Here is a 55,836-nt window from a genome sequence, read left to right as displayed (position 1 = left end):
GGTACGGCGGAGCCGTACAAGCGACCGAAGTCTCTTAAATTCGAAAGGACTCCTCATTCTGTTGACGCATCCTCTGAAATGCTGGCCGAAATCGTCCAGGATTTTTCGTCACCCTGCCGGGGATAGGACGCCGGCGATTCCTTCGCCGGTGCAGGCTATTCCAAGGCCCTCTCAATCCAGACGAATCGATGAGTTCCTGCATGACCTCCTGCCAGTGCTCATGCAGCTCATGCCAAAGCCGGCAGCGATCGTCGACCACCAAGATCGCCCACTCGGAAGCGATGTTGTCTTCTTGAACCCCTTCCTGACTTCAGGCGGCTTTTCTGCGATTACAGCATCGACATCAACGAGGATGCCCGTGTCCGTGATGATGTATTCGAGCACGGCCTCGGGTGTGCTCGACAGGATGTGGTGCGGACGAAGTGCGAGCTAAAAGATTTTCTCAATCGTATTTGCCCTCATGTGTACCTCCTAAGAAATGCCGGCTTTACGAATACCCGCTCGACGGAACCGGATTCCTCGAGGGAAAACCAGTCGATTGCAACGCCTTCATCGCGCAGGTGGCGCACGATCTCGCCGAGCTGGAGATGCGCACGCTCGCGCCATGCAGCCCGCATCGCGGCGATCACCTTCTCCGGCGGACGTCGCGACCGTGCGCCGTCGGACACGTATTGATGCACGGTCCCGATTTGGCGGCCGATGATCGCCGCGACCTCGGCGGCTGGCAGTCTGAGCCGTCCGTACAGCCTCTGGAATTCTGTTTTCCTGTTCATCGTGCCCCCCGTTCCAGCCGCTGACATGGTGCGGCTGTACGAATGGTGCGTACGCCGGCGCGAGATGCACAACCCGCCGGCCATTTGTGCATATCACCCGTACAGACAACCCTCTCTATGTCGGCGGCGGCGTCGACAAGGAACCGACAAACGGGGAACGCTGACATGAGGAAGCTGATCACTAGAATTCTCACTCTCTTGGGCGCATGCGTGCCTGTCATGAAATGGTGCGGACGCACGGGCGCATGGATCGTAGACAAGTCGGTGAGGGGCGCACTTCTGGGTACGGCAACGGTAGTCGAGACTACAGCCAGAGCTACGGCTGCCACGCTCAAGTGGAGTGGTGACATCCTCGGGAAGACGTCATCGATCCCCGGCAAAGTGCTCGGCGGCCTGTTATCCGGTGGCGGAACCAATATTCCCGTTCCCGCACAAGGCGCTGACGAGGCCCAGCATGAGCGTCGCATTCGCGCCGTCGAGGGAGCCGCCCTTGCGCTGCGCAGGCAGCCTCTCCTGAGCAAGCCGAAGTCCACCCTCGCGGCGCCGTTCGAGATCATTGGCGAGGTCGTGCATGAGTACGCGTCCGCAGATCCCCATGCGCGACTGGAGATCGATTTGGACATGCTGCCGCCGTACATCCGCTCGTGGCTCGTGGCGAGATCTGAGAAGGAACTCCAGCGGCTCGCGGCCGTGGGACCGACGGCATGCGGCGAGTTCGCATCCGGACGGAGGCGGATCGTAGGGGTCGAGAAGCCAGATGCGGTCATCGAGGCTGAGCGCGTGCTCGCTCAGTCCTCGGCGGCTCCGTACCTGGCGAACGCTCCGGAGGAGCACAAGGACAGCGCCCTCACTTCGATGGGCTACACTGAGATCATCGCCGACCGGATCGCTCGATCGAAGGGACTTGTCCCCGCATACGTGCCGCAGTCCTGATCAACAACAGGTGCGAAACGGCGAAGGGCCGAGAATGATCCCGGCCCTTTTGATTCCGAAGAATGCGACTTCCTTATTGGCGAGCGGCGAGCGCTTCATCACGATATTGAATCGCACGCCGCAAAATTGCGTTCTCCTGCTCCAGCTCGGCGACGAGCTGGATCGCGGCGATAGCGACCTCGGTCATGCGGTCCGCGCTACCACGGGCCGAAGCGAGGGCACCGCTCCAGGCGCCAAGGACAGCGGCGTCGCGGTTGCTCTGGGCGGTCTCGGCGACGTTCCACGCGGCCGAGAACAAAGCGTCCGTAAGTCCTACAGCGAGGAAACCAGCGGTGGCGTGCGGACCCAACATGATGAACTCCCTTCGTCCTGCTCAATACATGAACATTACTTAAGGTTCCATCAAGTTTCAAGCTCCCTTTTTCTTGCCCACAAAAGAACAGCTCAGCAATCTACAGGGCATTTTATATGATAGTATCTAAAACAATACTTGTTTTAGGTCGCCTGCGATACAGATACCAGATCGGCCTTCCGCGATTCCTTGAGCGAAAGGAGCGCGTGCTCGCTCCACCAGCTTTCGACGAGGCTACCGTCAGCAGTGACGTACCTGAGCAAGTAATGGCCCACCGACTCGGCGTACTCGGCGCGGACGATCACGAGCCCCCCTCACCGGAGAGCAGGACGACACGCTCGCTCAGCCCGTAGGTGAACTCCGTGGGCTTGGCGCGATCCTGGCGCTCCTGCACGGCCGTTTCCCCAACGACGCTCAGGCGGCATCGACAGTGCCAACGAGGGCTTCCAGTGCGTTGGTTCGATTGCTGTCTTCCATGGTCATGCTTGCCTCCCAACCGGACAATTCGGCATCCGATGGTGAGATCGCCTGCGCGTCTCCTGCAACACTCTAATTAGCGATCTTCTTCAGGCAGCGCGGGCACGCGACGTCCGCATCGAGCGCCGTCGACCAGGAACCACCTTGCCCCGGGGCGGCTCCGCAAGCAGCCCGCCATTGCCCCTTTGCGATCGCATGCACGGTCCGAGCGCTGGCACCCTTGATCCGATGGGAGGTGGCAAAGTTGCCGTCAGCTAGCGTGTGATGAGGTAGGCGGGCAAGAGCCTCACGTCGTTCCTGGAGGGGAGCGACGCGCTCCTCAAATGCCTTCACTGGATCATGCTCCGTGATTGATCCCCAGTCCAAATCCATGCCGCCCTCCCGTTGCAGAGGCCAATCCTCGTGCCGCCGGCGCGGGAATTGCAACGGCCTTACCGGAGGATGGGGCCGTAGTACGTCGTGAGAGTTCCGCCTGCGAATCCATCAGGCAGCCTCTGGACCTCGCCGCCCTTCGCCTCGAAGCCTTAGTCGAGCGCAGCCAACTCGTGCTTGGTGACAGGCGGCAGGGGGTGGCTGGCTTGCCGTCCTCGTCGAGCCGCGGCTTGGGAAAGAAGTGAGCGGAGGGATTTCGATCGGCTGCGCGGCCATGGATGCCTCCAGATTGGTTTGGAGTTTCATTGTTGCATCGCCGGCGGAATTGGAGTGAGGGGTCGTCTGGAATCTTGCGCCCGACGGTTCCACGGTCAGGGTGTCCCCGTTCCCCCCGGGGCGTCCGCCATCATATGTCCTCTCCTCGCGCCGATGCTCCCTTTTTAGGGAAATCGGTGTCCCACATTTAATGAGCTGTGGATTTCCGCTATGTGATATGTAGGTGATACGAAAACCCGAGCTTCGGCGCTTAGAACAGCGGACCGAAATCAGAAATGGCCTAAAACGAGGGTTTTCACGGGACAGCCCCAAGGCAGAACAGCGGACTCTGACTCCGTTAGTCTTGGTTCGAATCCAGGTCCCCCAGCCACCCTGCTCTTTCAGAGCTTAGCGCCATCCCCTCTCCCGCAGGTTCGAACCCTCCATCAGGGCATGTCCGCGACACCCCCGCCATCCGCAATGTGGCGGTTAGCGCCTGATCGGGAATGCTGCTTCGAAAACCTGTCTAGTTGGCGTAAACGGGCTCGAACGTGCTCTTGAGCGGGTGCGGGTTCCAGTCCCCGTTCGAGGCCGGTGCGGCCTGCGCTGGAGCCGACCAGCGCCGCTCGAACTTTTGGGCGATTTCCTGATCCCTGAACCCCATCAGGCCAAAGCCGGAGCGAATCTGGAAGAAGTCGTAAGGCGCACCCTCGTCCTCGAGCCAGCGAACGACCTGAAGCTTGAGCGCTCTCTTGCTTCCGTTCCAGACGTCCCAGTCATTGACCAGGAAAACGAAGGGCCAGAGCTTGGCATAGGCCTCAACCTCGTAGCAGGTCGCCGTCGCCAGCTCCTCGTCACGTGTGGCGGCCGTCACAGCCTCTTTGATCTTCTCCAGCTCCATCACTGCCTCGTCTCACGTTCGTGATCCACCATGGCACGGCTCGAATCGGGGATCGCCGCCGCACGGTCACGGGTATACCTCACCTGGGGTAAACGATAGGTCATTTGGACAGTTCCAAAGGGATACCGCTTGAAAGAAGATGCACCTGCGCTAACCGCAATGCCCCAGCTTTCCTGATCTGTCCGTCAGCACTTAGCCCGAAACATGGCCGACCACGTGCAAAGGTGCGTCATCCTGACGCCGGGCTCGGCAGAACGCCGCCCTGCGGCGTCGGATTGGATGGCTGAGGTAAGAACGACCGATCTTCGACGCCCCAAACAGCCGGTCCGAGAAAGCGGAACATCAGTCGTTAGTCGCGTATGGAACGAGGTTGACGCCGGGTCGCCCTGCCCCACCTAGACCCTCCTGTGTTCATCTCATCGAGAGCTGGCTGTGATCAGGCGAGTGCTGAATCGCAAAGCGGTGCCCGACGACCCTGTCGACAGGGGCCTGATGGCGACGGCCCTCGTGGCCGCGTTGACGGCATTCCTGATCTGCTGCCAGCTGCCCTGAAGCCTGACTGCCCCTCGCACGCAGCCTCGAGGCTTCATTTATTCCCATCTTAGGACGACGCAAAGGTAGATATCCTTTTGCCCTAGCCCTACCGCTGAGACGTTAGGGGCCGGAAGCGGTTATTCCTCATGAAGTGAGCCGATACTCGCAACATGAGCACCGATATGCGTTTTTCAGCTTTGTATGTCTTTGCCGCAGCAACCCTCTTCTGTGGAAGTGCTTTCGCTCAGACGGGAGGATGGGCCTCTACCCCGGAAGGGAGAGCGCGCTGGTTCGCGTGCTACAAGGAGACCCGGCTAATCCATCGAACCAAGAACAAGTCCAGCCAGGACTACAGGCGGATCATCAAGGAAGCCCGCCGCGAGCACATGCGGGACTGCATGACGCGGGCCGAGCCTCCGGCACCGATGCCGGTCGTGGTTCGCCCGGGCAAGGATCCCGAGACGGCGGTATCCAGCTGGGCCAGCAACAACTAGGTTCTTACAGGGGCCGTGCTGCATCGTGCCGGGCGGCCCCTGAACGTCGGCATCCGCTTAGCGCATGCCTATTTGCGCAAATGCGTGGATCGGATACTCAGGCTCGGCGTTCCCGTCCTGTACGGGCGCCTCAGGAGTTTCGATGCTCATTCCCTGGATGAAGCTTGCCACAGACACCACGATGCTCGCCGCCGAGGCTCAGCTGGTGATCTGGACCCGCCTGTCGCAGGCCGCCATGGGCCAGGGATCTCCTACGGAGAACCTGCTCATGGTGACGGAGAAGATCACGGCCTTTACCGAGGCCGCAGCGATCATCGCGGCGGGCGGCTCTGCCCATAAGGTCGTCAAGGGATATCGCAAGAAGGTTCGCGCCAACGCCAAGCGCCTGAGGCGCTAGCGACTCCGACCTCCTCCCCATGCCGCGCCGCGAGGCAAGCTTGCGACGGGAGGGCTCGCCACAGGCGCACCGCCGCCCCCGAACTGCGGCTCAGGTCCAATTTAGCCCTCTCCTTTCGAAGAGTTGCGACACTTTGCGCAACGGCAGGCATAGCGCCATCCAGGCGCGCTCCGCGACCGGCTCAACTTCTGGAAAATGCCCGCGAGCGCGCAGATGGATGGGACGAAAATCCGTGCAACAGAAAGGTTTAGGCTTGCCGTCGCCAGGCCGAATCCGACGAAAGGCTAAGCTTAAGCGGCCCGCATCTCGCACTCGGGCGCAAGCTTGACCTTTGAAGTCTACGTAATTTCCACTATTCCATTTGCACGGGAAATCCGCCTATAGATTTCCTTATTGAAAGACGTTGATTATACGAACGTTCACCAAGCATATTTTCAACAGACTACCGTGCTGCGGGGGGCAGGCACGGTTCAAGCCGCGAACCAGCATAACAGCTGGGCGCGGCTTTTCTTTTTGGAGCTGGTGGAGACCTCTGCGTTACCTCGAACGGAAGAGCGCCAGCGCATTCTCGAGCCGCCGCCAGTCCGCCGGCAATCCGGGCAATCCGAACCTCAGAAGGGCCGGATCGGCCTGGAAGCGGCGCACCCAGATGCCATGCTCTCCGAGATGCCGGAAAAGATCGGGCGCATGGCGGCTCGGCAGCAGGCGATAGAGGATCGTGCCGCAAAGAGGTGTCTCGGCGACAGGTTTCAAAAGCGCATCCAGACGGCGGGCATCGGCAGCCCGGGCGGCCCGGGCCGCATCGAGCCACCTCCGGTCGCGGAGAGCCTTGCGGCCTATCGCGACGGCGGGTCCCGAGACGGCCCAGGGGCCGAGCGTCGATCTTAAGCTCGCGGCAATTGCACGGGACGCCACCGCGAATCCGATCCGAATGCCCGCAAGCCCATAGGTCTTGCCGAAGGAACGCAGGACAATCGCGTTGCACGGGAGCGCAGGCACAAGGCTCTCGCGCGGATCGAAATCGGCGAAGGCTTCGTCCACCACGAGCCAGCCGCCTCGTGCGCGCAGTTCCTCGGCGAGGCGAAGCAGGGCCTCGCGGTCGATGAGACGGCCGTCGGGATTGTTGGGGTTGACCACGATTGCCACATCGGCGCCGCCGAGCTGGCCTTGAGCCTCGGCCTCCACCACCTCATGCCCGGCCTTGCGCCAGGCATGGGCATGCTCCGCATAGGTCGGCCCGAGAACGGCCACGCGGGACCGCGCGCGCAGATGCGGGAGCAGGCTGATCAGAACCTGCGTTCCGGGCGCCGCAACCACCATGGCGGCATCAGTCGCTCCATAGGCCTCGGCGGCGGCGGTTTCGAGATCCCGGTGATCGGCAGGCGACGGCAGCCGCTCGAACAGGGAGGCTGGCAAGGGAGGCACCGGATAGGCTATGGGGTTGATCCCCGTCGACAGGTCGATCCACGGCTCGGGCGCCCGCGGAAACAGCCGCCGGGCCTCGTCCAGATCGCCCCCGTGCCAGATCCGCGCCTCACTCATCCCGTTCACCCATGGCCCTCTCCGACAGCCTGCTGATCTTAAGCCTCGCCCTCGCAATCGAGGCGGCTGTCGGCTATCCCAACCGCCTTTACACGGCGATCGGCCATCCCGTCACCTGGATCGGACGGCTGATCAAGAGGTTGGACGGAAGCCTGAACCGGGAGGACTGGTCCTTCCGGCAACGGCGCGGCGCCGGCATCCTGGCCCTGCTGGCTCTCCTCACCGTGACGGGGCTGACGGCCTGGGCGTTGAGTGCGCTCCTCCAGCCGTTCGATCTCATCGGCATTCTTCTCCTGGCGATCCTCGCCAGCAGCCTCATCGCCCAGCGCAGCCTGCACGAGCATGTGGCAGCCGTGTCGAAAGGTCTGCACGAGGGCGGGATTGATGGTGGCCGCGCCGCCGTCTCGATGATCGTCGGACGCAATCCGCAGAGCCTCGACGAGGCGGGCGTCTCCCGCGCGGCCATCGAGAGCCTGGCGGAGAATTTCTCCGACGGCATCGTGGCGCCCGCCTTCTGGCTCGGGCTCGGCGGCCTGCCGGGCGCGGTGCTCTACAAGGCCGCGAACACCGCCGACAGCATGATCGGCCACCGCACCCCACGGCACGAGGCTTTCGGGTGGGCGGCGGCGCGCTTCGACGATCTCGTGAACCTGCCTGCCTCGCGCCTCACGGCCCTTCTCATCATCATGGCGGCAGCGCTGCATCGGGGAGCATCGGCGCCGGGCGCATGGCAGGCCGTCCGCCGTGATGCTGCACATCACCGCTCGCCCAATGCGGGCTGGCCCGAGGCTGCGATGGCGGGAGCGCTGGGCCTGCGCCTGGCAGGACCGCGCGTCTATGGCGAGGTGCGCGTCAAGGACCGCTGGATGGGCGACGGGCGCGCGGAGGCAACGGCCGACGACATCGACCGGGCGCTTGCGCTCTACCGCACGGCCTGCGCGCTGCTCTTCGGACTTGCTGCGGGATCGGCGCTGCTGGCGTGGATCATCGCGCGCTGATCGCCAGCAGACGCTCGCAGTCGAGATGCGCTTCGAGGTGATCGGCGAAGCGGTCGAGGATGTCGTCGACGAGCGCCTCGTAGGCGAGATCGCTCGTCTCGGCTCCGAGCAATTCGAGCCAGCGCGCCCGCTGCCGGTCGTCCGCGAACAGGCCATGCACATAGGTGCCGGTCACGCGGCCATCCGCCGAGACGGCGCCGTCCGCCTGGCCGTTGGCCAAACGCGCGAAGGGCCGCTGCAACGCATCGGGTCCCGATGTCTCGCCGATATGCATCTCGTAGCCCGAGAGCGGCGCTCCATCGGGAATCGTCGTGCCGGTTACGGCTTCCAGGCGCTTCTTCGCCGTGAGCGTGGTCGATACGTCGAGAAGCCCGAGCCCCTCGATGGTGCGGCCCGCCTCCCCTTCGATGCCGTACGGATCCTCGATCCGGCTCCCCAGCATCTGATAGCCGCCGCAGAGGCCGAGGACCCGCCCGCCCCGGCGCACATGCGCCTTAAGGTCGATGTCCCAGCCCTGCCGGCGGGTGAAGAGAAGATCGTCGATGGTGGTCTTGGAGCCCGGCAAGAGGACGAGCGCCGCGTCCGCTGGCAGCGGCTGGCCGGGTTCGACCAGAACGACCTCCACGCCCGGTTCCTCGCGCAGGGGATCGAGATCGTCGAAATTGGAAATCCAGGGCGTCACCGGCACGGCGATCACGACCGAGCCCTTGCGGCCCTCGCGCCGCAGTCCCAAGCCGTCCTCCGCCGGAAGGCGGGCCGCATCGGCAAAGTGCGGCACGAGGCCGAGCGCCGGCCAGCCGGTACGCTCCGCCACAAACTGCATACCGCTGTCGAACAGGGCCGGATCACCGCGGAAGCGGTTGACGATAAAGCCGCGGATCATGGCGGCATCCGCCTCATCAAGCACCGCCTTGGTGCCGACAAGGCTTGCGATCACGCCGCCCCGGTCGATATCGCCCACGAGCACCACCGGCACGTTTGCCGCGCGGGCGAAGCCCATATTGGCGATGTCGCCGGCCCTCAAGTTGACCTCCGACGCCGAGCCTGCCCCCTCGACGAGCACGAGGTCGGCCTCGTTCGAGAGCCGCCCGAAGCTGTCGAGCACCGCTTCCATGAGGCGCGGCTTCCAGGACTGGTATTCGCGCGCCTTCGCCGTGCCGACCACGCGGCCCTGCACCACAACTTGAGAGCCGATCTCGCTTTGGGGCTTCAGCAGCACCGGGTTCATGTGGACGCTGGGAGCCACGCCCGCGGCGCGCGCCTGCAGCGCCTGGGCGCGGCCGATCTCGCCGCCATCGGCCGTGACGGCGGCGTTGTTCGACATGTTCTGCGGCTTGAACGGCCGGACCCTCAGGCCCCTGCGCGCAAAGACCCGGCACAGGCCGGCTACCAGGAGCGACTTGCCCACATTGGAGCCGGTGCCCTGCACCATCAGCGCGCGCATCTAGAACTCCACGCCTTCCTGGGCCTTCACGCCGGCGGCGAAGTGGTGCTTCACCAGGGTCATCTCGGTCACGAGATCGGCCGCCTCGACCAGCTCCGGCTTGGCGTTGCGCCCGGTGACCACGATGTGGAGATCGGGCCGGCGCTGCCTCAGGGTTTCGACCACCTCGGCCAGGTCCAGGTACTCGTAGCGCAGCGCGATGTTGAGCTCATCCAGCACCAGGAGGCGGATGTCCTCGCGGGCCATCAGCTCCTTGACCTTGGCCCAGGCGCGCTCGGCCGCCGCCACGTCGCGGGTGCGGTCCTGCGTCTCCCAGGTGAAGCCCTCGCCCATGGTGTGCCACTCGACCTGATCGGAGAACCGGTCCAGCGCCATGCGCTCGCCGGTCTCCCAGGCGCCCTTGATGAACTGCACCACGCCGACCTGGAACCCGCGCCCGAGGGCCCGCAGCATGAGGCCGAAGGCCGCCGTCGACTTGCCCTTGCCGGGACCGGTGTGGACGATGAGCAGCCCCTTCTCGACGGTCTTGGAGGCGACCTCCCGGTCCTGCACTTCCTTGCGCTTGATCATCTTGGCGCGGTGGCGCGCCTCTTCGTCCTGGGACATCCGGGCCTGCTTTCCTGTGGAAGGGCCGCACCATGAACAGGCCAGGACCGGATTTCAAGGCCAGCCCATCGCGATGCCCAGGCTTGAAACATCCCCCCTGGCCGGATAAGCATGAAACCGACGGTGCCCCGGCAACGGGGTGAAAAGGGAATGCGGTGAGACACCGCGGCTGCCCCCGCAACTGTAAGCGGCGAGCCTACGCTCCAAATGCCACTGGGATCCAACCCCGGGAAGGCGGCAGCGAACAGCATCGACCCGCAAGCCAGGAGACCTGCCGTCAGCCTTTGCTTCTATCGGGTCTGCTGGACGGGGTGAGCCAGCGGTGACCGTAGTCGAGTGACCCTTCGTCATTCGGTTCCGTCCGTGGAAGCTCAATAGACTCTAACTCTGAGTCTCCCGACGGAGAGAACGATGACGATTGCGACCAAGACCCACCTCCTCGCCCTGACGCTCGCCGGCCTCGCCGCCGCGACGCCGGCGCTGGCCCACCATCCCATGGGCGGCATGATTCCGGCCACCCTGTCCCAGGGCCTGCTCTCGGGCCTCGGCCATCCGGTCATCGGTCTCGATCACCTCGCCGCCCTCGTGGGCGTCGGTCTCGTCGCCTCGCGCTTTGCCCGTGGCCTCACCCTTCCGGCCTTCTGGATGGTCGCCATGGCGGCCGGCGTCGGCCTGCACCTGATGAGCGCCAGTCTGCCCTATGCGGAAGCCCTGGTGGCGCTCAGCGTCGTCGCCATCGGCCTTGCGGCGACCATCCGCACCACCCTGCCCTACGCCCTGATCGCGATTCTGTTCGCTGCCGGCGGTGCGGTTCACGGCTATGCGCTCGGCGAGGCCATCATCGGGGCGGAAGCCACCCCGCTCGCCGCCTATCTCGTCGGTCTCGTGGCGGTTCAGACCGCGCTGACCACGGGCGTGGCTTACGCTGCCCGCTCCCTGGCGAACGGCGCGCTCGCCGCTCCCGCCCTGCGGCTCGCCGGTGTCGCGGTTGCCGTCACGGGCGTCGCGGCCCTGGCCCTGCCGGCCTTCGCCTGAGCGGATCGGCTCACAAGCGATGACCTCATCCCCTGAGGAGATCTGCCTGCATGTCTGCGTCACCTGCCGTCAGGCGGGTGGCCCGGACGACAAGGCGCTCCGGCCCGGTGCGATCCTTCACCGGTCTCTCATCGAGGCTCTGAGCCAGCCCGACGCACCGAAGGTGCGCGTGGAGCCGGTCGAGTGCCTCTCGGTCTGCAAGCGGCCCTGCACCATCGCGGTCTCCAGTCCGGGACGCTGGACCTACATCTATGGCGACCTGAGCGCCGACACCTCGGTCGAGACCATTCTCGATGGGCTGCGCCGCTATGCGGCGACCTCCGACGGCCTCGTGCCGTGGCGCGAGCGGCCCGAGGCGTTCCGCAAAGGTGTGGTCGCCCGCATTCCTCCGTTCAAGACAAGCAGCGCGGCCTGAACCAAGCCGCCGAAAGGCAAGCCTTCATGAGCGATCTTTCCAAGATCCCCTGCACGATCATCACCGGATTCCTCGGCGCCGGCAAAACCACCCTGGTGCGGCACCTGCTGGAAAATGCCGGCGGGCGCCGCCTTGCGGTTCTCGTCAACGAGTTCGGCGATCTCGGCTTCGACGGCTCCTTCATCGAAGGCTGCGGCATCGAGGGCTGCACGCAGGAAGACATCGTGGAGCTGCCCAACGGCTGCCTGTGCTGCACGGTTGCCGACGATTTCGTGCCGGCGCTCAACACCCTGCTCAACCGGCCGAACCCGCCGGAGCACATCCTCATCGAGACCTCGGGCCTTGCCCTGCCCAAGCCCCTCGTGCGCGCCTTCAACTGGCCCGACATCCGCTCCCGCGTCACGGTGGACGGCGTGATCGCCGTGGTCGATGGCCCGGCCGTCGCCTCGGGCGCCTTCGCGGAAGACTCGGATGCGCTCGAAGCCCAGCGCGCTTCGGACACTTCCGTCGATCACGAGAACCCGCTGGAGGAAGTGTTCGAGGACCAGCTCCTCTGCGCCGACCTCATCATCCTCAACAAGACCGACCAGATGCAGCCCGGCGACAAGGGCAAGGTTCTGGCCGAGATCAACGAGCACCTGCCCCGCGCCGTGAAGGTGATCGAGACCGCCCACGGCAAGGTGGACCCGACGGTGCTGCTCGGCATGAATGCGGCGGCGGAAGCCGACCTCGATTCCCGCCCCTCGCACCACGAGACGGCGGACGACCACGACCACGACGATTTCGAGAGCATCGCGATTCCGGTCGATGCCGTCGCATCTCCTGAGGCGCTCGTCGCCCGCGTCGAACGCGCGGCCGAGGCGGCCGGCGTGCTGCGCATCAAGGGCTTCGCGCCCGTGAACGGCAAGCCCATGCGCCTCGTGGTGCAGGGCGTCGGCCAGCGTGTCGCGCATCACTTCGACCGGCCGTGGAAGGCCGATGAGGCGCGCGACGGACGCATGGTGGTGATCGGCCTGAAAGGCTTCGACGTGAAGGCCGTCGAAGCCGCCTTGCGCGCGGGATAGCATGCACCTCCTTCCGGTCACAGCGATCTCCCTCGAGGAGGGCCAGGAGGCCATCGACCTCCAGCAGCCCCCGGGGGATATCGTCGTCCTCTCCTTCGCGGACAGTGACCTCGGCGCGCTGGCGGCGGCGCAACGACTGAAGGCAGGCGGTCCCTCGCTGCGCCTCGCCTCCTTGCGACGCCTGCGCCATCCTCTCTCGGTCGATTTCTATATCGACAAGACCGCATCGCAGGCCCGCTTCATCCTCGTGCGCTGCCTCGGCGGCCTCGATTACTGGCGCTACGGGCTGGAGCGGCTTTTCGCAACCTGCCGCCCCACTGGCGTGAAGCTCGCGGTGCTGCCCGGCGACGACCGGCCCGATCCGCGGCTTGGAGCCTACGCGACCGTTCCGCAGGCGCTCTGCGACGAGCTGGAGGCCTATTTCCAGGCCGGCGGCATCGACAACATGGTCCGCCTGCTCGCGCGCATCGGCGCCGAGATCGGCGAGGCCGATGCCGTTGTGGAGCCGCCGAGCGCAGCGCCCCGGGCATTCGCCTGGGCTCCCCCATTCCACCACTCCGACCTCATCCTGAGGAGCCGCGTCAGCGGCATCTCGAAGGATCGTCCAGTGCTCTCTGGACCCTCCTTCGAGACGCAGACTGCGTCTGCTCCTCAGGATGAGGTCTGTGGGATTGGAACCCGCATCATCGCCGAACCCGAGACCGCTCTCGCCCGCCTCTCCGGCGACACCCCCCTCGCCTACTTTCTCGTCTACCGCTCCGCCGTGCTCTCCGGCGACACGCAGGCCGTCGAGGATCTGTCGGCGGCAATGCACGCTCGCGGCATCGAGACCCTCGTTCTCGCCGTGTCGAGCCTGAAGGACCCGGAGGCCGTGGCGGTCGTGCGACGCACCATTCAAGCGCGCCGTCCCGACATCATCGTCACCACCACGGCCTTCTCGGCGCGAGACGATGACAGCTTCGTGCTCGACGAAGCCGACTGTCCGATCCTGCAGGCGATCCCCGTCGGCAGCGCGAGGGAGGCTTGGGAGGCATCGCCCCGCGGCCTCTCCGCCGCCGATCTCGCCATGCAGATCGCTCTCCCCGAATTCGACGGCCGGATTGCTGCAGGCCCCATCTCGTTCAAGGCCGAAGAATCTGCCGATCCTGCGCTCGCCTTCTCCCGCCGCATCCAAGCGCCGGACCACGCCGGGATCGATGCAGTCGCCGACATGGCCGCTGCGTGGGTGCGCCTCGCCCATACGCCGCGCCATGAGCGGCGGCTGGCGCTCGTTCTCTCCGATTACCCTGCGCGCGGCGGACGGGCCGGTTTTGCGGTCGGCCTCGACACGCCTGCCAGCGCCTGCGCGATCCTCGATCTGCTGCGCAAAACCGGCTACGAGGCCGGGCGGGATTTCACGGCGGACGATCTCATGCCGCTTCTCACCGGTGGGCAGGACACCTTCACGGTTCCACTCGCCACCTACCGCGCATGGCTCGACACGCTGCCGCATGAACTGCGCGATGTCATCGACAAGCGCTGGGGCTGCGTAGAGGAAGATCCAAGCCTTGAAGGCGCGGCCTTCCGCTTCCGTGCCGTGCGCGCCGGCAACGTGCTTGTCGCTCTTCAGCCCGACCGTGGTCATGGCAATGACCGCAAGGGCTTCTATCACGACCCCGATTGCCCGCCGAGCCACGGCTATCTCGCGTTCTATCTCGGCCTGAGAGCCCTGGAGCAGATTCATGCCCTCGTGCATCTCGGCACCCATGGCACCACCGAGTGGCTGCCCGGCAAGGCGGTGGCGCTCTCCACGCGATGCTGGCCGCGTCTTGCCATCGGCGCGATGCCGGTGATCTATCCCTTCATCGTCGACGATCCCGGCGAGGCGGCTCCTGCGAAGCGCCGCATCGGCGCCGTCACCATCGGTCATCTCACGCCGCAGACAACAGAGGCCGGTTTGCACGGCGAGGCGGCAGCCTTGCGGGAACTGGTGGAGGAGTTCTCCTCCGCCCAGGTGCTTCACCCTGGACGCGCCGAACTCGTGGCAACGGAAATTCTCGAGCGTGCCCAGGCGAGCGGCCTCGCTGCCGCCTGCGGGGTCGATGAACGCACACCGATGGACGAGGCGCTCACCCGTCTCGACGCGCATCTCTGCGATCTCGGCGAGGTGACGATCCGCGACGGGCTCCACGTGTTCGGCCATGCGCCCGATGGTTTCGCGGCCTGCGCGAAAGGTGAGCGCGACGGATTGCTGAACGCGCTCGACGGACGTTTCGTGATCCCCGGCCCGTCCGGATCTCCCTCGCGCGGCCAGAATGAGGTGCTGCCCACCGGCCGCAATCTCGCGACCCTCGACCCGCGCGCGATTCCCACCCGCGCGGCTACCGAGCTCGGCCAGCGCGCGGCGGCGGAAGTGGTGCGACGCCACCTGCAGGAGCAGGGCGACTGGCCGCGCCGGATCGTGATGGATCTCTGGGCCTCGCCGACGCTTCGCTCCGGCGGCGAGGACATCGCCCATGCGCTCGCGCTCATGGGCGTGCGGCCGACCTGGGACCATGCCTCCACCCGCGTGACTGGCTTCGAGATCATGCCGCAGCCGCTCCTCGACCGTCCCCGCGCCGACGTGACGGTGCGCGTCTCCGGCGCGTTCCGCGATACGTTCCCGGACCAGATCGCGCTCCTCGATCAGGCAGCCCGCGCGGTCGCGGCGCTCAACGAGGATGACGAGTGGAACGAGCTTGCCGCCGCACGCCGGCGCGGCGAGGCGCTGTCGCGCGTGTTCGGATCGGCGCCCGGCACCTATGGCGCGGGCGTGTCGGCGCAGGCGCTCGACGGCGAACGGACGACACGAGACGATCTCGGCCGCACCTATCTCGAAGGAACCTCCCATGCGTTCGGCGCCGGGGGCGAAGCTCAGGCCGATGGGAGCTTCCCGCAACGGGTCGAGCGGACGCAAGCCTTCGTCCATGTGAGCGATGTGGCCGAACGCGACATCCTCGACGGCGATTCAGCGGCGGATGCCATCGGCGGCTTCGCGGCGGCCGCGCAGGCGCTGGGCACCACGCCAGCCCTCTACAGCCTCGACACGAGCCGCCCGCAGAACCCGAAAGCCCGCACCCTTGTGGAGGATGTGGACCGTCTCGTGCGCGGCCGCCTAACGAACCCACGTTGGATCGAAGGCCAGTTGCGCCATGGCTGGCGCGGCGCGGCGGAGATCGCGCAAGGCGTGGATGCGCTCTTTGCTTTTGCTGCCACGACGGACGCCGTCCCGGCCGCGACCCTCGATCTCGTCTTCACGGCCTTGATGGCCGACGAACCCACCTGGCAGCAGATCGCGGGCGCCAACCCGGCCGCCGCGCAGGCGATCCGTGACCGCCTCGCGGATGCGCGCCGACGCGGCCTGTGGGACAGCCGCCTCAATTCCGTTGCAGCCTTCTTCGACGATGAGCGCAGGGAGGCCGCCGAATGAGCGTTCAGGCCGACACCGCGCGTCGCCGGGGATGGTGCCCGGGCGTGCGCCGCCCGATGGCAACTGGCGACGGCCTGCTCGTGCGCCTGCATCCGTTCGGCGGCAGGTTGTCTGCGGATCAGGCGCGCCTCGTCGCGCAGGGCGCGCGCGAACACGGCAACGGCCATCTCGACATCACTGCCCGCGGCAACCTGCAGATCCGCGGCGTGAGCGAGGCAACCTATCCCGACCTGCTCGAACTCCTCGAACGTGAAGGCCTCGCCGAGCCCGAAGGCGACGGCCCGCATCGCCTCACAGCGCTGTCGCCCCTCGCCGGGCTCGATCCGCGAGACCAGTGCGATGCGCTCGCCCTGGCGCAGGCCATCGAGGATGCGGCGCACTCTATCGAGGGCCTTCCGGCCAAGTTCTTTGTCGTCGTCGATGGCGGCGGCACGATGCCCCTCGATGAGATCGGGGCAGATCTTCATCTGATGGCGATCACTGAAGATGTGCTGGCTTTCGGCGTGCCCTCACCCGGCGGATTGTGCTGGATCGGCACATCGCCCCTCTCCCGCACGCCGGATGCCGTTCACGCCAACCTCTCAGGCTTCGCGGAGATGCGGCGCACAGGCCGGACCGAGGCGCGGCGCCTGCGCAATCTTGAGTTCGGTTTGATGCGAGAGCTGGTCGCACGCGCAGACCTCCATCCGGCCGCAGCTCCGCCCCGGCGGTCGGCACCTCCACGTGCGGGCGTCCTGTCTCTCGACAGCGGACAGGCCGTTCTCCTCGCCCTCCCCTTCGGCCGCTGCCGCACGGAGCAACTGGTACAGGCAGCTGCCTGGAGCGAGCGCTTCGGCAATGGCGAGATCCGCCTGTCCTTCACGCGCGGCATCCTGCTGCCGGAGATCGCAGACGAGCACCTCTCTGCATTGATCGACGAGGCGCACCGGGCCGGCTTCATCACCGACGCGGACGACGTACGCCTGTCCCTGATCGCCTGTCCCGGCCGGCCGGATTGCGGCGGCGCGCTCACATCCGCGCCCGCCGATGCACTGAGGATTGCGCAATCCTGTGGAGATCTCCTGCAAGGGGGCGCAACCCTTCACGTCTCAGGCTGCCCGAAAGGCTGCGCCCATCCGGGCAGGGCCGATCTCACCCTGGTGAGCCGCCCCGACGGCCGCTACGACGTCGTGGCGGACGGCTCCACCCGCGACGCCTCATTCCTTCATCTCTCCCTTGACGAGATCATGCACCGTTTATCGCCTTTGACCACCGTCGACGACCTGCGCCGCACCTTTGCGGAGAACCCGCAATGAGCGCCTCCCGCGACTACATCCGCGAGGGTGCGGAGATCTACCGCCGCTCCTTCGCGATCATCCGCGCGGAGGCGGACCTGTCGCGCTTTTCCGGCACGGCCGAGCGCGTCGTCGTGCGCATGATCCACGCCTGCGGCATGACCGATTTGCCGGGCGACATCGATCTCTCTCCCGATTTCGCCGAAGCGGCCGAAGCCGCCTTGAAGCGCGGTGCGCCGATCCTGTGCGATGCCAAGATGGTGGCGAACGGCATCACCCGCGCGCGGCTGCCGGCGAACAACGAGGTGATCTGCACCCTGGACGATCCGCGCGTGCCGGCTCTCGCCACGGAACTCGGCAACACCCGCTCGGCCGCCGCCATGGAATTGTGGCGCGAGCGGCTGGACGGCGCGCTCGTGGTGTTCGGCAATGCCCCCACGGCCCTGTTTCATCTTCTCGAAATGCTCGATGCCGGTGCGCCGAAGCCCGCCGCCGTGATCGGCATTCCGGTCGGCTTCATCGGGGCGGCGGAATCCAAGGAGGCGCTGGCCCGCGACGGACGCGTGCCGTACCTCGTGGTCCACGGACGGCGCGGCGGCAGCGCCATGGCGGCGGCGGCCGTCAACGCCCTCGCGAACCCGGTGGAGTAAGGCGGCCATGAGCGACACCATCCGCTTCTTCGGTCTGGGCCTAGGCCCGGGAAACCCCGACTACATGACCGTGCGCGCTCGCCGGGTGCTGGAGAGCGCCGACCGGCTCGTCCATTTCTGCAAGCGCGGGCGGCGCGGCAATGCACGCACCATCGCGGATGCGATTGTCGGTGAAAACCCTGAGCGGGAGATCGCCCTCGTGTATCCGGTAACCACGGAGATTCCCGCCGATCACCCGGATTACGCGGCGGCTCTCAACCCGTTCTACGAGGAAGCGACCGCGCAGCTTCTGGCCGAGATCGAGGCGGGCCGCACAGTGGCGGTTCTCTGCGAGGGCGATCCCTTCTTCTACGGCTCGTTCATGCATCTCTGGTGGCGGCTGAAGGACAAGGTGCCGACCGAGGTCGTGCCGGCCGTGTCCGGCATGTCGGGCGCCTGGACCCGCGCCGGCGCGCCGATCACCTGGGGCGACGACGTGCTCACCGTGGTGCCGGGAACGCTGCCGGAAGCGGAGCTGATGCGGCGTCTTTCGAGCACCGATGCCGCTGTGGTGATGAAGCTCGGACGCAATCTGCCGAAGGTGCGTGCAGCACTCAAGTCAGCCGGGCTTCTGGAGCGCGCCATCTACGTGGAGCGCGCCACCATGGCGGAGGAAAGGATCATCCCTCTGCCCGTTCTGCCGGATGATTTCGACGCGCCGTATTTCTCGCTCATCATCGTGCCGGGACAAGGGAGGCGCGTATGACGGGCCTCGTCACCATCGTCGGCCTCGGCCCCGGCGAGCCGCGTTATCTGACGCCCGCCGCATCGGAGGCGCTCGCCTCCGCCACCGACCTCGTCGGCTACGGGCCCTATGTGGATCGCGTGCCGGAGCGGCCGGGTCAGCACCGCCACGCGTCCGACAACCGCGTCGAACTCGACCGGGCGCGCTTCGCGCTCGATCTTGCGATGAACGGAGCACATGTGGCCGTGGTGTCGGGCGGGGATCCCGGCGTGTTCGCCATGGCGGCGGCTGTGTTCGAGGCGGTCGAGAACGGCGATCCCGCATGGCGCAGCCTCGACATTCACGTCGAGCCCGGCATCACGGCTATGCTCGCGGCGGCGGCGCGTGTCGGCGCGCCGCTCGGCGGCGATTTCTGCGCCATGTCGCTGTCGGACAATCTGAAGCCGTGGGAGGTGGTCGAGGCGCGGCTTCGCGCGGCGCTCGCAGCAGACTTCGTGGTGGCGCTCTACAACCCGATCTCGTCGGCCCGGCCCTGGCAGCTCGGTGCAGCGTTCAAGATCGTGGCGGAAACCCGCGGTCCCGACACCCCGATCATCCTGGCACGAGCCGTGATGCGGCCGGACGAGCGGATTGGGATTCTACCGCTCTCGCAGGTTGAGGCGGCGATGGCGGATATGTCCACAATGGTGATCATCGGCGCCAGCACCACCAAGCTCATAGAGCGGCCGGACGGCAAGGCGCCCTACGTCTACACGCCGCGCTTTTATGGAGTGCGCCCGTGACGGCGCTCGAGCCATTCCAGGGCGGCGTCCACGGTGGCCACCTCCTCGACGCCGCACGGCTTCTCCGGCCGCGCCACGACGATGACGGGCAGCCCGAGCGCACGCGCCGCCGCGATCTTCGGATAGGTGGCGGCCCCGCCGGAATTTTTTGTCACCACCACATCGACGCGCTCGCGCTCCATCAGCACCCGCTCGGCGGTTTCGGTGAAAGGGGCACGGTCCTGGATCGCCATGACGTTCGGCACGGGCAGCGCATCCCCGATGGGTTCGATGGTGCGCACGAGATAGGTGTGCTGCGGCGCGGCTGCGAAGGGCGGGAGTTCGAGACGGCCGACAGTCAGGAAGACGCGACGCGGCTCCTCGCCCAACGCCCGGACAGCGTCCTGCATCGAAGCAACGTCCATCCAGCGGTCGCCTTCCTGCGGGGACCAGGGCGGACGGCGCAGGGCGAGCAGCGGAACGTGCGCCTGCGCGCAGGCTTTCGCAACGTTGCGCGACATCACGGCGGCGAAGGGATGGGTGGCGTCGACAACCGCCTCGATCCGCTCCTCACGGAGAAAGCGCGCAAGTCCCTCCACGCCGCCGAAGCCGCCGATGCGGGTGGGGATCGGCAGGGGAAGCGGGTCGCTGGTGCGGCCGGCCATGGACAGGAGCGGGCTGAACGCGGATCGGCCGGCGAGACGCCGCGCGAGCGCGGAGGCTTCCGTCGTGCCGCCCAGAAGGAGAATGCGCATGCGCCCCTTTTCCCCGAAATCTGAGGCGGAGTCGAGCATGACGAAGGCGCCCTGGCTCACCATTATCGGCATCGGCGAGGACGGGCGCGCGGGGCTCTCCCCCGCGTCCCTGGCGGCGCTCGACCGGGCGGAGTTCGTCATCGGCGGTGCACGGCATCTTGAGCTTGCGGCGCCTTTGTCCATGCAGGCTCAGACCTGGCCTTCCCCCTTCGCCGAGGGCTACCCGATGATCCTGGCGCGCCGGGGGCAGCCGACCTGCGTGCTCGCGACGGGCGATCCGTTCCATTACGGCGTTGGGGCCGAACTGGCCCGTCTCGTTCCCGCGGACGAGATCGTCTGCCACCCGCAGCCCTCCGCCTTCAGTCTCGCGGCGGCGCGCATGGGATGGTCGCTGCCGGATTGCGACTGCGTGAGCCTGCATGGGCGGGCGCTGGAGCGGATCGTTCCCCATCTGCAGCCGGGCGCACGCATCCTCGCCCTGTCGTGGGACGGATCGACGCCGGAGCAGCTCGCGGAACTGCTGAAGGCGCGCGGCATGGGCGCCTCGACGGTCACGGTGCTGGAGGCCATGGGCGGCCCGCGTGAGCGGGTTCGCCATGCAGCCGCCAGCACATTCGGCATCACGGACATCGACCCGCTCAACACGATTGCCGTCGAGGTCGTGGCCGCCACCGATGCGCGCATCGTCACCCTGGCGTCCGGACTGCCGGATGCGTGGTTCGAGAACGACGGCCAGCTCACCAAGGCGGAGATGCGCGCGCTCACCCTGGCCGCCCTCGCGCCGAAGGCCGGCGAGCTCCTGTGGGATATCGGCCTGGGAGCCGGTTCCGTGGGCATCGAATGGTGCCTGCGCCATCCGCGCAACCGCTGCATCGGCATCGAGGAGCGGCCGGAGCGCGCCGAGCGGGCGCGGCGCAATGCGCAGGAACTCGGCGCGACGGCGCTCGATATCCGCATCGGGCAGGCGCCTGACGCCCTGGCCGACCTGCCGGCGCCGGATGCGGTCTTCATCGGCGGCGGTGCGTCCGAGCCCGGCGTGTTCGACGCCGCCTGGACAGCGCTGAAGCCCGGCGGGCGCCTCGTCGTCAACGCGGTGACGCTGGAGACCGAGACGCTGCTCGGTGCGCTCTACGCGAAACACGGCGGCAGCATGCGGCGCCTGGCGCTCTCGCGTCTGGAGGCCGTCGGCGGCATGCATGGCTGGCGGGCGGCGATGCCGGTCACGCAATGGGTGGTGACAAAGCCATGATCGTGGCCGGCGTGGGATTCAGGCATGGCGTCGAAGCCGACGAGATCGTGGCGCTGGTCGAGCAGGCTCTGGAGCATGCATCGCTCGGGCGCAATGCCTTGAGCCGGCTTGCGACCATCGAGGCGCTCGCCGCCCTGCCGGCCTTCACGGAGGCTGCCCGCAGGCTCAATGCCGTGGCGACACCGGTGGCGCAGGCCGATCTCTCGGAAACGGCGCCCCGCCTGCGCACGCAATCGGCGCGCTCCATCGCGGCTCACGGTGTCGGATCGGTCGCAGAAGCGTCTGCACTCGCGGCCGCAGGGCCTCACGGGCAGCTCATCCTGGAGCGCATCGCCTCGGCCTCCGCCACCTGCGCGCTGGCCCGTTCGGAGACAGGCTCATGACCGTCCATTTCATCGGAGCGGGCCCTGGCGCCCCCGATCTCATCACCGTGCGCGGGCGGACGCTCATCGAGCGCTGCCCGGTCTGCCTCTATGCGGGCTCCATTGTGCCGCCGGAGATCCTCTCCTGGTGCCCGGCGGGCGCGCGGCTCGTGGACACGGCGCCTCTCGATCTCGACGCCATCACGACCGAATACGTGCGGGCGCATGAGAAGGCTGAGGACGTGGCGCGGCTGCATTCCGGCGATCTCTCGATCTGGAGCGCCATGGGCGAGCAGCTGCGGCGGCTCGATGCGCTTGGCATCCCCTACACGATCACGCCGGGCGTTCCCGCCTTCGCCGCCGCCGCCGCCGCCATCGGTCGCGAGCTGACGGTGCCGGAGGTCGGGCAGTCGGTGGTGCTCACGCGCACCTCAGGCCGCGCCTCCGCGATGCCGGAGACGGAACGGCTGTCGACTTTCGCGCAGACGAAGGCGACGCTCGCCATTCACCTGTCGATTCACGTGATCGAGCAGGTGGTTGAAGAGCTGACGCCGACTTACGGCGCCGACTGCCCGGCGGCGGTGGTCTGGCGCGCTTCCTGGCCGGATGAGAGGGTGATCAAGGGCACGCTGTCCACGATTGCCACCATGGTGCGCGCCGAGAAACTGGAGCGCACGGCGCTGATCCTGGTGGGGCGTACGCTGGATGCAAAGGATTTCCGCGACAGCGCACTCTATTCGACCGGTTACGACCGACGCTTCAGGCCCGGCGCCCGTGAGGACAACTCATGAGACCCGCAGCGTCAGGCGACCGGGTGGAACGGCATGCGGCCGACGAGCTGGCCGTCGCGGTCGAACACCACGATCTCAAGCGCAATCTCGGTACCGCGCAGAGCCTTGGCGGCCGTCTGCCACGCATGCTGCGCCACCACATCGGCCAGCGGAAGGCCGAGGCTCCTGGCTGTTTCCAGCACCTCGAGCGCGGTGTTGGCGCCATGCACCTGCTCCGCGATGGCAGGCTCGGCACCGGCTTCGAGCAGGCGCTCGGACAACCATGCGAGATCGACCGCGCCGGAGCGCGAATGCAGGTCGAGCAGGCCCTGTCCGAGCTTGGTCATCTTGGCGAAGCCGCCGGCAATGGTGACCTTCGGCACCGGGTTGCGGCGCAGGTATTTCAGCATGCCGCCCGCGAAATCGCCCATGTCGATGAGCGCATGGTCCGGCAGGTTGTAGAGCGCCTGCACGGCCTTCTCGGAGGTCGAGCCGGTGGCGCCCGCCACATGGTCGAGCCCACCCGCGCGGGCGACATCGATGCCGCGATAGATGCTGTGGATCCAGGCGGCACAGGAGTAAGGCACCACCACGCCGGTAGTGCCGAGAATCGACAGACCACCGAGGATGCCGAGGCGGGGGTTGAGCGTTTTCTGCGCGATGACCTCGCCGCCGGGAATGGAGATCTCGACCTCGATGTCCGTGGGCCCACTGACGCTGCGCGCCGCCTCCTCCAGATTGTCGCGGATCATCTGGCGCGGCGCCGGATTGATGGCGGGATCGCCCGGCGGCAGGGGCAGGCCCGCGCGGGTGACGGTGCCGACGCCCTCGCCGGCCCGGAACGTCACGCCGGAACCAGGCTGGCCGGCCCGGACGGTCGCGATCACAAGCGCGCCGTGGGTCACGTCCGGATCGTCGCCCGCATCCTTCACGATGCCGACCCGCATGCCGCCCTCGACGGGTTCGCTGAGCGCCAGGGAGAAGGCGGGCCGCGCGCCACCCGGCAGCACGATCTCGATGGGATCGGGACAATCGCCCGTCTGCCATCCCAGATATGCAGCCTTGGCCGCCGCCGTGGCGCAGGCGCCCGTGGTCCAGCCACGGCGCAAGGTTCCGGCGGGTTTGCTCTCGTCCATAAGCCCTCTTACAACGTCCCCATGAATTCCAACAGCCATCCCGAGACGGCCGGTCACCGTGGGAGACCCGCATGACCGCCCTCTCCCGCCTCACGCCGCCGTTTGCGCCCGGCACGGTCTGGCTCGTCGGCGCAGGCCCGGGCGATCCCGGCCTGCTCACGATCCATGCCCTGAATGCCCTCGCAAAGGCGGATGTCATCGTCTACGACGCCCTCGTCGATCCGGCCGTCCTGTCCTTCGCCCGCGAAGGCGCTGCCCTGGAATTCGCCGGCAAGCGCGGCGGCAAGCCCTCGGCGGTTCAGCGGGACATCTGCGAGCGGCTGATCGGGCTCGCCCGCGAGGGCAAGCGCGTGCTGCGGCTCAAAGGCGGCGACCCGTTCATCTTCGGGCGCGGCGGCGAGGAAGCGCTCGCCCTGTCCGAGGCCGGCATTCCCTTCCGCATCATTCCCGGCGTATCGAGCGGGCTTGCCTCGCTTGCCATCCATGGCGTGCCGGCAACCATGCGCAAGACCAACCATGCGGTGATCCTCGCCACCGGCCATCCGGCTCCTGATGCGGAGATCGAGTGGGCCTCGCTTGCCCGCACGGGCGCGCCCATCGTGCTCTACATGGCGGTGTCGAACCTTCCCTCCATCGTGCATGGCCTCATGGAGGGTGGTTTGCCTGGCGACACGCCGGCGCTCGTGGTCCATGGCGCGACGACCGCCAAGGAGAGCGTCGTAGAGGGAACCCTGGCAACGCTGCCGAAGCTTGCCGAGGATGGGCTGATCCGCTCGCCCGCCATCGTGGCGATTGGAGCGATCGCGGCCTTCCGCTCGGCCATCGCCAATCACCTCCTCGAGTTCGGCAGCGAGGCCGCCCAGTGAGCCTCGGCCCCGGCCTCCTCATCGCCGCACCCCGCTCTGGGTCGGGCAAGACGACCGTCGTGCTCGGGCTTCAGCGGGCGCTCGCCCGCCGGGGCCTCAAGGTGCGCGGCGTGAAATGCGGCCCCGATTACATCGATCCGGCTTTTCATGAGGCCGCCACGGGCGCCCCGAGCTTCAACCTCGACAGCTTCGCCATGGGTGGGCCGCTGCTCGGATCCATCGCCTCGCAGGCTGCCGGCAACGCCGATCTCGTGATCGCCGAAGGCTCGATGGGTCTCTTCGACGGCATCCGGCAGGAGATCGGCCGCACGGGTGCGAGCGCCGACATCGCGGCCCTGCTCGGCTGGCCGGTGATCCTTGTGCTGGACGTCTCAGGCCACGCACAATCGGCCGCCGCCGTCGCGCTCGGCTGCGCCCGCTTCGACCCGCGCCTCACCATCGCCGGCGTGGTGCTGAACAAGGTCGCGAGCGAGAGGCACCGCAGGCTGGTGGAGGACGGCATGGCCCGCATCGGCCTGCCCGTTCTCGGCGCCCTCATGCGCAACGCGGACCTCGCCTTGCCGGAGCGCCATCTCGGTCTCGTCCAGGCGGGCGAAACGGAAGAGCTCGACGCGCGGCTGAAGCGCCTGGCCGATGCGGTGGAAGGCGCCGTCGATCTCGACCGGCTCGCATCCCTCGCCCGCCCGACGCAGCTTGGCAGCCCTAGTGACGTGATCCCCCTGCCACCCCCGGGCCAGCGCATCGCGCTGGCATCCGACCAAGCCTTCTCCTTCGTCTATCCGCATGTGCTCGTCGGCTGGCGCAAGGCGGGGGCCGAGATCGTTCCCTTCTCGCCTCTCGCCGACGAGGCTCCGCGGCCGGACTGCGATGCCTGCTGGCTGCCCGGAGGCTATCCCGAGCTTCACGCCGGGCGCATCGCGAACGCCAGCCTCTTCATCGACGGATTGCGCAGCTTTGCCGCGCGGCAGCCGGTTCACGGGGAATGCGGCGGCTACATGGTCTTAGGGGAGTCCCTGGAGGATGGCGATGGCCATGCTCATGCCATGGCGGGCCTCCTGCCGGTCGAGACGAGCTATGCCAAGCGCAGGATGCATCTCGGCTACCGGGTGGCGGACCTGCTCCATGACGGCGTGCTCGGATCGGCGGGCGCCCGTCTCGTCGGCCACGAGTTCCACTATGCCTCCGTCACCCGGTGCGACACGTCGGCGGAAGCCGCCTTCGCCAGGATCGCGGATGCGGAGGGCAACGACCTCGGCCATGCGGGCCACCGCCGGGGGCTCGTGACGGGCAGCTTCTTCCACACCATCGCCATGCGCTGACGGTGCGGTGTCTCACGTGTTCGGGCTCCGACACGCACGCTGAATCTCGCCCACGAGACGGCCGGGCTGAACCGGCTTCTGCAGCACGGCGATGTCGGGGTGGCGCTCGCCCACTCCCGAAGGCAGCCCGGCGCTTCCGGTATAGACGACGACGCCCACGTTGCGGGCCCGCAGGGATTCCAGCACGGGCGTGACGTCCCCATCGCCCAGACTGACGTCGAGCACCGCCGCGTCGATGGCCTGATCGGCCTTGACGGTCTGACGGGCCTCGCGAAGCGATCCCACAGGACCGATCACCTCCCCCTCGGCCCGCTCGATCAGGTCGCTGATGTCGGTTGCGACAGAAGGATCGTCCTCGACCACGAGAACACGCAAGCCATTCAACATCCCGACCTCCTCGGTTGCAGGGCAAAGGCTACAGATCGAGTCAATTCGCCATGTCGACGGCTGTTCCTGGCGTTTCGCGAGGGGCAGCCATGTGCCTGAGGCCAAAGCGCGGGAACAGAGCTTCGTAGGACCACGTTTCGACAGGTTAGCGTTTTCACACCATGTCATGAGTCCGGCTTGTGAGCAGCAGTCCATCACCGTCCAGAGGAGCCGAACTCCTCCCTATGGCGAACCGATCCGAGGAACTGACATACCGACTCCGGCAGCAGGAGTTTCTGGCGGGCTTCGGCCTCTTCGCCCTGCAGGCGGCGGATCTCGACGCCCTTCTGCAGGAGGCCTGCAGGATCAGTGCCAACGGCCTCGGGAGCGAGCTGTCGAAAGTGCTCGAGCATCGACCGGAGGATGACAAATTTCTCCTGCGCGCCGGCGTCGGGTGGCGGCCCGGGGTGGTCGGGCACGCTCGCGTGTCCGCCGATCTGGGATCTGCGGCGGGCTACGCCTTCCGCACCGGCGAGGCCGTGCTCTCCAGCCACCTCGGCGCCGCCGCCGCCGAGGGTGAGGACCGGTTCCGCGCCTCCCAGGTCATGGTGGAGCATAGCGTGCGGCGTGCGATCAACGTGCCGATCCGCGGGCGCGAAGGACCCTTCGGCGTGCTCGAGGTCGATAGCCCACAGGAGAACAAGTTCACCCAGGCCGACACCGCCTTTCTGCAGGGCGTAGCCAACATCCTGGGCGTCGCCATGGAGCGCGTCAGGGTCGAGCAGGCCGTGCAGGAGAGCGAAGAGAGCTTCCGCACCCTGGCCAATTCCATCCCGCAGCTCGCTTGGATGGCCGACGCTTCCGGTTCGATCTACTGGTACAACCAGCGCATCTTCGACTACACGGGCATGAGCCTCGATGAGATCAAGGGCTGGGGCTGGCGCATCCTGCATCATCCCGACCATGTTGAGCGGGTGGTGGAGCGCATCCGCCATTCCTTCGAGACGGGCGACCCTTGGGAGGATACCTTTCCACTGCGTGGCCAGGATGGGTCCTACCGCTGGTTTCTCTCCCGCGCCCTGCCGATCCGTGACAGCACTGGGCGGATCCTGCGCTGGTTCGGCACCAACACCGACGTGACCGAGCAGCGCGAGGCAGAGGAACGGAACCAGCTGATGACCCAGGAGGTCAGCCACCGGGTCAAGAATTCCCTGGCCCTGGTGGCGAGCCTGCTCGGGCTTCAATCGCGCTCCACCACCAATCCCGAGGCCAGGCAGGCCCTGGAGGACGCCTATGCTCGGGTCCAGACCATCGCGCAGATCCACGACAGGCTCTGGCGGCAATACGACGCCCGGAGCGTCGACCTCTGCGGCTTCCTCAACGACCTCTGCCATAAGCTGCAGGAAACCTCCATGGAGCACCGGCTCGACTTCCGTGGTCACTCGGTCATGATCACGACTGATCGGGCGATTTCTCTAGGCTTGCTGCTCAACGAGATCGTCACCAACGCGTTCAAGTACGCATATCCCGAAGGCGGCGGTGGGCCGGTCGACGTGCGGCTTTCGGCGAGCGACGGGGAGCTCCGGCTCGAGGTGGCGGATCAGGGGGTCGGCCTCCCCGACGGCTTCGACTTCTCCAAGCATCGCAAGAGCCTCGGATCGCGTCTCATCGTGAACATCGCCCGGCAGCTGCAGGCCCGGGTAGAAGCGGGCGAAAACTCTCCCTCCGGGGCCCATTTCAAGGTGACCATGCCGATCGAGCAGGGCTGAGCGGAAGCAGCCTTCCCAGGTCGCCTGCATTTCTGGTCCGGGGATGGCATCATGCCGCAGCAGGGCGAAGGGAAGAAATGGTCATCCTTTTGCCGCAGCTATCGTTCTTGATGCGGCAAAAGCGTGGAAGGAAGCGAGCGGACAAGCAAGCTTGGCAGCCTCGTCCGGCGGAGCGCATGGCGCTCCCACAGGCATTCGAGTTCCCTCCCCTTGCAGCGAGGATCGTGGAGGCGCCCATGAATGAGGCATTCCATATCGGACAGCTTGTCCGGATCAGCAGGCCCGCCTCGGGCTATGCGGATCACCGCACGTACTGCATCGTCTGCCTGGTGTCGAAGGCGGACGGATACGCAATCTACCGGGTCAAGAACACGGTCGGGATCGAGCGCCTCGTCAGAGCCGATGAGATCGAGCCGGCGGCTCTCACGGCCGTCCCCTAGAGCATCGTGCGGCCCGCTGGGTCCACACGATGCTTTTATTCAAGAAGAAGCGTCGGATTTGGCCCCAAAAGTGCAAGTCCACTTTTGGGTCCGATGCTTAGAATGCCTGCGCCGAATCTCTAGACCGCCCGCGGCTGCGGGAAATCGCCTGCATGGGCCATTAGCCCATGGTAGCGGGTCCTGGCCCTTGCCCTCCCCTGACGGGCGCGACAGAATACCCTCAACAAAGCCCGGAACGGGCAGCCGGCATCAGACCGGCAGGTGCATGTGCCGGTACGGCCATGCATCAAGAGGGAACGTAGCCATACCGCGCCGGAAGACGCGCGGATGCCAGGGAGGTTGACGTCTTTGACGACGGCAGCAGATGCGCGCGCAGATACATTTCCAAAACTGCTTGTGCGCAATGCGCGCATGCGCCCCAGCCGCACGGCTTTTCGGCATAAGGACCTGGGGATCTGGCAATCCTGGACCTGGGCCGAGGTGCACGAGATCGTGCGGGCCTATGCGAGCGGACTGCAGTCGCTTGGCCTGAAGCGCGGCGGCAAGATCGCGATCATCGGCTACAACCGCCCCTATCTCTACTGGAGCATCGCGGCGGCCCAGTGGCTCGGCGCGATCCCGATCCCGGTCTATGCGGATTCCGTCGCCGAGGAGATGGCCTATGTACTGGCCCATGCAGAAGTCACACATGCGGCCGTTCAGGATCAGGAGCAGGTCGACAAGCTGCTCTCCGTGTCGGACCAGCTGCCGCAGCTCGAGCATGTGCTCTACGACGAGCAGAAGGGCCTGAGGGATTACGACCACAGCCGTTTGCATGCGATCACGTCCATCGTGGAGGAAGGCCGCGCGCGCCTCGCCGATCCGCAGGAAGCACAAGGCATCGAGCGCGCCCTGCAGGACGGGAAGGGCTCGGACCTCGCGATCATTCTCTACACCTCGGGCACGACCGGCCGCCCCAAAGGCGTGATGCTGACGTCGGATGCGGTGATCGCGGCGGCCCAGATCGGCTGCGAGTTCGACAAGCTCGACGAGACCGACGAGATCATGGCCTATCTGCCCATCGCCTGGGTCGGCGACCACATCTTCTCCTACGCCCAGGCGTTCCTAGCGGGCTTGTGCGTGAACTGCCCTGAGAGCCCGGAGACGGTGGCGGACGACCGCCGCGAGATCGGCGCCACCTATGTCTTCGCCCCGCCGCGCATCTTCGAGAGCATGCTGACGCTCACCATGGTGCGCATCGAGGATGCGAGCGCCCTGAAGCGGCGCATGTTCCATTACTTCATCAACCACGCCAACAAGGTCGGCGAGAGAATCCTGAACGGCGAGCCCGGCGTCGGCGCCTGGGATCGCTTTCTCTGGAACCTCGGCAACATTCTCGTCTATGCGCCGCTTCGCAACCGCTTCGGCATGACCCGGGTGAAGGTGGGCTATACGGCAGGCGAGGCCATCGGGCCGGAGATCTTCCGCTTTTACCGCTCCATCGGCGTGAACCTGAAGCAGCTCTACGGCCAGACGGAAGCCAGCGTCTACATCACCATGCAGCCGAACGGCGAGATCCGCGCCGACACTGTGGGCCGCCCTGCCCCGCAGGTCGAGATCCGCATCGCCGACAACGGCGAGGTGCTCTACCGCTCTCCCGGCATCTTCGTCGGCTACTACAAGGACGACGAGAAGACCGCCGAGACGAAGACACCCGACGGCTTCGTGCATTCGGGCGATGCCGGCTTCTTCGATGCGAGCGGCCACCTCAAGATCATCGACCGCGCCAAGGACGTGGGCAAGATGCGCGACGGCGCGCTCTTCCCGCCGAAATACGTCGAGAACAAGCTGAAGTTCTACCCCAATATCAAGGAGGCGGTCTGCTTCGGCGACGGCCGGGATTATGTTGCGGCCTTCATCAACATCGACCTCGTGGCCGTGAGCAACTGGGCCGAGAGGAACGGCGTGACTTATGGCTCCTACCAGGAGCTCGCCGGCCATCCACGGGTCTACGAGATGATCGAGAAGCACGTGGACGAGGTGAACCGTTCGCTTGCCTCCGAGCCGCGCATGGGCGGCGCGCAGATCAAGCGCTTCCTGATCCTGCACAAGGAGCTCGATGCCGACGACGGCGAGCTCACCCGCACGCAGAAGGTGCGCCGCGGCTTCATCGCCGACCGCTACGCCCCGCTCATCCAGGCCCTCTACGACGGCTCTACCGAGGCCGACATCTCGACGGAGGTCACCTTCGAGGATGGGCGCAAGGGCGTGATCTCCGCACGGGTGAAGATCAAAGACATGACGCTCTATCCGGCCGAACACACCGCGCCGATCCCGGAGGCCGCAGAATGAGAGCGCCCGATCATCCCGTTCTCTCCAAGGGCGACGTGCTGCTCGCGGTCGAGAACGTCTCGCTGGGCTTCGGCGGCGTGAAGGCGCTCACCGACGTATCCTTCGACATCCGCAAGAGCGAGATCCGCGCCATCATCGGGCCGAACGGCGCCGGCAAGACCTCGATGCTCAACTGCATCAACGGCTTCTACTACCCGACGGAAGGCCGCATCACCTTCAAGGGCGTGAGGCGCCCGAAGATGCGCCCCTACGAGGCGGCCCGCGGCGGCATCGCCCGCACGTTCCAGAACGTGGCCCTCTTCAAGAGCATGTCGACGCTCGACAACATCATGGCCGGCCGGTCGATCAAGATGAGGTCGAACTTCTTCTGGCAGCTCTTCCGCCATGGCCCGGCCATGAAGGAAGAGGTCGCGCATCGCAGGTTCGTGGAGGAGATCATCGACTTTCTGGAAATCCAGCACATCCGCAAGACGCCCGTGGGGCGCCTTCCCTATGGCCTCCAGAAGCGGGTCGAGCTCGGGCGCGCGCTCGCCATGGAGCCGGAACTCCTGCTGCTCGACGAGCCCATGGCCGGCATGAACCTCGAGGAGAAGGAGGACATGTCGCGCTTCATTCTCGAGGTGAACCAGCAATACGGCACCACCATCGCGCTCATCGAGCACGACATGGGCGTGGTGATGGATCTCTCCGACCGGGTCGTGGTGCTGGAATACGGGCGCAAGATCGCCGACGGGACGCCGGCCGAGGTCAAGGGCGACCAGCGCGTGATCGATGCCTATCTCGGCGTGGCGCATTGAGGACGGGCGATGGACATTCTCTATAAGATTTTCATCGAGCCCTTCGTCTTCATGGGCGAGGCGCCGGATCTCCTGATCCAGACCCTCTGGGAGGGGCTCGTCTCCGGCGTGCTCTATGCGTTGATCGCGCTGGGCTTCGTGCTCATCTTCAAGGCCTCGGGTGTGTTCAACTTCGCTCAAGGGATCATGGTCGTGTTCGCGGCCCTGACCCTGGTGGGTCTCTACGAGGCAGGCGTGCCGGCCTTCCTGGCGCTCATCCTCGCGGTGCTCATCATGCTCGTTCTCGCCGTCGTGGTGGAGCGGGTGGTGCTGCGCCCGCTCGTCAACCAGCCCGACATCATTCTTTTCATGGCGACCTTCGGGCTCACCTATTTCCTCATCGGCTTCGGCGAGCTCATCTTCGGCGGCAACCCCAAGGAGATGATCACGAGCGAACTCTACCTGCCGCGGGGCACGACGGAGGTCGAGATGCTGGGCGGCTTCGTGCGCTTCCAGCACCTCGACATCGCCGCGACCGTAATCGCGTCGATCATGATCGGCCTGCTGGCGGTGTTCTTCTCCAAGACCCGCATCGGCCGGGCGCTGCGCGCCGTTGCGGACAGCCACAAGGCGGCCCTTTCGGTCGGAATCTCGCTCAACCAGATCTGGGTGATCGTGTGGTTCGCCGCCGGCATCGTGGCGCTCGTCGCCGGCATCATGTGGGGCGCACGCGCGGGCGTGTCCTTCTCGCTCCAGATCATCGCCCTGAAGGCGCTGCCCGTGCTCATTCTCGGCGGCTTCACGTCCATTCCCGGCGCCATCATCGGCGGGCTCATCATCGGCGTCGGCGAGAAGCTCGGCGAGTTCTACTGGGGCCCTCTCGTGGGCGGCGGCATCGAGACCTGGCTCGCCTACGTGATCGCCCTGCTCTTCCTGCTCTACAGGCCGCAGGGGCTGTTCGGCGAAAAGATCATCGAACGCATTTAAGGGGATTTGTCAGTGCTCTACCGCGAGGCCGGCCAGTTCAAGACCAACTACGTCGCCGACAGCGCGATCTTCCCCCTGCGCCAGGACAGGATCGGGATCGGCCTCATTATCGTTGCCGCCTATGCCCTCGCCTTCCTGGGGAACGACTTCCTCCTCCAGGCGGTCCTGATCCCCTTCCTGGTGTTCTCGCTCGCTTCCATCGGGCTCAACATCCTCACGGGCTATACGGGGCTCCTGTCGCTCGGCACCGGCGCGTTCATGGGCGTGGGCGCCTATGCCTGCTACAAGCTGATGACCGCCTTTCCCGAGGTGAACGTCATCGTCTGGATCCTCATGTCGGGATTCTTCTCCGCCGCCATCGGGGCCCTTTTCGGCCTGCCGTCGCTCAGGATCAAGGGCTTCTACCTCGCGGTTGCGACGCTCGCGGCGCAGTTCTTCCTGCAATGGTGCTTCATTCGGATTCCGTGGCTGGTGAACTACAACGTCTCGGGAGCTCTCGAGGCGCCCCTGCGCACCCTGTTCGGCATTCCGATCATCGGCGCCACCGCGACCCCGCAGACGCGCTATCTCGTGGTGCTGACCATCGTGATCCTGCTCACCTGGCTCGCCTCGAACCTCGTGCACGGCCGCATCGGGCGCATGTGGATCGCCATCCGCGACATGGACCTGGCCGCGGAACTCATGGGCATCCGCCCGCTGCAGACGAAGCTCCTGGCCTTTGCGGTCTCGTCCTATTACTGCGGCGTCGCCGGCGCGCTCCTCGTCTTCCTCTGGTACGGCGGCGCGGAATACGACGTCTTCAACATCAACCAGTCCTTCTTCATCCTGTTCATGGTGATCATCGGCGGATTGGGCAGCCTCATCGGCTCGTTCTTCGGCGCGGCGCTCATCTTCATCCTGCCGATCGTGCTCGGCATCGTGCTGCCGGCAATGCTGTCGCCCTTCGGCATCTCGGTGGGGGCCGACGTCATCGAGCATCTGCGCTTCATGATCGTGGGCGCGCTCATCATCTTCTTCCTGATCGTCGAACCGCACGGCCTCGCGCGGCTCTGGCAGATTGGCAAACAGAAGCTCCTGGTCTGGCCGTTCCCCTACTGACGGCGGGCCACAAGGAGACGGGAACTGCGAACCTCCGGCGCGATGCCGGACAACAACGGGAGGAAACGCAAAAATGTCGTTTCGCAAAATTGGTCTTGGATTAGTCGCCGCGACGCTGTTCGCCGGCACCGCCCTGCCTGCCTTCGCGCAGGATTCGGTCTATGTTCCCCTCTTCACCTATCGCACGGGCCCCTTCGCCGGCTCGGGCATTCCCATCGCCGACGGCATGCACGACTACCTGCAGATGCTGAACGAGCGTGATGGCGGCATCGGCGGCGTCAAGCTCGTGCTCGAGGAGTGCGAGACCGGCTACGACACCAAGAAGGGTGTGGAATGCTATGAGTCCGTGAAGGGCAAGAACCCGGTCATCGTGAACCCGTGGTCCACCGGCATCACCCTGCCGCTGATCCCGCGCGCCTCCGTGGACAAGATCCCGATCCTGTCCATGGCCTATGGCCTCTCGGCCTCGGCCCGCGGCGACATCTTCCCCTGGGTGTTCAACCCGCCGGCCACCTACTGGGACGGCATGTCGATGATCATCAAGTACATCGGCGAGAAGGAAGGCGGACTGGAGAAGCTGAAGGGCAAGAAGATCGGCTTCCTGCATCTCGACGCCGCCTTCGGCAAGGAGCCGATCCCGCTGCTCCAGGAACTCGCCAAGCAGTACGGCTTCGAGGTGGCGCTCTACCCTGTCGCCGCCCAGGACATGCAGAACCAGTCGTCCCAGTGGCTGAGCGTGCGCCGCGACCGTCCCGACTACATGGTCATGTGGGGCTGGGGCGCCATGAACGGCGCGGCCGTGAAGGAAGCGGTCCGCTCGGGCTATCCGATGGACAAGTTCTATTCCGTCTGGTGGCCGGGTGAGGACGACGCCCGTGCGGGCGGCGCAGGCGCCAAGGGCTTCAAGATGCTGAACTGGCATGCGGTCGGCACGGACTACCCTGCCCTGAAGGACATCCAGAAGCACGTGGTCGACAAGGGCCTTTCCAAATCCCCCAAGGATAAGGTCGGCGAGCTTCTCTACAACCGCGGCATCTACAACTCGCTGCTGATCGCGGAAGGCATCGCACAGGCTCAGAAGCTCACCGGCAAGAAGGTCGTGACCGGCGAGGATGTGCGCCGCGGCATGGAGAACATCAAGCTCGATCCGGCTCGTCTCAAGGAGTTGGGCCTCGAAGGGTTCACGGACCCGATGACCCTCACCTGCACGGACCACAACAGCCACAGTGCGGCCTTCATGCAGGAATGGGACGGCTCGAAGTGGGTGAAGATCTCCGAGCCCATCAAGCCGATGACCGAGCAGGTCCGCGCCCAGCTCGACGCCGCAGCGAAGGACTATGCCGACAAGAACCCCGGCTGGCCCAAGCGCTCCGAGCGTTGCGACAACCAGAGCTAAGACCACAGCCCCTCTCCCGCGAAGCGGGAGAGGGTTTCCCAGGTGTCAACTTGGGACGGGAGCGGGAAACGCTCGATTTTCGGCAGCCCTCTCCCGCCTCAAGCCGTTCCACCCTCTCCTGCGATCAAGGAGAGGGCCAGGAGATTGTCATGACCGCCGCAGCCCTGCAGCCTGCTCCTGCCGAAACCGTCCTCACGGTCAACAACATCGAGGTCGTGTACGACCACGTGATCCTCGTGCTAAAGGGCGTCTCGCTCACCGTGCCCAAGGGGGGCATCGTGGCGCTCCTCGGCGCGAACGGCGCCGGCAAGACGACGACGCTCAAGGCCATCTCCAACCTGCTGCACGCCGAGCGCGGCGAGGTGACGAAGGGCTCGATCGAGTTCAAGGGCGAGCGGGTCGACAAGCTCTCGCCGAACGAACTCGTCCGGCGCGGCTGCATCCAGGTGCTGGAGGGCCGCCACTGCTTCGGCCACCTCACCATCGAGGAGAACCTGCTCACCGGCGCCTTCACGCGCAAGGACGGCAATGCCGCCATCCGGCGCGACATCGAGGCGATCTACGAATACTTCCCGCGCCTCAAGCAGCGGCGCACCTCCATGGCGGGCTACACCTCCGGCGGCGAGCAGCAGATGTGCGCCATCGGCCGCGCCATGATGTCCAAGCCCTCGATGATCCTGCTGGACGAGCCCTCCATGGGTCTTGCGCCGCAGATCGTGGAGGAGATCTTCGAGATCGTGCGCAAGCTCAATGCGACGGAGGGCGTGTCCTTCCTGCTCGCGGAGCAGAACACCAACATGGCGCTGAAATACGCCACCTACGGCTACATCCTCGAGACCGGCCGCGTCGTGATGGACGGGCCCGCACAGATGCTGCGCGAGAACGAGGACGTGAAGGAATTCTACCTCGGCGTGTCGGAGGGGGACCGCAAATCGTTCCGTGAGGTGAAGAGCTACAAGCGCCGCAAGCGCTGGCTGGCGTGAAGCGCGATGTGCCGCGCCGCACTTGACGCTACGTCATTGATCTTCTTACGGTCCGCTCTCGTGAGCGCTGATCTCACGGCATCTCAATATGGGGGCATCAATGGACTTTTCTCAAGCGATCAAGACCTGTCTCAATAACTACGCCACCTTCTCGGGGCGCGCCCAGCGCTCGGAGTACTGGTACTTCTTCCTGTTCATGGTGATCGCGAACATCGTGGCCAGTGTTCTGGACTCCGTGATCTTCGGCGACATCCCGCTTCTCTACCTGGTCGCCACCCTGGGTCTTCTGGTCCCCGGCATCGCCGCCGGCGTGCGCCGCCTGCACGATACCGACAAGTCGGGCTGGTGGCTCCTGATTGGTCTCATTCCGGTGGTCGGCGCCATCGTGCTGATCGTGTTCTTCTGCCAGCGCGGCACCGTCGGGCCGAACCGGTTCGGGCCCGATCCGCTGCAGGCATCGATCTCGAACGTGCATATGGCTCGCGCATAACGTTTCGCCTGCGCGACCATGAAACGCCAGTTGAAGACATCGTCGGGTCATGCCGACGATGTCCCTAAAAGCAGCAGCCTGTTGAACGAGGGACATGCTCTTGGCAGACCACTACGACGCTCTCGAGACCCGTGATCCCGCCGAGCGGGAAGCCTCACTCTTCACGCGGCTGCCGGAGCTTCTGAAGCGCGCGGTGCAGGCTCCGGCCTATGCGGAGCGCCTGAACGGCATCGATCCAGCCGGCATCACAAGCCGCGAAGCGCTCGCAACCCTCCCCGTTCTGCGCAAGGCCGAGTTGCCGGCCTTGCAGAAGGCCGCCCTCCCCTTCGGCGGCTTCGTGCCCGGCCAGCCGGGATCCTTCGGCCGCCTCTTCACCTCGCCCGGACCGATCTTCGAGCCGGAACCGGCTGTGGCCGATCCGTGGCGGTCTGCGCGCGGCCTGTTCGCCGCCGGGTTCCGGCAGGGCGACGTGGTGCTCAACACTTTCAGCTATCACCTGACGCCGGGCGGCTTCATCATGGATTCCGGCGCACGAGCCCTGGGCTGCGCTGTCATTCCGGCCGGGCCCGGCAACACCGAACAGCAGTTCGAGCTGATCGAGGCCTATCGCCCGGTGGCCTATTGCGGCACGCCCGATTTCCTCAAGATCCTGCTCGACGGCGCAGCAGCCGGTGGACGAGACATCTCCTCCATCAAGCGCGCGCTCGTGTCGGGCGCAGCCTTCCCGAAATCGCTCCAGGAGGAATTCTCCTCAAGGGGCATCGAGGCCTATCAGGCCTATGCCACGGCGGATCTCGGCTTCATCGCCCATGAGACCCGCGCCCGCGAAGGGCTCATGGTCAACGAGGACATCATCGTCGAGATCGTCCGGCCGGGAACCGGCGACCCGGTGCCGGAGGGCGACGTGGGCGAGATCGTCGTCACAACCTTCGACCCACATCACCCCTTCATTCGCCTGGCCCTCGGCGATCTCACCGCCGTCATGGCGGGCGCGAGCCCCTGCGGGCGCACCAACATGCGCATCAAGGGCTGGATGGGCCGGGCCGACCAGGCCACCAAGGTCAAGGGAATGTTCGTGCGCCCCGAGCAGGTGGCGGAGGTCGGCCGCCGTCATCCCGAGCTGGGGCGCTTGCGCCTGGTCGTCACCCGCGAGGGCGAGACGGACGTGATGACGCTCGCGGCCGAGACCGCTGCGCCGAGCGACAATCTGGCCGCTGAAGTCGCGGCGACCCTGCAGAGCGTCGCAAAGCTGAAGGGAGCCGTCGTGTTCGCCTCGCCCGGGGACCTGCCGAACGATGGAAAGGTCATTGCGGACGAGCGCAGATACGACTGACCTGCCTCGCTTTCATCTCGGCAAGCCGGCTTTGCGCTAATGCAAGGACAGCCAAGCTCAGATGCCTTGAACGCCTGACTCGCAGTTCATAAGCTCAAGCTCGGAAGTGATTCGAAAAATCCGGAAAAGATAAGGGATTACAAAAAGAAAGAGCACCCCGAAGGGTGCTCTAAGGTGTCCGGCCGTAGGGGCAAAAATGACCGGAGATGCCTATAAACGCGCTGTTCGAAGGTTAGTTCCAAACTTTTTTAGAAAATTTTTATGCCCAAAACCGCGCCTCAATGAAGTCACCTTTTCGCGGTCTAGAGCTGAGCTTCCCGTGGGGGCAACTACGGGCCGGGGCCGCGACCACAGATCCTTCAAGGACGGGTCGCGGCCAATTTCCCGCCGAGACTCTCTGCCCTAAAGCATCGGACCCAAAAGTGGACTTGCACTTTTGGGATCGAATCCGATGCTTTCTTCTTGGATGAGAGCATCGTGTGGCCGGAAAACCGGATCCACTTTTCAGTAGCGCGGCCCGCTGGGTCCGCACGATTCTCTAGCCTTCTTGCAGGTTCTGAAGACGAGAAGAGGTCCGAGTTGCCCCGGACCCCCTTGGCAGTAGTTCGAGGTGCCTCAGAAGGTGCCGAACTTGAAGTTCAGCTTGGCCCGGGCGACGAAGAAGTCGTTCTCATCGTCCCGTCCAGAGGGCGCGACCACAGGAATGGCAGCCCCTCCGCCGGCAGGCGTGAACGTGCCGACCACGCCGTTGAAGTCGTCATCGTCCCGGTCGAAGCTGAGCCACAATCCCTCGATGCCGAAGGTGACGGCCGAGGAGCCGAACCAGTTCACCGGCAACGCCCATTCCACGCCGCCGCCTGCAACCCAGCCGGTGGTGTCGTCCGAGTAGGCCAGGCCACCTGTGGCGTAGATCAGGACGCGGTCGAACGCGACGCCTGCGCGGGCGCGAACGGTGCCGAACCAATCCGACAGGTCGTTGTTGAATTCACCGGGCACGAAGGTGCCGGGCGCACCGGCCGGGAAGAACCTGACGTCTTCGGCGTCGCCGGTGTCCGCCCACTGAATGTCGGTCTCGAGACCGATCACGAATGAGCCGATCTGATAGTTGTAGCCGATCTGGCCGCCGCCCGTGAAACCGCCGTCTCCGCTGTCCGGGAAGACCAGGGTTCCGGGAGTTGCGCCGCCGAGAACAACGGTTTCCTCATCGTCCCCGCGCCAGCCCCAGCCGGCGTTCAAGCCGCCGTAGAAGCCGGTCCAGGTGAAGATCGGGGCCGCCGCGATGATCGGAGGTGGAGGCGGTGCTTCGCGGGCTGGAAGGTCCGCAGCGGAGGCAGCGGCTGCAGCGAGCGTCACGCTGGCAACCCCTGTCAGGAGGCTAAGTACGCACTTTCTCATGACCGTAACCCCTTAGTGTGAGGATCCACGGAGAAAACTTACGCTCCTTGCCCAGGGGAAAACTATTGAAAAAAGGCAACACTTCACAAAACGATATGTATTCAAGAGGCAAAAAAGTAGTACCACCTCTGATGAGAAGAATATTATCAAAAGCAAATGAAAATAAGTCTCTTAATTATTCCTTTATATTCGATTGACATTACTAATCTTGCATGACTTAATATTCATGTTTTCGGCTTGACAACCGAAGGCGAGGAGATCACTCAACCCTGCCCTTTGGGCGGGGTTTTTTCTGGACGTCTCGCCTCGGCATCCCCGTAATACTACAGGTCGCCCAGCAGCAATTGTGCCTGATTGCCTGCCCTCGGGCTCGGGCGCTTCTTGTCGGAAGACGCGGCGGTCCTGACTTCGCGGTTCCTGGCTTGCTTGCGATGATCCGGACCGGCCATCCGTGCCTTGGCCTTGTCCCGCGCAATGGCCTCGGGAGCCGCCGGGTTGTCGTCCAGCCACTTGCCGCGCTTGATCACCTCGTTGACCCGGCCTTGGTTGACGCCGAGCTCGAAAGCGATCTCCTGCTGGGTCATCTCGGTCGTGGCGTGGAGTTCCAGGATGCGCCTGGCCAGTTCCGGGGTCATCTTTCGCCCGGCGATGCGCCGTGCGGGCGCGACCGATCGCTTGGTGCGGTCCCGCTCCCGAAGCTTCTGCAGAATAGCGAGAGCCATGTGCATTCCCTGCTCGCGCAGGGCATCCTCGAATTCCTTGAGCGTGGTCAAATCGAACGCACTCCTTCAGGGACAAGGAAGATTAGGAAACAGGCACCCGGCTTCCGCTCGGAACGTCCCTCAGCGGGTCAACGGCCACGCTCGGGCTTGGTTTCAGCAAAGGCCGGGCGATCAGTCCTCCTCTTCCTTGCAGGGCCAGGATTTCGGCTGGGACAGACCGGCCGGAAGCTTCGTCTGCTCCGTCCCGCAGGCAATATCGACCTGGGCCTGGGTCAGGCCCGATACCCCGCTCAGGTCCGAACCGCCGATCTGGGTCAGGAACATGTATGTCCCGGTGAAATTCGCGCCTTGAAGATCCAGCCCGTTCAGGCGAGCCCGGGACAGGTTGGAATAGCTGAAATCCGCTCCCGTCAGCTTGGCGCTCTGGAAGAGCACCCTGGCGAGTTCGGCCTTGGACAGGTTGGCTCCAGTCAGGTCCGCACCGCTGAAATCGGACCGGTTCAGCTCGGCCTTGTTGAAGTTCGCCCCTGCGGCTTTGACCTGGGCGAAGTTCGAACGGCTCATGTCGGCCGAGATGAATACGGTGCCGGCCAAACTGGCCTGACCGAAATTGGCGCGCCAGCCGAGAGCCTTGGTGAAGTCGGCGCGCGACAGGTCCGCCCCCTCGAAGCGGGTCCGGCTCACTTCGGTCTCGCTCAGGTTGGCACCAGCCATCCTCGACGAGGCGAAGTCGCTCAATGTCAGCAAGGACCGCTGGAAGATGGTTCCGGTCAGATCCTCGCCCGTCAGGACGAGGCGGGCCTTGGAGCATCCGGACCAGTCGGCCCCGGGAGCGGGCGGGTCCTGGCACTTGGCCGCGGCCGGGCCCGCGCAGACCGCCAGAAGGATCAGGCCTCCCACGATCCGGCTCCCCGCCTTCACCGTCAGCGACGGCGTCAAACCCTGCAAGCGGTAGCAATCGTCCATGGGCCCCTCTCAAGGCTATGATCCATAAATAGCGCATCGTGCGCAAAAGTGGACCCGCTCTTCCGCACGCGACGATGCGCGCTTCAGGAGAGCATCGCGCTTCTCCAGGGAAGCCTCAGGCGCAGCGTTCATGCTTTGAACAGGACTCGACTTCCCTTGCGTATGGTCTAGCTTCTGCAGCGATTCCTGTGGAGCAAGATATGCGCATTACCGTATTCGTTTCTGCCGCTCTTCTTCTCGGCGTTGCCCTCGGCGGCTGCGTTGCATCCACGGCCCCCGTCGGCGTCCTGCCCCGCGACCCCGTTCCGCCCCCGCCGTCCGTGTCCGCTGAAGCAGCGCGGCGCGGTGCCGTCCGCCCGCGAACCGACACGACGACCCAGCGCCGGGCGCTCAGCGTGCCGGGCCGGGCCGCCTCTCCCCGCCCCTGATCCCCCGACGACCGGCCTCCCTGCCCCGGCGCAGAGCATCCTCTTTTGGAGCTTCGACACTGCGCCAATGCGTAGCTGGCGCAGATTCCTATTCCGATGGTATATGCCCTTACGGGATATAAGAATGCGGGCGAGATTCCATGACTTGGTCCATGACTTGGGTTGAGGCCATCGGCTGGCTGGGGGCAGCTCTCGCGATCGCGGGCTGCGCGATGAAGACGATCATCCCGCTGCGCTGCATCGGGATCGGAGCCAATATATGCTCCCTGATCGTCGCCGCTTACCTGGGCAATATCCCGGGCGTGGTGGCCAATCTGATCCTGCTGCCGATCAACAGCGTGCGGCTCTACCAGATGCTGGGCCTGATCAGGCGCGTGAAGCAGGCCTCCAAGAGCGACCTGTCCATGGAATGGCTCAAGCCGTTCATGACCCGTAGCAGGACGAAGGCCGGCGAGGTGCTGTTCGCCAAGGGCGATGTGGCCACCTGCATGTTCTATACGATTTCCGGACGCTACCGCCTCAAGGAGATGGGCATCGAGCTGGTCCAGGGTCAGGTGGTCGGCGAGATGGGCTTTCTCTCCCCCGACAACACCCGCACGCAGACCCTCGAATGCATCGAGGCCGGGGAGGTCCTGAGCATCTCCTACGACGAGGTGCGCCAGCTCTACTTCCAGAACCCGCAATTCGGCTTCTACTTCCTGCGCCTCACCAGCGAGCGGCTGTTCGCCAACATGGAGAAGATGGAGGAGGAGATCTCCCGTCTTCGTGCGGCCCTGCCCGAGGTCGAGCCGGTCCGGAGAGCCGCTTCAGCTTAGAAAGCCTTTAAAGAGCCGGCAGTTTAGAACTCTTATAAGTTATTGATTTCGTTCGCTTTTTGATTGACCGCAAAGATCGATCATGGTTCTTGCAGCATCACTGGGATACGGCACCACGCCGCCCGTAATCGATTCTGAAGGACCCTATGATGGCGAACATCTCGTTTGCGCGCGGACTGCTCTTCGGTGCGGCCGCCCTCGGCGCTCTGGCAGGTTCGGGCCTCTCCGCTTCGGCCGAGGAAGTGCTCAACATCTACACCACCCGCGAACCCGGCCTGATCAAGCCTGTTCTTGATGAGTTCACCAAAGAGACCGGCATCAAGGTCAACACGATCTTCATCAACAACGGCCTCGAGGAGCGCATCCGCACCGAGGGCGCCAACAGCCCGGCCGACCTGATCCTGACGGTGGACATTGGCCGCCTTCAGGCCGCCAAGGACTACGGCGTGACGCAGCCCGTGAAGTCCGAAGCGCTGGAGAAGGTCATCCCGGCGGATTATCGCGATCCCGAGGGCCACTGGTTCGGCATCGCCCTGCGCGGCCGCGTCGTCTACGCCTCGAAGGAGCGCGTGAAGCAGGACAAAATCACCTATGAGGAGCTTGCCGATCCCAAGTGGAAGGGCAAGGTCTGCATCCGCTCCGGCCAGCATCTCTACAACATCAGCCTGATCGCCGCGATGATCGCCCACAAGGGCGAGGCGAAGGCCGAGGAATGGCTGAAGGGCGTGAAGGCCAATCTCGCCAAGAAGCCCTCGGGCGGCGACCGCGAGCAGGCCAAGGACATCCTCGCCGGCGTCTGCGACATCGCTGTCGGCAACACCTACTACGTCTCGCTCATGCTCAACGGCAAGGACGAGGAGCAGAAGAAGTGGGGCGAGGCCGTGAAAGTCATCCTCCCGACCTTCGAGGGCGGCGGGACGCACGTGAACGTCTCCGGCCTCGCTCTGGCCAAGAACGCTCCGAACAAAGATAACGCCCTGAAGTTCATGGAGTACATGGTCTCCGACGAGTCCCAGCGCATCCACGCCGAGGCCAATTCCGAGTACCCGGTGAAGGCCGGCATCAAGATCCACCCGACCATCGCGTCCTTCGGCGAGCTCAAGGCCGACAACATTCCGATCGCCGAGATCGCGAAGCTCCGCAAGAAGGCCAGCGAACTGGTCGACAAGGTTGGTTTCGACCAATAAGACAAGGGGCGGCTCCAGCGCATCGTGCGAAAAAGTGGACCCGGTTTTTCGCGCCGTACGATGCGCTTCTAAGGAAGTGAGCATCGGCTGGGTCCCAAAAGTGCTTTCCACTTTTGGGGCCGATGCTCTAAGCCGCCTCTCCCCTTTCAGAGAGGCGCTGCCGGCGACGGTGGCGCCATTTCCTTTTTGACCGTGACCTCCAGAACCCAGACCGCAATCGGCTTCCCGTCCCAGACGAAGGCAAAGCGCATCCCAGGGTGGCTCTCCGCCGCCGTGGCCGCTGTCGGTCTGCTCGTTCTCCTGCCCGTCGGCGCCCTCATCGGCATAGCGGCCGAGGGCGATGCGGAGATCTGGCCGCATCTCATCGCCAATGTGCTGCCGGCGAGCACCATCGACACGCTCGCCCTGCTCACCGGCGTCGCCGTCGTGGCCGGCTCCATGGGCATCACGACGGCCTGGCTCGTGACTGCGCACCGGTTTCCCGGTCGCAACATCCTGGTGTGGCTCCTGCCGCTGCCGCTTGCCGTGCCGACCTACATCACGGCCTACATCTATGTGGAGATCTTCGACTCCGCCGGTCTCGTGCAGATGGCCCTGCGCGATGTCATGGGCTGGAGGTCGCGGTCCGAGTACTGGTTTCCGGAAATCCGGTCCCTGCCCGGCTGCATCCTCGTGATGTCCGTGGTGCTCTACCCCTACATCTACATCGCCGCGCGGGCGATGTTCCTGACGCAGAGCGCCAGCATGCTCGAGGTGGCGCGCACCCTGGGCGCAAGCCGCATCAAGCTCTTTCGCATCATCGCGCTGCCGCTTGCCCGCCCGGCGCTCGCCGTCGGCCTGTCGCTGGCGCTGCTGGAGGCCCTCAACGACATCGGCGCGAGCGAGTATCTCGGCGTGCGCACCCTCACGGTGTCCGTCTACAACACCTGGCTCAACCGGGGCAGCCTCGCGGGCGCGGCGCAGATCGCCTGCGTCATGCTGGCCTTTGTCGTCGGCCTGATCCTGATCGAGCGCTACGGCCGCCGGGACAGGCGCTATGCGCTGTCGCCGAAGCGCCACCGCACGGTGCATCCCGTTCCTCTCGCCGGCGGACGCGCCTGGACGGCGTCCCTGCTCTGCGCCCTGCCCGTCCTCATGGGCTTCATCCTACCGACCGGGTTCCTGCTGCGCGAGACCCTTCGCGGCGGCCTCGTCGAGCAGTTCGATGCGAGTTTCCTCGCCCACTTCATGACCACCATCGGCCTGTCGGTGGTCGCGACCCTGATCGTTCTGGCCCTTGCGGTCCTGCTGGTCTCGGCCGCCCGCCTGTCCAAGACCTCCCTGACCCGGGGAGCGCTCCTTGCCGCAGGCCTCGGCTATGCCCTGCCGGGCACCGTGCTCGCCCTGGGCCTGATGACGCCGCTGGTCGGCTTCGACAACCTGATCGGCACGCTCTGGCGCCACCTGACCGGCGAGCGCCTGGGCCTCCTGCTCATGGGGGCCGCGGGCGGCATCATCATCGCCTATGTGATCCGCTTCCTGTCGATCGCGACGGGCTCCCTTGCGGCCGGTCTCGATCGCGTGTCCCCGAGCCTCGAGGATGCGGCTCGGACGCTGGGCGCCTCCCGCCGCGAGATGGTCTGGAAGATCCAGATCCCGCTCATGCGGCCGGCGCTCGCAAGCGCCGCCCTGCTGATCTTCGTCGACTGCATCAAGGAGCTGCCCGCGACCCTGCTGCTGCGCCCCCTCAATACGGAAACGCTCTCGACGCTCGTCTACACCTATGCCTCGCGCGGCCGCTTCGAGGACGGATCGCTCGCTGCGCTCGTGATCGTGCTGGTCGGCCTCGTCCCGGTGATCCAGCTGGTCCGCAGCGCCGAGGCTCGGCCGAGAGCAGCAGCAGACGCCATCAGCATTTCAGGCAATGAAAGCCCATAAGAAAAGCGGCCCTTCCGGGCCGCTTTTCCATTCCAGTGTCATTCCCGGCCGGAGCGCAGCGGAGGGGAAGGGAATCCACTCACAGGCTCAGCACCATGGATCCCCTTCCTGGTCCTGCGGACCGCCGGGGATGACAAGTGAGCATTCTTAAGCCGCGTTCGACTGCCTGCCGTTCAGATCGACCTTGAACTCCGCCGCCGTCTTGGCCTTGATCTCCTCGACCGTCACGCCATCGGCGAGTTCGATCAGAGTCATGCCGGAGCCGCCCTTCTTGTCGATGGAGAAGACGCCCAGGTCGGTGATCACCAGATCCACCACGCCGGTGCCGGTGAGCGGCAGATTGCACTCCTTCAGGAGCTTCGGGTCCTCCGAGCCGTCCTTGGCCTTGGCCACGTGCTCCATGACCACGACGACGCGCTTGACGCCCGCCACCAGGTCCATGGCGCCGCCCATGCCCTTCACCATCTTGCCGGGGATCATCCAGTTGGCGAGGTCGCCGTTCTGGGCCACCTGCATGGCGCCCAGGATCGACAGGTCGATATGGCCGCCGCGGATCATGCCGAAGGAATCGGCGGACGAGAAATAGCTCGTGGTCGGCAGCTCCGTGATGGTCTGCTTGCCGGCATTGATCAGGTCGGGATCCTCCTCACCCTCGAAGGGGAACGGGCCCATGCCCAGCATGCCGTTCTCCGACTGGAGCTGCACGCGCATCCCCTTGGGGATGAAGTTGGACACCAGCGTCGGAATGCCGATGCCGAGATTCACGTAGAAGCCGTCGCGCAGCTCCTTGGCCGCGCGGGCGGCCATCTGTTCACGGGTCCAAGGCATCAGACTTCCTCCCCTGCGCCCGCCGGCACTGCCGACTCAGTGCGCTTGCGGGTCGTGCGTTGCTCGATGTGTTTGGCCGGGTTCGGCACATGCACCATGCGCTTCACGAAGATGCCCGGGGTGTGCATGCAATCCGGGTCGATCTCGCCGGCCGGTACCAGATGCTCGACCTCGGCGATGGTCATCCGCGAGGCGGTGGCCATCATCGGGTTGAAGTTGCGGGCGGTCTTCCGGTAGACGAGGTTGCCTTCCGTGTCGCCCTTCCAGGCATGGACCACCGAGATGTCGGCGAAGAGGCCCGTCTCCATGACGTATTTCTCGCCATTGAACTCGCGCACTTCCTTGCCTTCGGCGATGAGGGTGCCGACGCCGGTCTTGGTGTAGAAGGCCGGGATGCCGGCGCCGCCGGCGCGGATGCGCTCGGCGAGCGTGCCCTGCGGGTTGAACTCCAGCTCCAGCTCGCCGGAGAGGTACTGCTGGGCGAAGAGCTTGTTCTCGCCCACGTAGGACGAAATCATCTTGCGGATCTGGCGGGTCTCCAGGAGGCGGCCGAGGCCGACCCCGTCCACGCCCGCATTGTTGGAGATGAAGGTCAGGTCCTTCGCCCCCGAATCACGAATGGCCTCGATCAGTGCCTCAGGAATGCCGCAGAGACCGAAGCCCCCGGCCATGATGGTCATGCCATCTTTGACCAGGCCAGCCAGCGCCGAGCGCGCGTCGCTGTAAACCTTATCCATCAAATCCTCTCCTTGTGGGCCGGTGCCGGCCCGTTCGAAGTGTCGCGGTTCGAATGGCGGCCACCCTGCAACTTGGCCTCAATTTAGACAATCCCTTCGTATGGATATATGGAAGGATTCATGAAGTCGGCCCTGCCCTGAGGACATCTCCTCTTCACCGCTTGCGAGGCAGCGCTCAAGGTTTACAACATTATTCCATGTCCCGCCGCGTTGTCCTCCTCATCGCCTTGATTTCGCTTGCCGTTCTCGGGACGGCGGCCTCCCCCTGGACGCTGCCCGGAGGCGGCCTGTCGGCGGAACTGAGGGAGCATGTGAGGAGCCGCTACGGTTTGGACATGACGGTCAGGGGCCGGAGCACCTTCGCAGTGCTGCCCATTCCGCGGGTCAAGCTCGAGAACGTAGCCCTCGAATTTCCGGACGGGGCGCTGAGAGCCGAGGGCGGCACCCTGCGGGGCGAGCTTCGCCTCCTGCCGCTGCTCTTCGGACGGATCGAGCTGTCAGACTTCGACCTGACGGAAACCCGCATCACCGGGTCGGCCCAGAAGCTCAAGGCCGCCAACTGGGCAGCGATCTTCAAGGACCGCTCCACCGAGACCCGCGCACGCCGGCTCGTGGTGACGAAATCCTCGATGCGATGGACGGACCTGAAGAACGCCGACCTCGACAGGCTCGACGTGATCATCCGCTGGGCCGATCCGTCCGAACCTTTGACGATGTCCGGTTCGGCGGCCTGGCGGGAGGAAGTCGTTCTCCTGGAGCAGGCCTCGATCTTCCCAGACCTGCTCGCCTCCAACAAGATCAGCCCGTTTTCCCTGACCCTTTCCGCGTCAGGCTCCCGGCTCAAGGCCGAGGGCGAGGCGCAGCTCGGAGACGCGCCGCGCATCACAGGGGAAAGCACCATCAAGATGGCTTCGGTGCGTGACTTCACCCGCTGGAGCGGAATGGGTCTTCCCTTCGGATCCCTGCTGCATGCCGTTTCCGTCAGCGGCGATTTCTCCATGGACCGCCGTCGCCTGTCCTGGCCTGCGGTGTCCATCACCTTGGGGTCGGACCAGCTGGAGGGCACCCTGGGCGTCCGCTTCGATGCAGAGCGGCCCGTCATCGCCGGCACCCTCGCGGCCGACAAGCTCAACCTGTCCGACCTCTTCGCCCCGTTCCACCAGGCCCGCACCCATGAAGGCTCGTGGAGCAGCGAGGCCATCGACCTGACGCGCGCAACCGGGGCCGATCTCGACCTTCGCCTCTCGGCCGCAACCGCCCGGCTCGGGCGCCTCAGCCTGGATGACATGGCGGCGAGCGTGCTCGTTCAGCCCAACAGCATCGAAGCCTCCATCGGGCGTGCCGACTTCTATGACGGCACGCTGAAAGGGCGGCTGTCGCTGGCGGCTCACGACGGCCTCGTCGACTTCAAGAGCCAGGGATCTTTCTCGGGGGTGAAGATCGCCCCCTTCCTCGCCGCGGCCGGCGAGCCGCGCTGGATCACCGGCCGTGCCCGGGGGCAGTTCAGCTTCGACGGGCATGGCCGGAACCCTGCGGACGTGATCCGTCAGGCGGCAGGCCGCTCCTCGATCGAACTGACGGACGGAGAGCTGGTGGGGATTAACCTCGAGGATGCTCTTCGCCGCGTGGAAAAGCGGCCTCTCCTCGCATCCCTGAACTGGAAAGGCGGCCGCACGCCTTTCGACAAAGCCGAGGCCCAGATCGTGGTGCAGGACGGCGTCGGCCAGATCGTGGAAGGCAAGCTGAAGGGGAAAGCCGTTCAGGCCCGTCTTCGCGGTCAGGTGCTGCTGGTCGACCGCACGCTCCAGGTCACGGCGGGTGTTGCGCCCGTCGATGCGCCGGCGGGGCAAGCCCCCGCCCTCGCCTTCGACGTCACCGGCGACTGGGACAATGTGGCCATCATGCCTGAGGTGCGCTCCCTCATCGAACGGTCGGGCGCCGCCAAGCCGCTCTTCCCGTCGCAGCGCGCCCCGGTCGGCGAGCAGGGCCCGCAGGCCACGGCTCAGTGAGCGTTGCGGCGCGAGCGCAGAACCGAGCGCTTGCTCAGCAGCGTCGCTGAAATCACCCCGAGGGTCACAATCCCGATCAGGATGGCCGAAGCCGCATTGACCTCGGGCGAGAGCCCGAGCCGCACCGCGCTGTAGATCTTGATCGGCAGCGTGGTGGCGCCGGGGCCCGCATTGAAGCTCGCGATCACCAGATCGTCCATCGACAGGGTGAAGGCGAGCAGGAAGCCCGCCACGATGGAGGGCGCTATCAGCGGCAAGGTCACCGAGAAGAAGGTGCGCAGGGGCGGCGCACCGAGATCCATCGCGGCCTCCTCCAGCGACCGGTCAAAGGTCATGAGGCGCGACTGCACCACCACGGTGACGAAGCACATGGTGAGCGTGGTGTGGGCGAGCGTGATGGTCCAGAAGCCCCGGTCGAAATCGACGGCCACGAAGAACAGCAGCAGCGACAGGCCGGTGATGACCTCCGGCATGACCATGGGCGCGTAGACCATGCCGGTGAACAGGGTGCGCCCGGGAAACCGCCCGTAGCGGGTGAGCGCAAGCGCCGCGAGGGTGCCGAGGATCGTCGCGAGGGTTGCGGACAGGAGCGCGATGCGCAGCGTCACCCAGGCCGCGTCGATGAGGGCCTCATTGCGGAACAGCGCGCCGTACCATTGCGTAGAGAAGCCGCCCCACACGGTCACGAGCCGCGAGGCGTTGAAGGAATAGATCACCAAAAGCAGGATCGGCAGGTAGAGGAACGCGAAGCCGATCACCAGAGAGGTGACGTTGAAGACGCTGAGGCGCCGGTTCATGGGCGTGCCTCCACGCGCCGGGCCTCCACATCGCGATAGATCACGATGGGCACGACGAGAACGATGAGCAGCAGGATGGCAACCGCGGAGGCGAGCGGCCAGTCGCGGTTCGAGAAGAACTCGCTCCAGAGCTGCCGGCCGATCATCAGGGTCTCCGAGCCGCCGAGCAGATCGGGAATCACGAACTCGCCCACCGCCGGGATGAAGCACAGGAGCGAGCCGGCGATGATGCCCGGCATGGCGAGCGGCACGGTGATCGTCCAGAACGAGCGCCAGGGCGTGGAGCCGAGATCGAGCGCCGCTTCGAGCAGCGTGTCGTCCATCTTCTCCAGCGTCGCGTAGAGCGGCAGCACCATGAAGGGCAGATAGGCATAGACGATGCCGATATAGACCGCCGTCTCGGTGTTCAGGATGTCGAGCGGTTCCGAGATCAGGCCGATGCCCATGAGCGCCTGGGTGAGCAGGCCTTCGGGCTTGAGGATCGCCACCCAGGCATAGATGCGGATGAGGAAGCTCGTCCAGAACGGCAGGATGATCGCCGCGACCAGGAGCGACCGGTAGCGCTCCGGCGCGCGGGCCATGCCGTAGGCGATGGGAAAGCCCACGATCAGCAGCAGCAATGTCGAGACGGCGGCGATGCGCACCGACGAAAGCGTCGCGCGAAAATAGAGGTCGTCCTCGACCAGCAGGGTGAAGTTCTCGAGATCGAGGCCACCGAGGAAGCCTGAAATGTCGCTCCACTCGAAGACGGGCTTGTAGGGCGGCTGAGCCACCGCCGGATCCGACAGGCTGATCTTGAGGACGATGAGAAACGGCACGAGGAAGAGGAGGCCGAGCCAGAGATACGGCACGGCGGGCACGAGGCCGGCGGTGAGGCGACGCGTGAGGGAGCGATCCATCATGGCTATTCCGCCAGGATCACCGCCGCATCCGGCGCGAAGGTGACATAGACCTGCTCGTCCCAGTCGATGGGGCTCTCGACGAAGCGCGAGGCGTTGGCGCGCGTCACGCGCAGGATCTCGCCATTGGCGAGCTTCACGCGATAGACCGTCCAGTCGCCGAGATAGCCGATATCCCACACCTCGCCGGTGAGCACGTTGATGGCGCCGGGCCCCGGCGGGTCGCGCTGAATCACCATCTTCTCGGGGCGCACGGCGATGGCCACCGGCTGGCCGGAATGCAGCACCTCGTCGGGATCGTCGATGGTGAGCGGCGCTTCGGCCGAAGACGTCTTCACCCGCCAGAGGCCGTTCTCCTGGCCCTGGACATGGCCTTCGATGATGTTCACGTCGCCGACGAACTCGGCGATGAAGCGGGTCTTGGGCTGCTCGTAGATCTCGCCCGGCGTGGCGACCTGGACGATCCGGCCATGGTCCATGACCGCGATCCGGTCGGCCATGGTCATGGCCTCCTCCTGGTCATGGGTGACGACCACGAAGGTCATGTGGAGATCGTGCTGGATGTCCATCAGCTCGAACTGGGTCTCCTCGCGCAGCTTCTTGTCGAGGGCGCCCAGCGGCTCGTCGAGGAGCAGGACCTTGGGCTTCTTGGCGAGCGCACGGGCGAGCGCCACGCGCTGGCGCTGGCCGCCGGAGAGCTGGCTCGGGTAGCGGCGCGCGAGCTTCTCGAGTTGGACCAGGCGCAGCATCTCACCGACCCGATCGGCGATCTGGTCCTTGGGCATCCCGTCCTGCTTGAGGCCGAAGGCGATGTTCTTCTCCACGCTCATGTGCGGGAAGAGCGCATAGGACTGGAACATCATGTTCACGGGGCGGCGATAGGGCGGCACGCCGGCGAGGTTCTGGTCGCCTAAGGTGATCGTGCCCTCGGTCGGGGTCTCGAAGCCGGCGAGCATGCGCATGAGGGTCGTCTTGCCGCAGCCGGAGGGACCCAGCAGGCAGAAGAACTCGCCTTCGAAGATGTTCAGGGAGAGATGATCGACCGCTGTGGACTCGCCGAAACGTTTCGTGACGTTCTCGAAGCGGATGAGCGGCTTGGCATCGGGGTTCGCCCACGGGGCGAAGGAGCGGCGCACGGCGCCGACGGAAGCGGATTGACGGGTTGGAGGAGGCAAGATGCTTGAACTTCACCTGTCGGAGAAAAACCAGGGCGCAAACTATGATGTTTGGACTGCGAGAACAACAGCTTAAAAGCCCCGCGTCCCCACCCTTTGCGCCGCTCGCCCGCCCTCACCCACCGGCATCCTTTTGCTGCCACGGCGGAGGGCTATCTCCGACTGCCATGAAAAGGAAAGCCCGGCACATGGCCGGGCTGAGGTCGTGGAAGTTGATCTAATGCCCGCCGCCGGCACCGGCGGGAGCCGGGCGGGGCTTCTCGATGAACGGCAGGGCGAGGATCAGGCCCAGGAACAGCACGGTCAGCAGCAGGAACACATCCGCGAAGGACATGACCATCGCCTCGCGGTGGACCATGTTGGACAGGGTCTTGATCGCAGCCGTGCCGGCATCGGCGCCCAGCGACTGGAACTTCATGGTCATGGCGTTGAGCGTCTCGACCGCCGTCGATCGGCCCCAGTTCACGCTCTCGCGCAGCCGCTGGACGTGCAGGTCCAGGCGGTCGTTCAAGGTCGTGTTGATGACCGCCAGGCCCACGGCACCACCCAGGTTGCGGGTGAGGTTGTAGAGGCCCGAGGCATTCTTGATCCGGTCGGGCGGCAGGGTTCCGAGCGCGATGTTGTTGATCGGCACCATGCAGATCATCAGGCCGAAGCCGCGCAGGACCTGCGGCACGAACAGCTCCCAGAAATCCCAGTCCTTGGTGAGCCCGCTCATCATCCATGTGCCGAGCGCGAAAGCGGCAAAGCCGACGCCCATCATGAGGCGCGGATCCATCTTGCGCGACAGAACACCCGCCACTGGGGCCGTCAGGAACATGGCCGCGCCGGACACGAACATGGTCTCGCCGATCTGCAGGGACGAATAGCCCCGCACGCTGCCGAGATAGACCGGGTAGAGATAGGTCAGGCCGTAGAGGCCGATGCCCATGACGAAGCTGAAGGACGAGCCGGCGAGGAAGTTGCGGTCGCCGAAGGCGCGCAGGTCCACGATCGGCTGTTTCGCCGTGAAGGCCCGGTAGAAGAAGCCCAAGCCCCCGACCACGCACACGACGGTGAGGATCAGCACCAGCTCGTCCTGGAACCAGTCGTTCAGAGGCCCCTCTTCCAGCACATATTCCAGGCTGCCGAGAAAAGCCGCCATGAAGCCGAGGCCGGCCCAGTCGAAGCTCTTGAAGAGGCTGAGATCAGGCTCGTCGAAATCGACCAGCAGATAGGTGGAGATCGTGACCAGGATGCCCGGCACGATGTTGACCAGGAACAGCCAGTGCCAGGAGAACAGGTCGGTGAGGTAGCCGCCGAGCGTCGGGCCGATGGTCGGCGCGAGCGTCGCCACGAGGCCGATGATCGGCGAGATCACGGGCCTCTTTTCCGGCGGGAAGATCGTGAAGGCCGAGGCGAAGACGGTCGGGATCATGCCGCCGCCGATGAAGCCCTGCAGGGCCCGGTAGACGATCATCTGATCGATGGTGGTGGCGGTCGCGCACATGAAGCTCATGAAGGTGAAGCCGCCGGACGCGATCACGAACATCCAGCGCGTGGAGAGCACGCGCGAGAGCGTTCCCGAGAGCGGGATCATGATCACTTCCGCGATCAGGTAGCTCGTCTGCACCCAGGAGATTTCCTCCGAAGATGCGGAGAGGCCGGCCTGGATTTCGGCGAGCGACGCGGAGACGATCTGGATGTCCAGGATCGCCATGAACATGCCGAAGACCATGCAGAAGAACGCGAAGGTCCGGCGCCCGCTGACGGGCGCCGGCTTCGCGGCAGGCATGGAGCCCTGCAGCTTATTCGGGATGGCAGCCGATGCAGCCATGGTTCCTTACTCTTCGATGCTGGCCGTCTTTTCAGGCTCGGCCGAGGTGCGCGTATCCACGTCGACGACCACCGACAGTCCGGGACGCAGGATGCCCTTCTGGACGGTCTCCGGATCGACGGAGACGCGCACGGGCACACGCTGAACGATCTTGGTGAAGTTGCCGGTGGCGTTTTCCGGCGGCAGCAGGCTGAACACGGCGCCCGAGGCCGGCGAGACGCTCTCCACCGTGCCGACCACGTCGGCATCCGGGAAGGCATCGACCTCGATATGCACCTTCTGGCCGACCTTGAGGGACGCGATCTGCGTCTCCTTGAAGTTGGCGTCCACATGCACGCTGGTCATGGGCACGAGAGCCGCCAGACGGGCGCCGGGCTGCACATAGGTGCCGACCTCCATGGCCTTGTTGCCGATCACGCCAGCGACGGGCGCGCGGATCTCCGTGAAGGTGAGGTCGCGCTCGGCCTTCTCGACGGCGGTCTGCTGCTCGGCGGCCACTCGCTCGGCTTCGTCCTGCTGCGCGGCGAGAACGTCCACATTCGCCTTGGCGGCGGCAAGCGCAGCCTCGGCGCTCTGAACATTGGCCTGCGCTCGGTCGCGGTTGGCCTTGGCGTTCTCGAGGGCGGCCCGGCTAGTGTAGTCGGAGCGGGCGAGCTGCTGCTGGCGAGCGAAATCGCTCTCGGCGCGCTCGGCCTCGGCCTGCGCGGCGGCGATCTGCGCCTGGGCCTGCGCCACGGCGGCGCGGCCTGCCTCGATCTGGCGGCCGATGCGCGTGACGGCGCTCTGCTGCGTCGCGAGCTTGTCCTTCGCCGACTGAAGCGCGAAGCGGTAGTCGCCGTCATCGATCTTGGCGATCAGGTCGCCCGCCTTGACGCTCTGGTTGTTGGTGACGGCGACGGACTGAACATAGCCGGACACCTTGGCCGACAGGATCGTGATGTCCGCCTGCACATAGGCGTCCTCGGTGGAGACCATGAAGCGGCCGTTCGTCCACCACTCGTGTCCCTCGTAGCCGCCGAAGGCGAGAGCGGCAGCCAGGACGGCGAGGATCACGGGCTTCTTGCCGAGCCCCTTCTTCCTGGCCTGAGGCGCGGCCGCCACGGGAGCACCCTGCCCTGCCTGGCGCGCCGGTGTATCGACGGCGCCTTCGGAGCCGGTCTTCGCGCCCTGGTCGAACTCTTCCCGATAAGCCATGTTAAACCTCTGCAAGGCCTGCAGAATCCGTAAGCATCGAACTGCCAGACAGGCCTTGATCTGTGTTGTCCACCTGCCATATATGATTTGACCGAACCGTTCGGTCAATGGACAATGAAGAAAGTACTAGAAGCCATGACCGCCGTGCATGACAGCGCTCGGGATCTGGAAGTCTCCCCAGCCGCCGAGGAGAATGCCGAGAGCGCCAAGCGCCGACAGATCCTGGAAGGCGCCCGCAAGGTCTTCCTGGCGCAGGGGTTCGACGGCGCCAGCATGGGCGAGATCGCCAAGGTTGCCGGCGTCTCGAAGGGCACGCTCTATGTCTACTTCGATAGCAAGGAGAGCCTGTTCGAGGCTCTGACGACGGAGGAGAAACGGGGCCTGGCGGAGGTTCTGTTCAAGCTCGACCCGGAAGATCCCGACGTTCGCGGCGTTCTGAGACAGCTCGGCCTGAGCTACCTGCGCCGCATGGGCAAGCCCGAGCATATCTCCTCGATCCGCATGGTTATGGGTGCGGCGGAGAAATTCCCGCGCCTGGGGCAAGCCTTCTATGAGGCCGGCCCCACACAGGGCATCGCGCGGCTCAAGGCCTATTTCGACCGTCAGGTCGAAGCGGGGCGGCTCTCCATCGAGGACACCGGGGTTGCCGCCCAGCACTTCCTCGACCTCTGCGTCTCGGGCATGCTGCGCCGCCTGCTCTTTTCCGTCGGCGAACCGCCGACCGAAGCCCAGATCCAGAAGAACGTGGAGAACGCGCTGCGGGTCTTCTTTGCAGCTTATGGGCCTGATGCCCCGCAACGATAAGGACCGTTGGGAGCTTTCCCGCAGCCCTGCCCTTCTCTAGGTTGTTTGATCCCAGGGTTTGATGGTGCGATATTATCCTCAGGATGGAGGGACGCGCTATGGGCCAAGTTCTCCATGGGAGCGCCACAACGACAGAGGCGATCCGTCGAGCAATACAAAATAGTCAAGCGAGCCTGAGAGCCCTGGCCGAACGCTATGGCATCAACCCCAAGACCGTCGCCAAATGGAGGAAGCGGGACACCACCGCAGATCGCCCGACGGGACCGAGAGCA

General features: G+C 65.5%; 53 protein-coding genes and 1 riboswitch. Of the genes, 34 read left to right on the top strand and 19 right to left on the bottom strand.

The genetic code is table 11. The features are described from left to right. Window positions 1-458: 458 nt before the first annotated feature. Window positions 459-773, bottom strand: coding sequence for a hypothetical protein (locus JAO75_RS08165; RefSeq protein WP_199048199.1), 315 nt, complete (start codon window positions 771-773; stop codon window positions 459-461). A 165-nt stretch (window positions 774-938) separates the two neighbouring features. Here JAO75_RS08165 and JAO75_RS08160 point away from each other — a divergent pair, with 165 nt between their 5' ends. Next, a complete protein-coding gene (locus JAO75_RS08160) occupies window positions 939-1,706 on the top strand; it encodes a hypothetical protein (RefSeq protein ID WP_199048198.1) in 768 nt (255 codons plus the stop codon). A gap of 73 nt (window positions 1,707-1,779) precedes the next feature. Here the strand turns inward: JAO75_RS08160 and JAO75_RS08155 are convergent, their stop codons facing one another. Together JAO75_RS08155 and JAO75_RS08150 are read right to left on the bottom strand one after the other, a co-directional pair. Then, complete coding sequence (locus JAO75_RS08155) at window positions 1,780-2,058, bottom strand: hypothetical protein (RefSeq protein WP_199048197.1); 279 nt, start codon at window positions 2,056-2,058, stop codon at window positions 1,780-1,782. Window positions 2,059-3,688: 1,630 nt separating this feature from the next. Beyond that, entirely contained in the window at window positions 3,689-4,063 is a 375-nt protein-coding gene (locus JAO75_RS08150) for a hypothetical protein (RefSeq protein ID WP_199048195.1), read from the bottom strand. Between the two features lie 704 nt (window positions 4,064-4,767). Here JAO75_RS08150 and JAO75_RS08145 point away from each other — a divergent pair. After that, window positions 4,768-5,091: a hypothetical protein gene (locus JAO75_RS08145; protein WP_199048193.1), complete on the top strand. Its 324-nt coding sequence runs from the start codon at window positions 4,768-4,770 to the stop codon at window positions 5,089-5,091. Window positions 5,092-5,233: 142 nt separating this feature from the next. After that, complete coding sequence (locus JAO75_RS08140; RefSeq protein ID WP_199048191.1) at window positions 5,234-5,488, top strand: hypothetical protein; 255 nt, start codon at window positions 5,234-5,236, stop codon at window positions 5,486-5,488. Window positions 5,489-6,025: 537 nt separating this feature from the next. On the opposite strand, the gene cobD is transcribed toward JAO75_RS08140, so the two are convergent. Next, window positions 6,026-7,030 (bottom strand): threonine-phosphate decarboxylase CobD, encoded by a 1,005-nt coding sequence (cobD, locus tag JAO75_RS08135; RefSeq protein WP_199048189.1) that lies wholly within the window; start codon window positions 7,028-7,030, stop codon window positions 6,026-6,028. 11 nt (window positions 7,031-7,041) lie between these two features. Here cobD and cbiB point away from each other — a divergent pair, with 11 nt between their 5' ends. After that, complete coding sequence (gene cbiB, locus JAO75_RS08130; RefSeq protein ID WP_199048187.1) at window positions 7,042-8,028, top strand: adenosylcobinamide-phosphate synthase CbiB; 987 nt, start codon at window positions 7,042-7,044, stop codon at window positions 8,026-8,028. On the opposite strand, the gene JAO75_RS08125 is transcribed toward cbiB, so the two are convergent. Together JAO75_RS08125 and cobO are read right to left on the bottom strand one after the other, a co-directional pair. Further along, complete coding sequence (locus tag JAO75_RS08125; RefSeq protein ID WP_199048445.1) at window positions 8,015-9,460, bottom strand: cobyric acid synthase; 1,446 nt, start codon at window positions 9,458-9,460, stop codon at window positions 8,015-8,017. The genes cbiB and JAO75_RS08125 overlap by 14 nt on opposite strands. 12 nt (window positions 9,461-9,472) lie before the next feature. Continuing rightward, window positions 9,473-10,078: a cob(I)yrinic acid a,c-diamide adenosyltransferase gene (gene cobO / locus JAO75_RS08120; RefSeq protein ID WP_199048186.1), complete on the bottom strand. Its 606-nt coding sequence runs from the start codon at window positions 10,076-10,078 to the stop codon at window positions 9,473-9,475. Between the two features lie 104 nt (window positions 10,079-10,182). Next, window positions 10,183-10,371, top strand: a riboswitch (cobalamin riboswitch). 118 nt (window positions 10,372-10,489) lie between these two features. Between cobO and JAO75_RS08115 the strand changes: the two genes are divergently transcribed. The 8 genes from JAO75_RS08115 to cobJ are packed head-to-tail and all read left to right on the top strand — an operon-like array spanning window position 10,490 to window position 19,470. Further along, the gene (locus JAO75_RS08115) at window positions 10,490-11,113 is read left to right on the top strand and encodes a HupE/UreJ family protein (protein WP_199048185.1); all 624 of its coding nucleotides are present in this window, start codon (window positions 10,490-10,492) and stop codon (window positions 11,111-11,113) included. 19 nt (window positions 11,114-11,132) lie between these two features. Beyond that, window positions 11,133-11,528 (top strand): DUF1636 family protein, encoded by a 396-nt coding sequence (locus JAO75_RS08110; protein WP_199048184.1) that lies wholly within the window; start codon window positions 11,133-11,135, stop codon window positions 11,526-11,528. 26 nt (window positions 11,529-11,554) lie between these two features. Beyond that, on the top strand, window positions 11,555-12,592 hold the full coding sequence (cobW, locus tag JAO75_RS08105) for a cobalamin biosynthesis protein CobW (RefSeq protein ID WP_199048183.1): 1,038 nt from the start codon (window positions 11,555-11,557) through the stop codon (window positions 12,590-12,592). Window position 12,593: 1 nt separating this feature from the next. Then, window positions 12,594-16,040, top strand: a complete 3,447-nt coding sequence (cobN, locus tag JAO75_RS08100; protein WP_199048182.1) for a cobaltochelatase subunit CobN — start codon at window positions 12,594-12,596, stop codon at window positions 16,038-16,040. Then, on the top strand, window positions 16,037-17,335 hold the full coding sequence (gene cobG / locus JAO75_RS08095; RefSeq protein ID WP_199048181.1) for a precorrin-3B synthase: 1,299 nt from the start codon (window positions 16,037-16,039) through the stop codon (window positions 17,333-17,335). The genes cobN and cobG overlap by 4 nt, the downstream gene beginning before the upstream one ends. Then, entirely contained in the window at window positions 17,332-17,964 is a 633-nt protein-coding gene (locus JAO75_RS08090) for a precorrin-8X methylmutase (protein ID WP_199048180.1), read from the top strand. The genes cobG and JAO75_RS08090 overlap by 4 nt, the downstream gene beginning before the upstream one ends. Window positions 17,965-17,971: 7 nt before the next feature. Next, window positions 17,972-18,709 carry a precorrin-2 C(20)-methyltransferase gene (locus JAO75_RS08085; protein ID WP_199048179.1) on the top strand — a complete coding sequence of 246 codons (738 nt, stop codon included), beginning with the start codon at window positions 17,972-17,974 and terminating at the stop codon, window positions 18,707-18,709. Beyond that, window positions 18,706-19,470: a precorrin-3B C(17)-methyltransferase gene (cobJ, locus tag JAO75_RS08080; RefSeq protein ID WP_199048177.1), complete on the top strand. Its 765-nt coding sequence runs from the start codon at window positions 18,706-18,708 to the stop codon at window positions 19,468-19,470. Before JAO75_RS08085 ends, cobJ begins: the two co-directional genes overlap by 4 nt. On the opposite strand, the gene JAO75_RS08075 is transcribed toward cobJ, so the two are convergent. Further along, window positions 19,452-20,204, bottom strand: coding sequence for a cobalt-precorrin-6A reductase (locus JAO75_RS08075; RefSeq protein WP_199048175.1), 753 nt, complete (start codon window positions 20,202-20,204; stop codon window positions 19,452-19,454). The two genes, cobJ and JAO75_RS08075, sit on opposite strands and share 19 nt — an antisense overlap. On the opposite strand from JAO75_RS08075, the gene cbiE reads away from it, so the two are divergent. The 3 genes from cbiE to cobM are packed head-to-tail and all read left to right on the top strand — an operon-like array spanning window position 20,203 to window position 22,606. After that, window positions 20,203-21,453, top strand: a complete 1,251-nt coding sequence (gene cbiE / locus JAO75_RS08070; RefSeq protein WP_425523167.1) for a precorrin-6y C5,15-methyltransferase (decarboxylating) subunit CbiE — start codon at window positions 20,203-20,205, stop codon at window positions 21,451-21,453. The two genes, JAO75_RS08075 and cbiE, sit on opposite strands and share 2 nt — an antisense overlap. Beyond that, on the top strand, window positions 21,450-21,836 hold the full coding sequence (locus JAO75_RS08065; protein WP_210340203.1) for a cobalamin biosynthesis protein: 387 nt from the start codon (window positions 21,450-21,452) through the stop codon (window positions 21,834-21,836). Before cbiE ends, JAO75_RS08065 begins: the two co-directional genes overlap by 4 nt. After that, window positions 21,833-22,606 carry a precorrin-4 C(11)-methyltransferase gene (gene cobM, locus JAO75_RS08060; protein ID WP_199048169.1) on the top strand — a complete coding sequence of 258 codons (774 nt, stop codon included), beginning with the start codon at window positions 21,833-21,835 and terminating at the stop codon, window positions 22,604-22,606. The genes JAO75_RS08065 and cobM overlap by 4 nt, the downstream gene beginning before the upstream one ends. Before the next feature lie 11 nt (window positions 22,607-22,617). On the opposite strand, the gene JAO75_RS08055 is transcribed toward cobM, so the two are convergent. Next, entirely contained in the window at window positions 22,618-23,721 is a 1,104-nt protein-coding gene (locus JAO75_RS08055; protein WP_199048167.1) for a cobalt-precorrin-5B (C(1))-methyltransferase, read from the bottom strand. Window positions 23,722-23,792: 71 nt separating this feature from the next. Between JAO75_RS08055 and cobA the strand changes: the two genes are divergently transcribed. Then, window positions 23,793-24,587 carry a uroporphyrinogen-III C-methyltransferase gene (gene cobA, locus JAO75_RS08050; RefSeq protein WP_199048165.1) on the top strand — a complete coding sequence of 265 codons (795 nt, stop codon included), beginning with the start codon at window positions 23,793-23,795 and terminating at the stop codon, window positions 24,585-24,587. Next, window positions 24,584-25,906 carry a cobyrinic acid a,c-diamide synthase CobB gene (locus JAO75_RS08045; RefSeq protein WP_199048163.1) on the top strand — a complete coding sequence of 441 codons (1,323 nt, stop codon included), beginning with the start codon at window positions 24,584-24,586 and terminating at the stop codon, window positions 25,904-25,906. Before cobA ends, JAO75_RS08045 begins: the two co-directional genes overlap by 4 nt. A gap of 12 nt (window positions 25,907-25,918) precedes the next feature. Here the strand turns inward: JAO75_RS08045 and JAO75_RS08040 are convergent, their stop codons facing one another. Beyond that, window positions 25,919-26,293, bottom strand: a complete 375-nt coding sequence (locus JAO75_RS08040) for a response regulator (protein WP_199048161.1) — start codon at window positions 26,291-26,293, stop codon at window positions 25,919-25,921. Between the two features lie 224 nt (window positions 26,294-26,517). On the opposite strand from JAO75_RS08040, the gene JAO75_RS08035 reads away from it, so the two are divergent. The 10 genes from JAO75_RS08035 (at window position 26,518) to JAO75_RS07990 (ending at window position 37,875) form a co-directional block, all read left to right on the top strand. Then, window positions 26,518-28,041 (top strand): sensor histidine kinase, encoded by a 1,524-nt coding sequence (locus JAO75_RS08035; protein WP_199048159.1) that lies wholly within the window; start codon window positions 26,518-26,520, stop codon window positions 28,039-28,041. 236 nt (window positions 28,042-28,277) lie between these two features. Then, complete coding sequence (locus JAO75_RS08030; RefSeq protein ID WP_199048157.1) at window positions 28,278-28,481, top strand: hypothetical protein; 204 nt, start codon at window positions 28,278-28,280, stop codon at window positions 28,479-28,481. A gap of 327 nt (window positions 28,482-28,808) precedes the next feature. Then, on the top strand, window positions 28,809-30,812 hold the full coding sequence (locus JAO75_RS08025) for an AMP-dependent synthetase/ligase (protein WP_199048155.1): 2,004 nt from the start codon (window positions 28,809-28,811) through the stop codon (window positions 30,810-30,812). Next, entirely contained in the window at window positions 30,809-31,609 is an 801-nt protein-coding gene (locus JAO75_RS08020; protein ID WP_199048153.1) for an ABC transporter ATP-binding protein, read from the top strand. The genes JAO75_RS08025 and JAO75_RS08020 overlap by 4 nt, the downstream gene beginning before the upstream one ends. A 9-nt stretch (window positions 31,610-31,618) precedes the next feature. Continuing rightward, entirely contained in the window at window positions 31,619-32,575 is a 957-nt protein-coding gene (locus JAO75_RS08015) for a branched-chain amino acid ABC transporter permease (protein ID WP_199048151.1), read from the top strand. Window positions 32,576-32,587: 12 nt separating this feature from the next. Beyond that, window positions 32,588-33,673, top strand: coding sequence for an ABC transporter permease subunit (locus JAO75_RS08010; RefSeq protein WP_199048149.1), 1,086 nt, complete (start codon window positions 32,588-32,590; stop codon window positions 33,671-33,673). A gap of 73 nt (window positions 33,674-33,746) precedes the next feature. Next, window positions 33,747-35,069 (top strand): ABC transporter substrate-binding protein, encoded by a 1,323-nt coding sequence (locus JAO75_RS08005; protein WP_199048147.1) that lies wholly within the window; start codon window positions 33,747-33,749, stop codon window positions 35,067-35,069. 149 nt (window positions 35,070-35,218) lie between these two features. Further along, window positions 35,219-36,052: an ABC transporter ATP-binding protein gene (locus JAO75_RS08000; protein WP_199048145.1), complete on the top strand. Its 834-nt coding sequence runs from the start codon at window positions 35,219-35,221 to the stop codon at window positions 36,050-36,052. Window positions 36,053-36,152: 100 nt separating this feature from the next. Beyond that, complete coding sequence (locus JAO75_RS07995) at window positions 36,153-36,542, top strand: DUF805 domain-containing protein (RefSeq protein ID WP_199048143.1); 390 nt, start codon at window positions 36,153-36,155, stop codon at window positions 36,540-36,542. Between the two features lie 100 nt (window positions 36,543-36,642). Beyond that, on the top strand, window positions 36,643-37,875 hold the full coding sequence (locus JAO75_RS07990) for a phenylacetate--CoA ligase family protein (RefSeq protein WP_199048141.1): 1,233 nt from the start codon (window positions 36,643-36,645) through the stop codon (window positions 37,873-37,875). 615 nt (window positions 37,876-38,490) lie between these two features. On the opposite strand, the gene JAO75_RS07985 is transcribed toward JAO75_RS07990, so the two are convergent. The 3 genes from JAO75_RS07985 to JAO75_RS07975 all read right to left on the bottom strand — a co-directional run bounded on the left by JAO75_RS07985 (window position 38,491) and on the right by JAO75_RS07975 (window position 40,958). After that, a complete protein-coding gene (locus JAO75_RS07985; RefSeq protein WP_343234574.1) occupies window positions 38,491-39,228 on the bottom strand; it encodes an outer membrane protein in 738 nt (245 codons plus the stop codon). A gap of 365 nt (window positions 39,229-39,593) precedes the next feature. Continuing rightward, window positions 39,594-40,043, bottom strand: a complete 450-nt coding sequence (locus tag JAO75_RS07980) for a sigma factor-like helix-turn-helix DNA-binding protein (protein ID WP_199048137.1) — start codon at window positions 40,041-40,043, stop codon at window positions 39,594-39,596. A 120-nt stretch (window positions 40,044-40,163) separates the two neighbouring features. After that, a complete protein-coding gene (locus JAO75_RS07975; RefSeq protein ID WP_199048135.1) occupies window positions 40,164-40,958 on the bottom strand; it encodes a pentapeptide repeat-containing protein in 795 nt (264 codons plus the stop codon). Between the two features lie 200 nt (window positions 40,959-41,158). Between JAO75_RS07975 and JAO75_RS07970 the strand changes: the two genes are divergently transcribed. The 4 genes from JAO75_RS07970 to JAO75_RS07955 all read left to right on the top strand — a co-directional run bounded on the left by JAO75_RS07970 (window position 41,159) and on the right by JAO75_RS07955 (window position 45,305). Further along, window positions 41,159-41,386 (top strand): hypothetical protein, encoded by a 228-nt coding sequence (locus JAO75_RS07970; RefSeq protein ID WP_199048134.1) that lies wholly within the window; start codon window positions 41,159-41,161, stop codon window positions 41,384-41,386. A gap of 152 nt (window positions 41,387-41,538) precedes the next feature. Beyond that, a complete protein-coding gene (locus JAO75_RS07965; protein WP_199048133.1) occupies window positions 41,539-42,201 on the top strand; it encodes a Crp/Fnr family transcriptional regulator in 663 nt (220 codons plus the stop codon). 146 nt (window positions 42,202-42,347) lie between these two features. After that, window positions 42,348-43,388 carry a Fe(3+) ABC transporter substrate-binding protein gene (locus tag JAO75_RS07960; protein ID WP_199048132.1) on the top strand — a complete coding sequence of 347 codons (1,041 nt, stop codon included), beginning with the start codon at window positions 42,348-42,350 and terminating at the stop codon, window positions 43,386-43,388. Between the two features lie 192 nt (window positions 43,389-43,580). After that, on the top strand, window positions 43,581-45,305 hold the full coding sequence (locus tag JAO75_RS07955; RefSeq protein WP_343234573.1) for an ABC transporter permease: 1,725 nt from the start codon (window positions 43,581-43,583) through the stop codon (window positions 45,303-45,305). Between the two features lie 147 nt (window positions 45,306-45,452). On the opposite strand, the gene JAO75_RS07950 is transcribed toward JAO75_RS07955, so the two are convergent. After that, on the bottom strand, window positions 45,453-46,133 hold the full coding sequence (locus JAO75_RS07950) for a 3-oxoacid CoA-transferase subunit B (RefSeq protein WP_199048131.1): 681 nt from the start codon (window positions 46,131-46,133) through the stop codon (window positions 45,453-45,455). Next, window positions 46,133-46,870 carry a CoA transferase subunit A gene (locus JAO75_RS07945; protein ID WP_199048130.1) on the bottom strand — a complete coding sequence of 246 codons (738 nt, stop codon included), beginning with the start codon at window positions 46,868-46,870 and terminating at the stop codon, window positions 46,133-46,135. Before JAO75_RS07945 ends, JAO75_RS07950 begins: the two co-directional genes overlap by 1 nt. 197 nt (window positions 46,871-47,067) lie before the next feature. Between JAO75_RS07945 and JAO75_RS07940 the strand changes: the two genes are divergently transcribed. After that, entirely contained in the window at window positions 47,068-48,879 is a 1,812-nt protein-coding gene (locus tag JAO75_RS07940) for an AsmA family protein (protein ID WP_199048129.1), read from the top strand. Here the strand turns inward: JAO75_RS07940 and JAO75_RS07935 are convergent. From JAO75_RS07935 to JAO75_RS07915, 5 genes are all read right to left on the bottom strand, one after another. Further along, window positions 48,873-49,676: an ABC transporter permease gene (locus tag JAO75_RS07935; protein ID WP_199048128.1), complete on the bottom strand. Its 804-nt coding sequence runs from the start codon at window positions 49,674-49,676 to the stop codon at window positions 48,873-48,875. The two genes, JAO75_RS07940 and JAO75_RS07935, sit on opposite strands and share 7 nt — an antisense overlap. After that, the gene (locus JAO75_RS07930) at window positions 49,673-50,578 is read right to left on the bottom strand and encodes an ABC transporter permease (RefSeq protein WP_425523166.1); all 906 of its coding nucleotides are present in this window, start codon (window positions 50,576-50,578) and stop codon (window positions 49,673-49,675) included. The genes JAO75_RS07935 and JAO75_RS07930 overlap by 4 nt, the downstream gene beginning before the upstream one ends. A 2-nt stretch (window positions 50,579-50,580) precedes the next feature. Next, window positions 50,581-51,750, bottom strand: coding sequence for an ABC transporter ATP-binding protein (locus tag JAO75_RS07925; protein ID WP_199048127.1), 1,170 nt, complete (start codon window positions 51,748-51,750; stop codon window positions 50,581-50,583). Between the two features lie 217 nt (window positions 51,751-51,967). Then, on the bottom strand, window positions 51,968-53,566 hold the full coding sequence (locus JAO75_RS07920; RefSeq protein ID WP_199048125.1) for a DHA2 family efflux MFS transporter permease subunit: 1,599 nt from the start codon (window positions 53,564-53,566) through the stop codon (window positions 51,968-51,970). Window positions 53,567-53,572: 6 nt separating this feature from the next. Continuing rightward, window positions 53,573-54,760, bottom strand: a complete 1,188-nt coding sequence (locus JAO75_RS07915) for an HlyD family secretion protein (protein WP_199048123.1) — start codon at window positions 54,758-54,760, stop codon at window positions 53,573-53,575. A 135-nt stretch (window positions 54,761-54,895) separates the two neighbouring features. Between JAO75_RS07915 and JAO75_RS07910 the strand changes: the two genes are divergently transcribed. Together JAO75_RS07910 and JAO75_RS07905 are read left to right on the top strand one after the other, a co-directional pair. Further along, window positions 54,896-55,564 (top strand): TetR/AcrR family transcriptional regulator, encoded by a 669-nt coding sequence (locus JAO75_RS07910; protein WP_199048439.1) that lies wholly within the window; start codon window positions 54,896-54,898, stop codon window positions 55,562-55,564. A 98-nt stretch (window positions 55,565-55,662) separates the two neighbouring features. After that, on the top strand, window positions 55,663-55,836 hold a 174-nt coding region (locus JAO75_RS07905; RefSeq protein WP_199048109.1), incomplete at its 3' end, for a helix-turn-helix domain-containing protein.

It is taken from the genome of Microvirga splendida, assembly GCF_016427565.1.
Lineage (GTDB): Bacteria > Pseudomonadota > Alphaproteobacteria > Rhizobiales > Beijerinckiaceae > Microvirga > Microvirga splendida.
Note: the sequence above shows the minus strand (reverse complement) of the source record. Positions and strands in the feature narration are given on the sequence as shown.

Bases quoted from the DNA above. Each gene is read 5' to 3' on its own strand.
- JAO75_RS08015 (WP_199048151.1), top strand. From the start codon at position 31,619: ATGGACATTCTCTATAAGATTTTCATCGAGCCCTTCGTCTTCATGGGC.
- JAO75_RS08145 (WP_199048193.1), top strand. From the start codon at position 4,768: ATGAGCACCGATATGCGTTTTTCAGCTTTGTATGTCTTTGCCGCAGCA.
- JAO75_RS08065 (WP_210340203.1), top strand. From the start codon at position 21,450: ATGATCGTGGCCGGCGTGGGATTCAGGCATGGCGTCGAAGCCGACGAG.
- JAO75_RS07920 (WP_199048125.1), bottom strand. From the start codon at position 53,566: ATGGCTGCATCGGCTGCCATCCCGAATAAGCTGCAGGGCTCCATGCCT.
- JAO75_RS07945 (WP_199048130.1), bottom strand. From the start codon at position 46,870: ATGGATAAGGTTTACAGCGACGCGCGCTCGGCGCTGGCTGGCCTGGTC.
- JAO75_RS07940 (WP_199048129.1), top strand. From the start codon at position 47,068: ATGTCCCGCCGCGTTGTCCTCCTCATCGCCTTGATTTCGCTTGCCGTT.
- JAO75_RS07950 (WP_199048131.1), bottom strand. From the start codon at position 46,133: ATGCCTTGGACCCGTGAACAGATGGCCGCCCGCGCGGCCAAGGAGCTG.
- JAO75_RS08030 (WP_199048157.1), top strand. From the start codon at position 28,278: ATGAATGAGGCATTCCATATCGGACAGCTTGTCCGGATCAGCAGGCCC.
- JAO75_RS07970 (WP_199048134.1), top strand. From the start codon at position 41,159: ATGCGCATTACCGTATTCGTTTCTGCCGCTCTTCTTCTCGGCGTTGCC.
- cobG (WP_199048181.1), top strand. From the start codon at position 16,037: ATGAGCGTTCAGGCCGACACCGCGCGTCGCCGGGGATGGTGCCCGGGC.
- JAO75_RS07935 (WP_199048128.1), bottom strand. From the start codon at position 49,676: ATGAACCGGCGCCTCAGCGTCTTCAACGTCACCTCTCTGGTGATCGGC.
- JAO75_RS08075 (WP_199048175.1), bottom strand. From the start codon at position 20,204: ATGCGCATTCTCCTTCTGGGCGGCACGACGGAAGCCTCCGCGCTCGCG.
- cobO (WP_199048186.1), bottom strand. From the start codon at position 10,078: ATGTCCCAGGACGAAGAGGCGCGCCACCGCGCCAAGATGATCAAGCGC.
- cobA (WP_199048165.1), top strand. From the start codon at position 23,793: ATGACCGCCCTCTCCCGCCTCACGCCGCCGTTTGCGCCCGGCACGGTC.
- JAO75_RS07960 (WP_199048132.1), top strand. From the start codon at position 42,348: ATGATGGCGAACATCTCGTTTGCGCGCGGACTGCTCTTCGGTGCGGCC.
- JAO75_RS08115 (WP_199048185.1), top strand. From the start codon at position 10,490: ATGACGATTGCGACCAAGACCCACCTCCTCGCCCTGACGCTCGCCGGC.
- JAO75_RS08165 (WP_199048199.1), bottom strand. From the start codon at position 773: ATGAACAGGAAAACAGAATTCCAGAGGCTGTACGGACGGCTCAGACTG.
- JAO75_RS07995 (WP_199048143.1), top strand. From the start codon at position 36,153: ATGGACTTTTCTCAAGCGATCAAGACCTGTCTCAATAACTACGCCACC.
- cobD (WP_199048189.1), bottom strand. From the start codon at position 7,030: ATGAGTGAGGCGCGGATCTGGCACGGGGGCGATCTGGACGAGGCCCGG.
- cbiE (WP_425523167.1), top strand. From the start codon at position 20,203: ATGCGCCCCTTTTCCCCGAAATCTGAGGCGGAGTCGAGCATGACGAAG.
- JAO75_RS07975 (WP_199048135.1), bottom strand. From the start codon at position 40,958: ATGGACGATTGCTACCGCTTGCAGGGTTTGACGCCGTCGCTGACGGTG.
- JAO75_RS08140 (WP_199048191.1), top strand. From the start codon at position 5,234: ATGCTCATTCCCTGGATGAAGCTTGCCACAGACACCACGATGCTCGCC.
- JAO75_RS08160 (WP_199048198.1), top strand. From the start codon at position 939: ATGAGGAAGCTGATCACTAGAATTCTCACTCTCTTGGGCGCATGCGTG.
- JAO75_RS08005 (WP_199048147.1), top strand. From the start codon at position 33,747: ATGTCGTTTCGCAAAATTGGTCTTGGATTAGTCGCCGCGACGCTGTTC.
- JAO75_RS08150 (WP_199048195.1), bottom strand. From the start codon at position 4,063: ATGGAGCTGGAGAAGATCAAAGAGGCTGTGACGGCCGCCACACGTGAC.
- JAO75_RS08020 (WP_199048153.1), top strand. From the start codon at position 30,809: ATGAGAGCGCCCGATCATCCCGTTCTCTCCAAGGGCGACGTGCTGCTC.
- JAO75_RS08155 (WP_199048197.1), bottom strand. From the start codon at position 2,058: ATGTTGGGTCCGCACGCCACCGCTGGTTTCCTCGCTGTAGGACTTACG.
- JAO75_RS07915 (WP_199048123.1), bottom strand. From the start codon at position 54,760: ATGGCTTATCGGGAAGAGTTCGACCAGGGCGCGAAGACCGGCTCCGAA.
- cobN (WP_199048182.1), top strand. From the start codon at position 12,594: ATGCACCTCCTTCCGGTCACAGCGATCTCCCTCGAGGAGGGCCAGGAG.
- JAO75_RS07910 (WP_199048439.1), top strand. From the start codon at position 54,896: ATGACCGCCGTGCATGACAGCGCTCGGGATCTGGAAGTCTCCCCAGCC.
- cobM (WP_199048169.1), top strand. From the start codon at position 21,833: ATGACCGTCCATTTCATCGGAGCGGGCCCTGGCGCCCCCGATCTCATC.
- cbiB (WP_199048187.1), top strand. From the start codon at position 7,042: ATGGCCCTCTCCGACAGCCTGCTGATCTTAAGCCTCGCCCTCGCAATC.
- JAO75_RS08000 (WP_199048145.1), top strand. From the start codon at position 35,219: ATGACCGCCGCAGCCCTGCAGCCTGCTCCTGCCGAAACCGTCCTCACG.
- JAO75_RS08055 (WP_199048167.1), bottom strand. From the start codon at position 23,721: ATGGACGAGAGCAAACCCGCCGGAACCTTGCGCCGTGGCTGGACCACG.
- JAO75_RS08125 (WP_199048445.1), bottom strand. From the start codon at position 9,460: ATGGTGCAGGGCACCGGCTCCAATGTGGGCAAGTCGCTCCTGGTAGCC.
- JAO75_RS08090 (WP_199048180.1), top strand. From the start codon at position 17,332: ATGAGCGCCTCCCGCGACTACATCCGCGAGGGTGCGGAGATCTACCGC.
- JAO75_RS07930 (WP_425523166.1), bottom strand. From the start codon at position 50,578: ATGATGGATCGCTCCCTCACGCGTCGCCTCACCGCCGGCCTCGTGCCC.
- JAO75_RS07965 (WP_199048133.1), top strand. From the start codon at position 41,539: ATGACTTGGGTTGAGGCCATCGGCTGGCTGGGGGCAGCTCTCGCGATC.
- cobJ (WP_199048177.1), top strand. From the start codon at position 18,706: ATGACGGGCCTCGTCACCATCGTCGGCCTCGGCCCCGGCGAGCCGCGT.
- JAO75_RS08085 (WP_199048179.1), top strand. From the start codon at position 17,972: ATGAGCGACACCATCCGCTTCTTCGGTCTGGGCCTAGGCCCGGGAAAC.
- cobW (WP_199048183.1), top strand. From the start codon at position 11,555: ATGAGCGATCTTTCCAAGATCCCCTGCACGATCATCACCGGATTCCTC.
- JAO75_RS08040 (WP_199048161.1), bottom strand. From the start codon at position 26,293: ATGTTGAATGGCTTGCGTGTTCTCGTGGTCGAGGACGATCCTTCTGTC.
- JAO75_RS08035 (WP_199048159.1), top strand. From the start codon at position 26,518: ATGGCGAACCGATCCGAGGAACTGACATACCGACTCCGGCAGCAGGAG.
- JAO75_RS08110 (WP_199048184.1), top strand. From the start codon at position 11,133: ATGACCTCATCCCCTGAGGAGATCTGCCTGCATGTCTGCGTCACCTGC.
- JAO75_RS08025 (WP_199048155.1), top strand. From the start codon at position 28,809: ATGCCAGGGAGGTTGACGTCTTTGACGACGGCAGCAGATGCGCGCGCA.